General features: G+C 74.1%; 52 protein-coding genes and 1 pseudogene (2 of these 53 only partly in view). 37 read left to right on the top strand and 16 right to left on the bottom strand.

Features of this window, described 5'->3' with window-relative positions:
• The 5 genes in view from WIS52_RS28255 to WIS52_RS28235 are tightly spaced (at most 52 nt apart) and all read right to left on the bottom strand, a layout consistent with a single transcriptional unit that may run on beyond the window.
• On the bottom strand, positions 1-119 hold the 5' portion of the coding sequence (locus tag WIS52_RS28255) for a 2-hydroxy-3-oxopropionate reductase (RefSeq protein WP_349301445.1). It extends 841 nt beyond the left edge of the window; 119 of the gene's 960 nt are visible here — the first part of the coding sequence; its start codon is at positions 117-119; its stop codon lies beyond the left edge, outside the window.
• Complete coding sequence (locus tag WIS52_RS28250; protein WP_349301444.1) at positions 73-882, bottom strand: hydroxypyruvate isomerase family protein; 810 nt, start codon at positions 880-882, stop codon at positions 73-75. The genes WIS52_RS28255 and WIS52_RS28250 overlap by 47 nt, the downstream gene beginning before the upstream one ends.
• A 33-nt stretch (positions 883-915) precedes the next feature.
• Entirely contained in the window at positions 916-1,674 is a 759-nt protein-coding gene (locus WIS52_RS28245) for a fumarylacetoacetate hydrolase family protein (protein WP_349301443.1), read from the bottom strand.
• Between the two features lie 4 nt (positions 1,675-1,678).
• Entirely contained in the window at positions 1,679-4,648 is a 2,970-nt protein-coding gene (locus tag WIS52_RS28240; protein WP_349301442.1) for an FAD-binding and (Fe-S)-binding domain-containing protein, read from the bottom strand.
• Between the two features lie 52 nt (positions 4,649-4,700).
• A complete protein-coding gene (locus tag WIS52_RS28235; protein WP_349301441.1) occupies positions 4,701-5,867 on the bottom strand; it encodes a pyridoxal-phosphate-dependent aminotransferase family protein in 1,167 nt (388 codons plus the stop codon).
• A gap of 232 nt (positions 5,868-6,099) precedes the next feature.
• Here WIS52_RS28235 and WIS52_RS28230 point away from each other — a divergent pair, with 232 nt between their 5' ends.
• Complete coding sequence (locus WIS52_RS28230) at positions 6,100-7,503, top strand: SLC13 family permease (protein ID WP_349301440.1); 1,404 nt, start codon at positions 6,100-6,102, stop codon at positions 7,501-7,503.
• Positions 7,504-7,572: 69 nt separating this feature from the next.
• Here the strand turns inward: WIS52_RS28230 and WIS52_RS28225 are convergent, their stop codons facing one another.
• Complete coding sequence (locus tag WIS52_RS28225) at positions 7,573-8,319, bottom strand: GntR family transcriptional regulator (RefSeq protein WP_349301439.1); 747 nt, start codon at positions 8,317-8,319, stop codon at positions 7,573-7,575.
• A gap of 175 nt (positions 8,320-8,494) precedes the next feature.
• Complete coding sequence (locus WIS52_RS28220; protein WP_349301550.1) at positions 8,495-9,946, bottom strand: GntP family permease; 1,452 nt, start codon at positions 9,944-9,946, stop codon at positions 8,495-8,497.
• A 322-nt stretch (positions 9,947-10,268) separates the two neighbouring features.
• On the opposite strand from WIS52_RS28220, the gene WIS52_RS28215 reads away from it, so the two are divergent.
• The 3 genes from WIS52_RS28215 to WIS52_RS28205 all read left to right on the top strand — a co-directional run bounded on the left by WIS52_RS28215 (position 10,269) and on the right by WIS52_RS28205 (position 13,769).
• Positions 10,269-11,444, top strand: coding sequence for a CaiB/BaiF CoA transferase family protein (locus WIS52_RS28215; RefSeq protein WP_349301438.1), 1,176 nt, complete (start codon positions 10,269-10,271; stop codon positions 11,442-11,444).
• On the top strand, positions 11,444-12,211 hold the full coding sequence (locus WIS52_RS28210) for an enoyl-CoA hydratase (protein ID WP_349301437.1): 768 nt from the start codon (positions 11,444-11,446) through the stop codon (positions 12,209-12,211). Before WIS52_RS28215 ends, WIS52_RS28210 begins: the two co-directional genes overlap by 1 nt.
• A 403-nt stretch (positions 12,212-12,614) precedes the next feature.
• Entirely contained in the window at positions 12,615-13,769 is a 1,155-nt protein-coding gene (locus WIS52_RS28205) for a C40 family peptidase (RefSeq protein WP_349301436.1), read from the top strand.
• An 87-nt stretch (positions 13,770-13,856) separates the two neighbouring features.
• Here the strand turns inward: WIS52_RS28205 and galT are convergent, their stop codons facing one another.
• Together galT and WIS52_RS28195 are read right to left on the bottom strand one after the other, a co-directional pair.
• Positions 13,857-14,939, bottom strand: coding sequence for a galactose-1-phosphate uridylyltransferase (gene galT, locus WIS52_RS28200; RefSeq protein WP_349301435.1), 1,083 nt, complete (start codon positions 14,937-14,939; stop codon positions 13,857-13,859).
• Positions 14,936-15,721 carry a DeoR/GlpR family DNA-binding transcription regulator gene (locus tag WIS52_RS28195; protein ID WP_379611894.1) on the bottom strand — a complete coding sequence of 262 codons (786 nt, stop codon included), beginning with the start codon at positions 15,719-15,721 and terminating at the stop codon, positions 14,936-14,938. Before WIS52_RS28195 ends, galT begins: the two co-directional genes overlap by 4 nt.
• 306 nt (positions 15,722-16,027) lie before the next feature.
• On the opposite strand from WIS52_RS28195, the gene WIS52_RS28190 reads away from it, so the two are divergent.
• The 5 genes from WIS52_RS28190 (at position 16,028) to WIS52_RS28170 (ending at position 20,679) form a co-directional block, all read left to right on the top strand.
• On the top strand, positions 16,028-17,713 hold the full coding sequence (locus tag WIS52_RS28190) for a sodium:solute symporter family protein (protein WP_349301434.1): 1,686 nt from the start codon (positions 16,028-16,030) through the stop codon (positions 17,711-17,713).
• Between the two features lie 19 nt (positions 17,714-17,732).
• A complete protein-coding gene (locus tag WIS52_RS28185) occupies positions 17,733-18,059 on the top strand; it encodes a hypothetical protein (RefSeq protein WP_349301433.1) in 327 nt (108 codons plus the stop codon).
• 16 nt (positions 18,060-18,075) lie between these two features.
• Positions 18,076-18,702, top strand: a complete 627-nt coding sequence (locus WIS52_RS28180) for an IMPACT family protein (protein ID WP_349301432.1) — start codon at positions 18,076-18,078, stop codon at positions 18,700-18,702.
• A gap of 61 nt (positions 18,703-18,763) precedes the next feature.
• Positions 18,764-19,249 (top strand): GNAT family N-acetyltransferase, encoded by a 486-nt coding sequence (locus WIS52_RS28175; protein WP_349301431.1) that lies wholly within the window; start codon positions 18,764-18,766, stop codon positions 19,247-19,249.
• A gap of 206 nt (positions 19,250-19,455) precedes the next feature.
• Positions 19,456-20,679 (top strand): Nramp family divalent metal transporter, encoded by a 1,224-nt coding sequence (locus tag WIS52_RS28170; protein ID WP_349301548.1) that lies wholly within the window; start codon positions 19,456-19,458, stop codon positions 20,677-20,679.
• Between the two features lie 10 nt (positions 20,680-20,689).
• On the opposite strand, the gene WIS52_RS28165 is transcribed toward WIS52_RS28170, so the two are convergent.
• A complete protein-coding gene (locus WIS52_RS28165) occupies positions 20,690-21,253 on the bottom strand; it encodes a hypothetical protein (RefSeq protein WP_349301430.1) in 564 nt (187 codons plus the stop codon).
• Positions 21,254-21,402: 149 nt separating this feature from the next.
• On the opposite strand from WIS52_RS28165, the gene WIS52_RS28160 reads away from it, so the two are divergent.
• Both WIS52_RS28160 and WIS52_RS28155 read left to right on the top strand, forming a co-directional pair.
• Entirely contained in the window at positions 21,403-24,228 is a 2,826-nt protein-coding gene (locus tag WIS52_RS28160) for a helix-turn-helix transcriptional regulator (RefSeq protein ID WP_349301429.1), read from the top strand.
• Positions 24,229-24,247: 19 nt separating this feature from the next.
• Entirely contained in the window at positions 24,248-25,996 is a 1,749-nt protein-coding gene (locus WIS52_RS28155) for an SDR family oxidoreductase (protein WP_349301428.1), read from the top strand.
• An 824-nt stretch (positions 25,997-26,820) separates the two neighbouring features.
• Here WIS52_RS28155 and WIS52_RS28150 read toward each other — a convergent pair.
• Both WIS52_RS28150 and WIS52_RS28145 read right to left on the bottom strand, forming a co-directional pair.
• Positions 26,821-26,925, bottom strand: a pseudogene (locus WIS52_RS28150) (type IV toxin-antitoxin system AbiEi family antitoxin domain-containing protein); the annotation flags it as partial.
• Positions 26,926-26,998: 73 nt separating this feature from the next.
• Positions 26,999-28,216, bottom strand: coding sequence for a phosphodiester glycosidase family protein (locus WIS52_RS28145; RefSeq protein ID WP_349301427.1), 1,218 nt, complete (start codon positions 28,214-28,216; stop codon positions 26,999-27,001).
• 319 nt (positions 28,217-28,535) lie between these two features.
• Between WIS52_RS28145 and WIS52_RS28140 the strand changes: the two genes are divergently transcribed.
• Complete coding sequence (locus WIS52_RS28140) at positions 28,536-29,228, top strand: hypothetical protein (RefSeq protein ID WP_349301426.1); 693 nt, start codon at positions 28,536-28,538, stop codon at positions 29,226-29,228.
• On the opposite strand, the gene WIS52_RS28135 is transcribed toward WIS52_RS28140, so the two are convergent.
• A complete protein-coding gene (locus tag WIS52_RS28135; RefSeq protein ID WP_349301425.1) occupies positions 29,188-29,925 on the bottom strand; it encodes a DUF1990 family protein in 738 nt (245 codons plus the stop codon). The genes WIS52_RS28140 and WIS52_RS28135 overlap by 41 nt on opposite strands.
• Positions 29,926-29,978: 53 nt before the next feature.
• Here WIS52_RS28135 and WIS52_RS28130 point away from each other — a divergent pair, with 53 nt between their 5' ends.
• From WIS52_RS28130 to WIS52_RS28120, 3 genes are all read left to right on the top strand, one after another.
• Entirely contained in the window at positions 29,979-30,212 is a 234-nt protein-coding gene (locus WIS52_RS28130) for a hypothetical protein (protein ID WP_349301424.1), read from the top strand.
• A gap of 107 nt (positions 30,213-30,319) precedes the next feature.
• Positions 30,320-30,985, top strand: a complete 666-nt coding sequence (locus WIS52_RS28125; RefSeq protein WP_349301423.1) for a DUF1990 family protein — start codon at positions 30,320-30,322, stop codon at positions 30,983-30,985.
• Between the two features lie 46 nt (positions 30,986-31,031).
• Positions 31,032-31,442, top strand: coding sequence for a DUF5313 family protein (locus WIS52_RS28120; RefSeq protein ID WP_349301422.1), 411 nt, complete (start codon positions 31,032-31,034; stop codon positions 31,440-31,442).
• Between the two features lie 256 nt (positions 31,443-31,698).
• On the opposite strand, the gene WIS52_RS28115 is transcribed toward WIS52_RS28120, so the two are convergent.
• Positions 31,699-32,841 carry a Glu/Leu/Phe/Val dehydrogenase dimerization domain-containing protein gene (locus tag WIS52_RS28115; RefSeq protein ID WP_349301547.1) on the bottom strand — a complete coding sequence of 381 codons (1,143 nt, stop codon included), beginning with the start codon at positions 32,839-32,841 and terminating at the stop codon, positions 31,699-31,701.
• A 353-nt stretch (positions 32,842-33,194) separates the two neighbouring features.
• Between WIS52_RS28115 and WIS52_RS28110 the strand changes: the two genes are divergently transcribed.
• From WIS52_RS28110 to WIS52_RS28080, 7 genes are all read left to right on the top strand, one after another.
• Entirely contained in the window at positions 33,195-34,175 is a 981-nt protein-coding gene (locus tag WIS52_RS28110) for a LysR family transcriptional regulator (RefSeq protein ID WP_349301421.1), read from the top strand.
• 173 nt (positions 34,176-34,348) lie between these two features.
• Positions 34,349-35,863 carry a molybdopterin-dependent oxidoreductase gene (locus WIS52_RS28105; protein ID WP_349301420.1) on the top strand — a complete coding sequence of 505 codons (1,515 nt, stop codon included), beginning with the start codon at positions 34,349-34,351 and terminating at the stop codon, positions 35,861-35,863.
• 178 nt (positions 35,864-36,041) lie between these two features.
• On the top strand, positions 36,042-36,716 hold the full coding sequence (locus WIS52_RS28100; RefSeq protein ID WP_349301419.1) for a fasciclin domain-containing protein: 675 nt from the start codon (positions 36,042-36,044) through the stop codon (positions 36,714-36,716).
• 68 nt (positions 36,717-36,784) lie between these two features.
• Complete coding sequence (locus WIS52_RS28095) at positions 36,785-38,425, top strand: molybdopterin-dependent oxidoreductase (protein ID WP_349301418.1); 1,641 nt, start codon at positions 36,785-36,787, stop codon at positions 38,423-38,425.
• Between the two features lie 45 nt (positions 38,426-38,470).
• A complete protein-coding gene (locus tag WIS52_RS28090; RefSeq protein WP_349301417.1) occupies positions 38,471-41,098 on the top strand; it encodes an arabinosyltransferase domain-containing protein in 2,628 nt (875 codons plus the stop codon).
• Positions 41,099-41,194: 96 nt separating this feature from the next.
• Positions 41,195-41,596 carry a VOC family protein gene (locus WIS52_RS28085; RefSeq protein ID WP_349301416.1) on the top strand — a complete coding sequence of 134 codons (402 nt, stop codon included), beginning with the start codon at positions 41,195-41,197 and terminating at the stop codon, positions 41,594-41,596.
• A 278-nt stretch (positions 41,597-41,874) separates the two neighbouring features.
• The gene (locus WIS52_RS28080) at positions 41,875-42,363 is read left to right on the top strand and encodes a beta-class carbonic anhydrase (RefSeq protein ID WP_349301415.1); all 489 of its coding nucleotides are present in this window, start codon (positions 41,875-41,877) and stop codon (positions 42,361-42,363) included.
• A 57-nt stretch (positions 42,364-42,420) separates the two neighbouring features.
• On the opposite strand, the gene WIS52_RS28075 is transcribed toward WIS52_RS28080, so the two are convergent.
• Positions 42,421-42,624 (bottom strand): hypothetical protein, encoded by a 204-nt coding sequence (locus tag WIS52_RS28075; protein ID WP_349301414.1) that lies wholly within the window; start codon positions 42,622-42,624, stop codon positions 42,421-42,423.
• A 587-nt stretch (positions 42,625-43,211) separates the two neighbouring features.
• Here WIS52_RS28075 and WIS52_RS28070 point away from each other — a divergent pair.
• From WIS52_RS28070 to WIS52_RS28005, 15 genes are all read left to right on the top strand, one after another.
• Entirely contained in the window at positions 43,212-43,403 is a 192-nt protein-coding gene (locus WIS52_RS28070) for a hypothetical protein (RefSeq protein WP_349301413.1), read from the top strand.
• Between the two features lie 157 nt (positions 43,404-43,560).
• On the top strand, positions 43,561-44,670 hold the full coding sequence (locus WIS52_RS28065) for an ABC transporter substrate-binding protein (protein WP_349301412.1): 1,110 nt from the start codon (positions 43,561-43,563) through the stop codon (positions 44,668-44,670).
• Positions 44,671-44,696: 26 nt separating this feature from the next.
• On the top strand, positions 44,697-45,500 hold the full coding sequence (locus WIS52_RS28060; protein ID WP_349301411.1) for an ABC transporter ATP-binding protein: 804 nt from the start codon (positions 44,697-44,699) through the stop codon (positions 45,498-45,500).
• Positions 45,490-46,392, top strand: coding sequence for an ABC transporter permease (locus WIS52_RS28055; RefSeq protein ID WP_349301410.1), 903 nt, complete (start codon positions 45,490-45,492; stop codon positions 46,390-46,392). Before WIS52_RS28060 ends, WIS52_RS28055 begins: the two co-directional genes overlap by 11 nt.
• 57 nt (positions 46,393-46,449) lie before the next feature.
• Entirely contained in the window at positions 46,450-47,247 is a 798-nt protein-coding gene (locus tag WIS52_RS28050; RefSeq protein WP_349301409.1) for an ABC transporter ATP-binding protein, read from the top strand.
• 21 nt (positions 47,248-47,268) lie between these two features.
• On the top strand, positions 47,269-48,294 hold the full coding sequence (locus WIS52_RS28045) for an aliphatic sulfonate ABC transporter substrate-binding protein (protein ID WP_349301408.1): 1,026 nt from the start codon (positions 47,269-47,271) through the stop codon (positions 48,292-48,294).
• Positions 48,291-49,121, top strand: a complete 831-nt coding sequence (locus WIS52_RS28040) for an ABC transporter permease (RefSeq protein ID WP_349301407.1) — start codon at positions 48,291-48,293, stop codon at positions 49,119-49,121. The genes WIS52_RS28045 and WIS52_RS28040 overlap by 4 nt, the downstream gene beginning before the upstream one ends.
• A gap of 34 nt (positions 49,122-49,155) precedes the next feature.
• Entirely contained in the window at positions 49,156-49,341 is a 186-nt protein-coding gene (locus WIS52_RS31805) for a putative leader peptide (protein ID WP_432422480.1), read from the top strand.
• Between the two features lie 470 nt (positions 49,342-49,811).
• The gene (locus WIS52_RS28035) at positions 49,812-50,660 is read left to right on the top strand and encodes an ABC transporter permease (RefSeq protein WP_349301406.1); all 849 of its coding nucleotides are present in this window, start codon (positions 49,812-49,814) and stop codon (positions 50,658-50,660) included.
• Positions 50,633-51,346 carry an ABC transporter ATP-binding protein gene (locus WIS52_RS28030; protein ID WP_349301405.1) on the top strand — a complete coding sequence of 238 codons (714 nt, stop codon included), beginning with the start codon at positions 50,633-50,635 and terminating at the stop codon, positions 51,344-51,346. The genes WIS52_RS28035 and WIS52_RS28030 overlap by 28 nt, the downstream gene beginning before the upstream one ends.
• A gap of 11 nt (positions 51,347-51,357) precedes the next feature.
• The gene (locus WIS52_RS28025; protein ID WP_349301404.1) at positions 51,358-52,491 is read left to right on the top strand and encodes an LLM class flavin-dependent oxidoreductase; all 1,134 of its coding nucleotides are present in this window, start codon (positions 51,358-51,360) and stop codon (positions 52,489-52,491) included.
• Positions 52,488-53,570: an Rrf2 family transcriptional regulator gene (locus WIS52_RS28020; protein WP_349301403.1), complete on the top strand. Its 1,083-nt coding sequence runs from the start codon at positions 52,488-52,490 to the stop codon at positions 53,568-53,570. The genes WIS52_RS28025 and WIS52_RS28020 overlap by 4 nt, the downstream gene beginning before the upstream one ends.
• Positions 53,570-54,034: a cupin domain-containing protein gene (locus tag WIS52_RS28015; protein WP_349301402.1), complete on the top strand. Its 465-nt coding sequence runs from the start codon at positions 53,570-53,572 to the stop codon at positions 54,032-54,034. Before WIS52_RS28020 ends, WIS52_RS28015 begins: the two co-directional genes overlap by 1 nt.
• Positions 54,031-55,014, top strand: coding sequence for an ABC transporter substrate-binding protein (locus WIS52_RS28010; protein ID WP_349301401.1), 984 nt, complete (start codon positions 54,031-54,033; stop codon positions 55,012-55,014). The genes WIS52_RS28015 and WIS52_RS28010 overlap by 4 nt, the downstream gene beginning before the upstream one ends.
• A 13-nt stretch (positions 55,015-55,027) precedes the next feature.
• On the top strand, positions 55,028-56,344 hold the full coding sequence (locus WIS52_RS28005; protein ID WP_349301400.1) for an LLM class flavin-dependent oxidoreductase: 1,317 nt from the start codon (positions 55,028-55,030) through the stop codon (positions 56,342-56,344).
• An 80-nt stretch (positions 56,345-56,424) separates the two neighbouring features.
• Here the strand turns inward: WIS52_RS28005 and WIS52_RS28000 are convergent, their stop codons facing one another.
• Positions 56,425-56,761 carry the final stretch of an MFS transporter gene (locus WIS52_RS28000; RefSeq protein ID WP_349301399.1) on the bottom strand. The gene runs 815 nt beyond the window's last position, so 337 of the gene's 1,152 nt are visible here — the last part of the coding sequence; its start codon lies off the right edge, out of view; it ends in the stop codon at positions 56,425-56,427.

The raw sequence follows: 56,761 nt of genomic DNA, 5'->3' as shown, positions 1-56,761 counted from the left end.
CCCATGATGCCGAGCCCGATGACGGCGACGGTGGTTCCGTTGGTGCTCATGTGTCGGTTCTCCTCGGGGTGCTCAGGCGGCGCGGTACTCGCGGGGCAGCCAGGCGAACGGGTCGTCACCGACGGCCTTGTGCTCCAGGGCGACGTGGCCCCGGTAGCCGGCCGCGACGAGGTGGTCCAGCCACTCGGTCAGGGGCAGGTCGCCGGTCCCGGGCTCGCCGCGGCCGGGCGAGTCGGCGATCTGCACGTGGCCGGCCCGGCCGATGTGTGCGTCGATCACGGTCGGGACGTCGTCCCCGTTGACCGCGAGGTGGTAGAAGTCGACCAGCAGCTTCACCTCACCGGCCGCCGGGTCCAGCCGGTCCAGCACCGCGACGGCGTCGGCGGCGGTCTTGATCGGGTAGGCGTCCATCCCGCTGACCGGCTCGAGCAGCACGGTGCCGCCGATACGGCCGAGCTCGCGGGCGGCGAGCTCCAGGTGGGCCAGGGCGAGCTCGTCCTGCTTCTCCGGGGCGAGGCCGTCGATCCGGTTGCCGTAGAGCGCGTTGAACGCCCGGCAGCCGAGCCGCTCGGCGATCCCTGCGACGACGGGCAGGTTGTCCGCGAACTCGGCCTCACGGCCCACCCACGAGACCAGGCCGCGGTCGCCGCCGGGCATGTCGCCGGCGAACAGGTTGAGGCCGATGAGCTGCACGCCCGCGTCCTGTACCGCTCCGACGAAGGCGTCCACGTCGGCATCGGCCGGCACGGCCTCGGCGAAGGGCCACCAGAACTCCACCGCGCCGAACCCGGCGGCCTTCGCGGCGGCCGGACGCTCCAGCAGGGGCAGATCGGTGAACAGGATCGAGCAGTTGACGGCAGGGGTGTACCCGGAAGGAGCCATGAGGGGTCCCGCTTTCTACAGGGTCGGGGAGGATCAGTCGCGCAGGGCGACCGGGTTGCTGAGGGCACCGATTCCGGCGATCTCGACGGTCACCCGGTCACCCGGCGCCATCGGGCCGACGCCGGCCGGGCTGCCGGTGAGGACCACATCGCCGGGGTGCAGGGTGAACCAGCGGGTCACCCAGGCCAGGATCGCCGGTACGGGGAAGATCATCTGGCCGGTGTCGGAGTCCTGGACCGTCGTGTCGCCGAGCCGGGTGGCCAGCGCCAGCGGTCCCAGGTCGGGCTCGGTCTCGATCCACGGTCCGAGCGGGCAGAAGGTGTCCGCGCTCTTCGCGCGCGACCATTGCCCGTCGGCCCGCCAGTCGTGCGCGGTGACGTCGTTGGCGCAGGTGAAGCCGTAGACGTGCGCCATCGCGTTCTCCTCGGTGAGGCAGCGGGCGACGCTGCCGATCACCACGGCGAGCTCGCCCTCGTACTCCAGCCGCTCGACCTCGCGCGGGTGCTGGATCGGAACACCCGGCCCGACGACGGAGTTCGGCGCCTTGAGGAACATCGCCGGCTGAACCGGCATGTCGCGCCCCTTCTCGGCGACCTGGCATGCGTAGTTGCTGCCGATGCACACGATCGTGCGCGGGTCACATGGCGCGGCCAGCACCAGGTCGTCGAGCCGCCCGAGTACCGAGGGACCGCCTCCGGCCGGGTCGAGTGCATGGACGACGTCTCCGTCCGGGCCGGCCTCGATGCGACCGGCCCGGATGCCGTCTGTGGTCTCGACCCGGACGACGCGCACGGTGTCAGCCCCGCTCGGGAGCAGCGACGGCGCCGCTGAGCGCCTGGCGGACGAGCTCGAGCGGGTGCCAGGCGGTGCGTCCGACGCCGTGGAAGATCTGCTGCCGGCAGGACACACCGGTCGCCGCGACGAGGGTGTTCTCCGGCTCGGACTCGATGGCCGGGAAGAGCCGGTCCCGGCCGACCGTCATCGAGGTCTCGTAGTGCTCGGCCTCGAATCCGAACGAGCCCGCCATCCCGCAGCATCCCGAGTCGATCTCGGCGACCTCCAGTCCCGGGATCCGGCGCAGCAGCGCCATCGTCGCGGCGGTACCGACCTCGGCCTTCTGGTGGCAGTGGCCGTGGAACACCACGCGCCGACCGGACAGCCACGACTGCTGCGGCAGCGTGATCCGGCCGTCGTCGATGGCCTCGACGAGCAGCTCCTCGACCTGCCGGACCCGCTCCGCGACGGCCGACACCTCGGGCACGTCCGGGAGCATGGACAGCGTCTCGTCGCGCAGGGTGAACACGCACGAGGGTTCGCAGCCCACTATCGGCGAGCCGGGCTCGGTGTTCCGGGCCAGCGAGGTGACCAGGCCCTCGGCCTTGCGCTTCGCGTCGTCGAGCATGCCCTTGGACAGGCTGGACCGGCCACAGCACCCGCCGCTGGCGAGCTCGACCTTCCAGCCCGCCTCCTCCAGCAGCTCGATCGCCGCCCGGCCGATGTGCGGCTCGGTGTAGGTGGTGAACGAGTCGGCGAGCCAGTTGACCGTCCCGACCGTGCCGGTCGGCGACCGGCGCGCGCCCCGCCTGCGGTCCCAGCGCACGAGGTTGTTCCGGACGAACTCGGGCATCGGCCGCTCGGCCTTGATCCCGACCGTCCGCTCCATGATCTTGCGCAGCGGTCCGATGCGGCCCGGCAGGTTCGACAGCGGAGCGGTCGCCGAACCCATCCGGTTCAGGAACCGGATCGCGCCGAAGATGCGCGAACGGAACGGGGTGCCGTGCTGGGAGTGGTGGTGGTGCAGCGCCTCGACCTTGAGCGAGGCCATGTCGACGCTCATCGGGCACTCGGCCTTGCACGCCTTGCAGCCGAGACAGAGGTCCAGGATCTCGTGCAGCCGTTCGTCCCCGAGGGCCTTCGCCGGGTCGGGCTCGGACAACGCCTTGACCAGGGCGTTGGCCCGGCCGCGGGTGGAGTGCTCCTCCTGCAACGTCGCCTGGTACGACGGGCACATCACGCCGGCCGTGGTCTTGCGGCAGAGCCCGATGTTCATGCAGCGGTCTGCGGCGTCGCGCATCCCGCCGCCGCCGACCACCTCGAACGACAGCGCGGTCGTCAGCGGCGGGGCGGGCGGCAGCGCGTCGCGGTCCCGGAGGTTGTCGGTCATCGGCGGCGCATCGACGATCTTGCCGGGGTTCATGATCCCGGCCGGGTCGAAGAGCTGCTTGACCTGGCGCATCGCCTCGTACAGCTCGTCGCCGAAGACCTCCCGGTTGAACTCCGAGCGGGCCAGGCCGTCGCCGTGCTCGCTGGAGTTCACGCCGCCGTACTCGGCGACCAGGTCCTTGATCTTCTTCGCGACGACCCGCATGGTCTCGACCTGCTCGGGGTCGGTCAGGTCGACGAACGGACGGATGTGCAGGCATCCGACCGAGCAGTGCCCGTAGAAACCCGCCTCGAGGCCGTGCTCGTCCAGGACGTCCTTGAACTTCGCGGTGTACTCCGCGAGGTACTCCGGCGCGACCGCGGTGTCCTCGATGAACGCCAGCGGTCGCTTGGTGCCCTCGCCGGCCGCCATCAGCAGCCCCAGGCTGGACTTGCGCACCTTCAGCAGCGCCGCCTGCTCGGCCGGCGTCACCAGCTTGAGAGTGTGGTAGCCGTGGCCGTTGCGCTCCCAGATCTCGATCAGCGCATCGACCTTCGTGATGAGCTCGGCCTCGTCGTCACCGGAGAAGGAGACGAACAGCAGCGCCTCCGGGTCACCGACCATGTGGTTGCCCAGGTCGGCGTACTCGATCTTGCTCCGGGACAGGTCCAGGATCGTCTTGTCCATCAGCTCGACCTGGTGCGGTGAGCAGCTCAGCGCGTCCGTGGTCGCCGAGATGGCGCCGTGGGTGGTCGCGAAGTGCCCGACCGCGTAGACCGTCTTCTTCGGCTTGGGGACCAGGTCGACCACGACCCTGGTCGCGAGGACCAGGGTCCCCTCGGCGCCGACGACGAACTTCGCCAGGTCGAACGGGTTGGCGGCGCCGTAGCCGGCCAGCCGGTCGAGCCGGTAGCCGCAGGCCCGCCGCCAGAAGATCGGCATGCCCTCGGCGATGGCCTTCTCGTGCGCGGTGACGAGCTCCGGGAGCTCCCGGTAGATCCGCCCCTCCAGGGTGGCCGCCTCGCCGCGGCGCACCCGCTCGGGCTCGTCGACCGGCTCCAGCCGCGCGGTCGACCCGTCCGAGAGGACCACGTCGAGCGCCCGGATGTGGTCGATCGTCATCCCGAACGTCAGCGAGCCGCTGCCGGCGGAGTTGTTGCCCAGCATCCCGCCGATCGTGGCCCGGTTGCTGGTGGAGGTGTCCGGACCGAACATCAGCCCGTGTACGGCCGCGGCCTTGTTCAGCTGGTCCTGCACCACCCCGACCTCGACCACGGCCGTGCGGGCCTCCGGGTCGATGTCGATGATCCGGTTCATGTGCCGCGAGGTGTCGAGGACCAGACCCGGGCCGATGGTCTGCCCGACGAGGCTGGTCCCCGCGCCGCGCGGCACGACCGGGACACCGAACTTCGCGGCGATCCGGACCGCGGCCGCGACGTCGGAGTGTGTCCGGGGGAAGACGACGCCCTGCGGCACGATCGAGTACATGCTCGCGTCGCGGGAGAACAGGTGGCGGGTGTAATCGTCGAACGCGACCTCACCCGTCACCTGCTCCCGGAGTGCCGCCTCCAGTCCGGACACGGCGGGGAGCGGACGGGCCGTCCCGGTCAGTTCGGCAGTCATCGATCGGTCCTTTCGCGACGGTGCGGAGGAATGTGGTGGTCCGCCGGGTGTGTCAGGCCTCGCCGAGGACGTCCAGCGCGGCCTGCAGACCACGCGGGTCCGCAGGCAGCCCGGAGAGCTTCAGGCCCATCTGCACGCCGGCGAGGGTCCCCGCGAGCGTCAGGTCGTTGAAGGCACCCAGGTGCCCGATGCGGAAGATCCGGCCGGCGAGCTTGCCGAGACCTGCGCCGAGGGACATGTCGAAGCGGTCCAGGATGAGCGCGCGGACCTTGTCGGCGTCGGCGTCGGCGGGCACCAGGACGGCGGTCAGCGCGCCGGAGTACTCGCGCTCGTCGAGCGCCAGGACCTCCAGACCCCAGCCCCGGACCGCGGCGCGGGTGGCGGCGGCGTGCCGGGCGTGCCGGGCGAAGACGTTCTCCAGGCCCTCGTCGTCGAGCAGCCGCAGGGCCTCCTTCAGCCCGTACATCAGGTTCGTGTTCGGGGTGTAGGGGAAGAAGCCGCGCTCGTTGGCGGCGAGCATCGGCGCCCAGTCCCAGAAGGTCTTGGGGAGCTTCGCGGACTTCGACGCCTCGATCGCCTTGTCGCTGATCGCGTTGAAGCTCATGCCGGGCGGCAGCATGAGGCCCTTCTGCGACCCGGCGACGGTGACGTCGACGCCCCACTCGTCGTGCCGGTAGTCGATCGACCCCAGCGAGGAGATGGTGTCGACCAGCAGCAGCGCGGGGTGGTCCGCGGCGTCGATCGCGGCCCGGATCTCCGGGATCCGGCTCGTCACGCCGGTCGAGGTCTCGTTGTGCACCACGCACACGGCCTTGATGGTGTGCCCGGTGTCCGCCGCGAGCTTCTCGGCGACGGCCTCCGGGCTGGCTCCGTGCCGCCAGTCGCCCGGGACGAAGTCGACCTCGAGCCCGAAGCTGCGGGCCAGCTCCTGCCAGAGGGTGGCGAAGTGCCCGGTCTCGAAGGCCAGCACCGTGTCGCCAGGGTTCAGGGTGTTGACCAGTGCGGCCTCCCACGCTCCGGTGCCCGTCGCGGGGTACATGACCACCGGGTTCGTGGTGCCGAACACCGGCTTGATGTCCCGGAGGAGCTCCGCGCCCAGCTCGCCGAACTCCGGACCCCGGTGGTCCATCGTCGCTGCCGACATCGCCCTCAGCACCGAGTCCGGGACGTTGGTGGGGCCCGGGATCTGCAGGAAGTGGCGGCCTGCCGCGTACGTCATGTGGTCCTCCAGCTCGACACTGAGCGGTTCCGCATCGCGGAACCACGATCTCGCTCGTCGACGGTATACCGTCTACCGAACTTCGTCGAGCCCCTTGACCACGGCCTGTGAGCCATCCAATATTGCGAATCGGAACCGTTGTGTCGCGATGCGGAAACTTTCGTCGGATCGACTCCGCACGACGTCGCGCACCCCTTCTGCGTCATCGCCGACCCCGGAGGCAGGCAGACCGATGTCCGTCCAACTGATCACAGTCGTCGCACTCGCACTGATCTTCCTGATAGCCACGATCCTCCCGGTCCACATGGGAGCACTCGCCTTCGTCGCCGCCTTCATCGTGGGAACCGTGTTCCTCGGCGAGGACACCGAAACGATCGTCTCCGGGTTCCCCGGCGATCTCTTCGTCATCCTCGTCGGCGTCACCCTGCTGTTCGCCATAGCGAAGGGGAACGGCACGGTCGACCGGGTCGTGCAGCTCGCGGTGCGGGCCGTCGGTGGCCGCATCGCCCTCATCCCATGGGTGATGTTCCTGGTCACCGCCGTGCTCACGGCCGCGGGCGCGGTGGTGCCGGCCGCCGTCGCGATCATCGCGCCGATCGGCATGGGCTTCGCGCTGAGGTACCGCATCAACCCGATGTTGATGGGTCTGCTCATCATCAACGGCGCCAGCGCCGGTGGGTTCTCACCGATCAGCATCTTCGGCAGCATCGTCAACGGTGTGGTCGGCCGGAACGCGCTGCCGAGCAGCCCGCTGCTGCTGTTCGCCTCGTCGTTCGTGTTCAACCTGCTGCTCAGCATCGTGGTCTTCTTCCTCTTCGGAGGCCGCGAACTCCTGCAGCGTTCCGCCGTGCAGGTGGCCTCCGGCCGGACGGTCGCCGTCGCGGCCGAGCCGGCCACGTCGGTCGCGCTGGGTGGTGGCGGAGCTCCCCACCACCCGGAGAGCTCGCCCTCCGGAGGGACCACGACCGGCGGTGACGGCGGCGCCGCTGGATCCCCCGCCTCCGACGGCCCGGCCACGGACGAGCCCGACAGCGGGTCGCTCAACCGCGACCACGTCTTCACCCTCATCGGCCTGGCCGGTCTGGCCGTCGGCGCGCTGGCCTTCGGGCTCGACGTCGGATTCACCGCCCTCACCGTCGCGGCGATCCTGTCGCTGATCTCCCCGAACTCGGCCAAGGCCGCCGTCGGTCAGGTCGCGTGGCCGACCGTGCTGCTGATCTGCGGGATCGTGACGTTCGTGTCGCTCATGGAGCGGGCCGGCACGATCGACTGGCTCGGCAACCTGGTGACGATGATCGGCTCGCCACTGCTGGCCGCGATCCTCATCTGCCTCATCGGTGCGATCGTGTCCGCGTTCGCCTCGACGACCGGTATCCTCGGTGCGCTGATCCCCCTGGCGGTGCCGTTCCTGCTGGCCGGGGAGATCGGTCCGGTGGGACTGATCATCGCGCTGGCGATCTCCTCCTCGGTCGTGGACTCCTCGCCGTTCTCCACCAGCGGCGCGCTGGTCGTGGCGAACTCGCCGGCGGATCAGAACGACAGGGTGTTCCGCGGTCTGATGATCTGGGGCTTCAGCATGTGCGCCGTGGCGCCGCTGCTCACCTGGCTGTTCTTCGTGGTGCCCGGCTGGGGCTGAGCGACGCGTGTGCCGATGAGCCCCGCACCGCCACCGTGCGGGGCTCATCCGTGCGCGGGCGCGGGGGGATCAGTCGTGCAGAGCCGGGTGGAGTCGGCGCTCGGCGAGCCATTCCTCGGACTCGGGACTGCCACCGTCGAGCTTCTCGATCACGTTGAGCAGGAAGGACGTGTGCCCGTGCTCGGCCAGGGCGCGCTCGGCCTCGATCGGATCGCCGGCCTCGACGACGGCGAGCAGCTCGCGGTGCCGCTCGACGTTCTGCAGCAGGCTCTCCCGGTCCCGCGCGGTGCGGTTGAGCGCCATGCACAGCTGCATCTGCAGCGAGAGCGACCGGTAGGCATCGGTCAGCCGGGTGTGCCCGGCCAGCGCCACGATCTCCAGGTGGAAGTCGAACTTGCGCTGCAGGAAGTGGCTCTCGTCGGCGGCCGACCCCGCCTCCTCGAACGCCCGCAGGGCGTCGTGGCAGCGGACCAGCCGAGCCGGGTCCCGCACCGGAACGGCCAGCCGCACCGCGAGGGACTCCAGGTCCTCGCGGAGCGTCACGATCTCGAACACGTCGTGCCGGGTCAGCGTGCGCACGGACGCGCCACGACGAGCGTGCGGCACGACCAGCCCCTCGTGCGCGAGGCGCTGTAACGCCTCGCGCAACGGCGGCCGGGACACCCCCAGCCGATCGGTCAGCCGGGCCTCGACCAGTCGCTCGCCGAGGCCGAGCTCGCCGGAGAAGATCATGCCGCGGAGCGCGTCCGCAGCCAGGTCGGCCATGCTGGGCGGGGCCGTGATCCGGCCGTCGGGACCCGAGTCCAGCACGGACACGGCGATCACCCCTTCTCGGTCTGCGCGGTATACGGTACATCAATCTCGATGGCATCCTGGCGCACGTCGCGGGGACGGCTCCGGCTGCGGCCCGTGTCCCACCCCGCGAGACGACGGGGCCCCGGTCCGCGCAGCGAGCCGGCCGATGCGCGGACCGGGGCCGGGACGGCGGGTATCAGATCACCCCGAGCGCCCAGAGTGCGACGACACCGGCCATCGAGAAGATGCCGCCGACGAACGTGACCCCGCCGAAACTGATCAGCGCATTGCGCAGGTTCATCCGGGACAGCGACATGCAGACCCAGAAGTAGCTCGAGTTCACGTACTTGATGATCACTGAACCGCAGGCACCCGAGAGCATCGCGGCCTCCGGGGACAACCCGAGGGTCGTCAGCATCGGCGCGGTCAGTGAGGCCGCGGTGATGACGCCGACCGTCGTCGACCCGGTGATCATGTTGGCGAGCACGCCGAGCACGAACGGCAGGAAGATCGCCGGAATACCGATCGCCAGCGTGCGCTCGGCGATCACGTCGACCGCCGGCGTCGCGCGGAGCAGCTGGCTCAGGGCACCGCCCAGCCCGGTGACCATGATGATCATGGCCGAGTCGCGCAGGGACCTCTCGACCCAGGTGTCCTTGAGCGTCTTCGTCTCGGTCACGGTGCGCGTGCGCCATGCCATCACGTAGGCGACGAGCACACCGATCCCGAGCGCGAAGACCGGCCAGCCGACGAAGCTCAGACCGCTGTGCAGGGCCGTGCCCTCCTCGAGCACGAAGTTGCCCACCGAGCTCGCGCCGATCAGCACCAGCGGGATCATGATCGGCGCGTAGGCCCACCCCAGGGACGGCATCCGGTGCTCCGAACTCACGCCGTCGCCGTCGCCGTCGCCGTCACCGCTGCTGCTGTCGTCGCCGCCATCGGCACCGCCACCGCCGCTGCCACTGTTACCGCCGCTGCGACCGGCGCCGGCCTTCGCCGTGACGAACTCCTCGGACGGCGCCGACCAGATCCGGGTGCCGATGATCCGGGCGTAGAAGTAGCCCGCGATCGACCCGACCAGCGTGACCAGCGATCCGTAGATGATCAGCAGGCCGAGGTCCGCATCGACGATCGCCGCAGCCGCGATCGGACCCGGAGTCGGCGGGACGACCGCGTGGGTGAGCTGCATCGACCCGACGAGACCCGTCGCCATCAGCGCCATGCTGGCGCGCGCCTCGATGGCCGAGACGTGCACCAGCGGGTTGAGGATGACGTAGCCGACGTCGGAGAAGACCGCGAGCCCGACGACGAAACCGGCGAGAGTGAGTGCCAGCGGCATGCGCGACTTGCCGACGATCCGCATCATCGAGCGGGTGATCCGTTCGACCGCACCGCTGTGACGAAGCGCCTCGCCGATCATCGTACCGAGCACGATGATCACCGCGATCGACTGGATCGTACTGCCGAACCCGCTCTCGAACGCCTCGATGAACACGGCCGTGTCGATGGTCGGAACGAACGCGAACAACAGGATCGGCAGGAGCAGCGCGATGAAGACGTGCCACTTGTATCGCGCGATGAGCAGGAGCAGAACCACGATGATCGAGGCGAACCCGAGTATCGCGACTACTGGGTTGTCGGTGACCACTTCTTCCAAGACGCCATCGTCCTTCCGCACACTGCGGCCGGTCGTTCAGGGCGTCGGGCAACCCGAACGACTCTGACCGGGTAATTTCGCATGGTGGAATCCCTGCTCCACTTGACGGAACGCTAGGAGCCGAGTGTGAGCCACGTCAACGCCTGCGATCCGCCGATCACCGCCGAAGGGGACGACGAACCCGGTCGGCACCTTCGCGACACGCCGCCGTGAGCAGGGCGGAAGCACCGGGGACCGAGAGGATGACCTTGAGTCCGATTCGTACTCATGTATACCGTATCGGAGCAATGTCCCGGAGATGAGGAGTTCACGAGTGACCGCTGCAGCTCCCCTGGCCGGCGTGCTCGTCCTGGAGGTCGGCGCGTTCATGGCGGCCCCCTTCGCCACCATGCAGCTCGCCGACCTGGGGGCCCGGGTCGTCAAGGTCGAGCCACCGGGCTCCGGCGACCCCACCCGCGCCGCCGGCCCGTTCCTCGACGGCGAGAGCTCGCCGTTCCTGCGGATGAACCGGAACAAGGAGTCGGTCGTCCTCGACCTGAAGTCCACACCGGACCGCGACGCGTTCCTCGCGCTCGTCGACCGGGCAGACGTCCTGGTCGAGAACCTGCGCCCGGGCGCGATGGCGCGCCTCGGCCTGGGCTACGAGGAGCTCGCCGCCCGCCGTCCCGAGCTGGTCTACGCCTCGGCGTCGGGTTGGGGGCAGGACGGGCCGGCCGCCGGACGGGCCGGGCTGGACATCATGGCGCAGGCCGCGAGCGGCTTGATGAGCGTCACCGGCGACGCCGACGGCGACCCGGTGAAGGTCGGCGTGCCGGTGTGCGACCTGGTCACCGCGCTCTACGTGGCACTGGCCGTCACCGCGGCGCTGCGCGAGCGGGACCGCTCCGGGCAGGGCCAGTACATCGACGTCTCGCTACTGGAGTCCGGAGTGTCGCTGGCGGTGTGGGAGTCGGGTATGTACTTCGGCGACAGTGAGGTCCCCGGCCGGCAGGGCTCCGCTCACCAGCGCTACGCCCCCTACCAGGCGGTGCGCACCGGTGACGGGTACGTGACGGTCGGCGCGAACACCACCCGGCTGTGGACGGCGTTCTGCACCGCGCTCGGGTTGGCCGATCTGGAGCACGACCCGCGGTTCGCCGGGAACGCGGACCGGCTGCGGAACCGGACGGAGCTGATCGGGCTGATCGAGCGAGTCACCGCGAAACTGACGACCGCCGAGGTGCGGGCCACTCTCGACGCCGCGGGAGTCCCGTGCGCCGCCATCGCCGGCTACGACGACGTGTTCACCGACCCGACCCTGACCGAGCGGGACTACCTGTGGGACGCGCCGCACCCGGCGCTCGGGTCGGTCCGCCAGCTCGGCTCGCCGATGCGGTTCTCCCGCACCCCGGCCCGTCGCGGGCATGCCGGCCCCCCGCTCGGCTCCTCGACCGCGGACGTCCTCGCCGAGATCGCCACCCCGCCCCCGAACAGCCCGGAGATGTCCTGATGAGCGATGTCGGCACCGATCTCGACGGCCGTGTCCTCACGGTCACCTTCCGCCGTCCCGCCCAGCGCAACGCGCTGACCTGGGAGATGTACGACGGCCTGGTCGCAGCCTGCGAGCGCGCGGACGACGACGACGCGGTGCGGGTGCTCGTCGTGCGCGGGGAGGGCGGCAAGGCGTTCGTCGCGGGCACCGACATCGGCCAGTTCGCCGCCTTCACCTCCGGCGCGGACGGCATCGACTACGAGCACCGGGTCACCGCGATCCTGGACCGGATCCGCGCGGTGAGCGTGCCGACGGTGTCAGCGGTGCAGGGCTGGTGCGTCGGCGGCGGCCTGGGCATCGCGTGCGCCACCGACCTGCGGATCGCGACCCCGGACTCCCGGTTCGGCGTGCCGATCGCCCGCACGCTGGGCAACTGCCTCTCGGCCCGGACGCTGGACCTGCTCGTGGAGACACTGGGCCGCCCGCTCACCGCGGACCTGCTGCTGACCGCACGGATGCTGGAGGTCGGCGAGGCCCGGCACGTGCCCGGCTTCCTGCACGCTGTCGTCGACGACCTCGACGCCGGGCTGGCCGAGCTGACCGCGCGGCTGGTCTCCGGGGCGCCGCTGACGATCTGGGCGACGAAGGAGCTGCTGCGCGCGCGGGAGTCCGCCGGGACGCCGGACGACAGCGAGGTCGTCGCGCGGGTGTACGGCTCCGACGACTTCCGGGGCGCCGTCGCGGCGTTCGGGGAGGGCCGGCGTCCGGAGTGGACGGGCCGCTGAGCGGACGGCCCCCGACGTTGCGGTCCGCACCCCTGTGCAATGATCGCGTTGCGAGGTAGCTCACTGCTCCTTCCGGGCGCGTACTCGCTGCGACGAACGGATCTTCACCCACTCGCTTCGACCGTTCACCGCGCCGTTCACCGTGCGACCACTCGAATGGACTACTTCGTCCACCGTTCGGCGGCACGGCCGTGCGCGGATCGCGCAGGACGCACCGTTCGTCGCATGTGCACCTCCCCCGCCCACGCCCGAATCACGGACCGGTTACGGTCGCTGTGCTGGTCGGCGAGATGTCGGCTGGTGCGCCTGGTCGGCCGTCCGAGCCCCGCCCGCCGACACTCCCCCTGGCGCCCACCAGCACGCGGCGGGGACGGGCACGCGCCCGTGGCGGCGAGGACCCCCGATGACCACTGCACTGAATCCGGCCACGGCCCCCACGGCCGCGACCGACGCCTATCCCGTGGCGGTGCCCCGGCGCCGCCGCGACCGCGACGCGACCGCCGGCATCTCCGCCGCCGAGCTGCTCGCCCGGTACTCCGAGGCGGGCTTCGACGCCCCGGCCACCGGTGGCCGCCGCGCGACCCGGACCGCCGGGCCCGGCGGGTTCGGCCCGGCCACCGAGCGGATCGGCGCGCCCCTGGCGGTACCGGCCCCCGCCGGCCCGCACTCCGACGGCCCGCACTCGGACGACACCGTCGTCTCCCGGGACGTCCCGGCCGGCCTCGCGCCGGTCGGTCTCCTCCGCGGCGGCGGCACCGGCGGCACCGGCGGCACCGGTCCTTTCGGCAGCAACCCGCGTGCCGTCGTCGCGACCATGTCCGCCACGCTGGTCGGCGCGACCGCCGTCATGGGCGTGGTGACCGCGATCGGCAGCCCCGGCGAGCAGACCACCGCCGACGCCCAGCCCGGCGTCGACCTCACCGGCGCCTCCGGCGAGGCGACCATGGCGCTCTCGGTCCCGGCGGCCGGCGCCGAGCAGGGCGGCCCGGGCGCCAGCGAGGCCGCGGCGGCCCTGGGCTCCGGCATCGAGCAGGTCACCTCGGTCGTGCCCGAGGTGTTCGAGCAGGCCGACGCCGCCAGCATCGCCGCCGTCGCCCGCGAGGAGGCCGAGCAGGAGGCGGCCGAGCTCCGGGAGAGCGCGGGGCGCACCGACGGAGCCGGCAGCGGGACCACCGACGGCGCCGGAGCGTCCGCCGGGTCGTCGAGCGGCACGGCGGGCATGCAGGCCCTCGCGGCCGCCACCAGCCAGCTCGGCAAGCCCTACGCCTGGGGCGCGACCGGTCCCAGCGCGTTCGACTGCTCCGGGCTGATGGTCTGGGCCTTCGAGCAGCTCGGGGTGGACATCCCGCGCACCTCGAGCGCGCAGTCGCAGATGAGCGGCGAGTCGGTGTCCAAGAGCGACCTGCAGCCGGGCGACCTGGTGTTCTTCTACTCCCCGGTCAGCCACGTCGGCCTCTACGCCGGCAACGGCCAGATCCTGCACGCCTCCACCAGCGGCGAGCCGGTGAAGTACTCGAACATCGACGCGATGCCGTTCCACAGCGCGACCCGGGTCTAGCACCCGGCGCAGGAGACATCGAGGCCGGTACCCCTGGGGAGGGGCACCGGCCTCGACGCATGTCCGGGTGGGTTCCTCCGGGTGGGATCAGAGCGCGCGCAGCCGCTCCGCCACGGCCTCGGGCCGCACGTCGGAGATGAACGCCCCGGCCCCCGACTCCGACCCGGCCAGGTACTTGATCTTGCCCGGCGCCCGGCGGACCGAGTGCAGGCGCAGGTGCAGCCGGGCGTCGGCGCGGCCGTCCCCGGGACGCACCGGCGCCTGCTGCCAGGCGGCGACGTAGGGCAGCTCGTCGTCGTAGAGGGCGTCGAGCCGGCGCAGGACGTCCAGGTAGACGAGCCCGAACTCGGCCCGCTGCGCCTCGTCCAGCGCCGGCAGGTCGGGCGTCGGCCGGTGCGGGTACAGGTGCACCTCGACCGGCCAGCGCGCGGCGCGCGGCACGAACGCCGTCCAGTGCTCCCCCGCGACGACGACCCGCTCCCCCGCCCGCTCCCGCGCCAGCAGCACGTCGAACAGGTTCTCCCCGGTCGCCACCCGGTGCGCCGCGACGCGGGAGAGCATCCGCTCCGGGAACGGCGGGACGTAGGGGTAGGCGTAGATCTGGCCGTGCGGGTGCGAGAGCGTCACGCCGATCTCGGCGCCGCGGTTCTCGAACGGGAACACGTACCGCACCCCGGGCCGGGCACCCAGCTCGGCGGTGCGTTGCGCCCAGGCCTCCAGCACCAGCCGCACCCGCTCCGGGGGCAGGCGGACGAACGGCGTGCCGTGGTCGTCGGTGAAGCAGACGACCTCGCAGCGCCCCGCCTCGGGGGCCGGCGCGTCGCCGGTGACCGGCGGCGGTGGAGCACCCGGCGCCGAACCGAACGAGGGGAACCGGTTCTCGAAGGCGACGACGTCGTAGGACGGCGCGGGGATCTCGGTCAGCTTCCCGTCCCGGCTCGGGCACAGTGGACACTGGTCGGGCGGCGGCTGGTAGGTCCGGTCCTGGCGGTGCGCGGCGATGGTGATCCACTCGCCGGCGAGGGCGTCGTAGCGCAGCTCGGAGGCCGGGACGACCCGCGGCAGGTCGCGGTGGTCGACCAGTGCCACCGGGTCCCGCGGCGGCCGGCCGGGCTCGTCGAACCAGAGGATCTCGCGGCCGTCGGCCAGCCGGGTCGGGAGCGGGCTCACGGGCGGGCCACCAGGACGCGGTCCACTTCGCCCTCCAGGATCGCGCGGTCGGCGTCGGCCAGGCCGGAGTCGGTCACCAGCACGTCGGCCTCGTGCAGCTCGGCGATCGTCGAGATCCCGACCGTGCCCCACTTGGTGTGGTCGGCGACGACGACGAGCTGCTGACCGGCGTCGACCAGCGCGCGGTTGGTGTCGCGCTCGGTCAGGTTGGGCGTCGAGAACCCGGCCGCGGCGCTCATCCCGTGCACCCCGAGGAACACGATCTCCAGGTTGAGCGAGCGCAGCGCGGCGATCGCGACCGGGCCGACCAGCGCCTCGGACGGCGTCCGCACCCCGCCGGTGAGGATCACCGTCGTCCCCCGGGACTCCGCGCCCGCGCCGTGCAGCGCCTCGGCGACCGCGAGCGAGTTCGTCACCACGGTCAGCCGCGGCACCCGCGCGAGGCGGTGCGCCAGCCGCCAGGTGGTCGTCCCCGCCGACAGGCCGACGGCCGCCCCGGGTTCCACCAGCGCGGCGGCCGCCGCGGCGATCGCCTCCTTCTCCTCGAGCTCGCGGACCGCCTTGGCCGCGAACTCCGGCTCCTCGGTGGTGTGCTCGCCGATCGCCGTCGCACCGCCGTGGACCTTGTCCACCAGCCGGCGCCGGGCCAGCACGTCCAGGTCGCGCCGGACGGTCATCTCGGAGACGCCGAGGTGCTCGGCCAGCGCGGAGACGCGGACCGCCCCCCTCGAGCGGACCTGCTCCACGATGACCTCACGCCGCTGTTCGGCGAGCAGACTCACCGGCCCATCCCGCCGTTCGCTGTCGTCACCCGCACAGAATGCAACATCTCCGAACGAGGGGCAACGACCTCGACGGTCGATCCACCTGCGGGAACAACGAATGGGCGAAACACTCATTGAGTGAGGGTGTTCACTTCTGTCCGACTCTGAGCTACCTTGTGCGTTGGCTCGCGCAACGTGGCGTCTCGCACCACCGCGCGGACCGGCACACATGTCTCACTGTCGAGGAGTGTCCGAGATGGATCACGGCGATACGGCCCGGGCCCGCGGGGCCGGGGCCCCGCGGAGCCGGTGGGGGGCCACGACATGACGGCGCAGGACGTACTCCGGCTCGACCCGAACCTGGTCGACTACCTGTTGGTCGCCTTCTACTTCGTACTGGTCCTCGGCATCGGCTACGCCGCCCGCCGGTCGGTCTCGTCCAGCCTGGACTTCCTGCTGTCCGGGCGGTCGCTGCCGGCGTGGATCACCGGTCTGGCCTTCATCTCGGCCAACCTGGGCGCGATCGAGCTGATCGGGATGGTCGCCAACGGCGCCCAGTACGGCGTCCCGACCGTGCACTACTACTGGCTGGGCGCCATCCCGGCGATGGTGTTCCTGGGCATCGTGATGATGCCGTTCTACTACGGCTCGAAGGCCCGCAGCGTCCCGGAGTTCCTGCTCAAGCGGTTCAACCGGACCACCCAGCGGATCCAGGCGGTGATCTTCGCGGTCGCCTCGATCCTGATCGCCGGGGTCAACCTGTTCTCGCTCGGCCTCGTGCTCGAGGCGCTGCTCGGCTGGCCGCTGATCGTGGCCGTCCCGGTGGCGGCCGTCGTCGTGCTGGCCTACATCTCGCTCGGCGGGCTGTCCGCCGCCATCTACACCGAGGTCCTGCAGTTCTTCGTGATCCTCGCGCTGCTGATCCCGCTGACCGTCGCCGGGCTGAACCGGATCGGCGGCTGGGACGGTCTGACCCGCGCCGTCACCGAGGGCCCCAGCGGGGGCGCCGACCTCAACGCCTGGCCGGGCACGCCGCTGACCGAGATCACCAACCCGTTCCTGTCCGTGCTGGGCATCGTGTTCGGTCTGGGCTTCGTGCTCTCGTTCGGCTACTGGACGACGAACTTCGCCGAGGTCCAGCGCGCCCTGTCGGCCAAGAGCATGTCGGCCGCGCGCCGGACGCCGATCATCGGTGCGTTCCCGAAGGCGTTGGTCGCGCTGGTCATCGTGACCCCCGGCATGATCGCCGGCATCCTGGTCCCGCAGATCAGCGCGGTGAAGTCCGGCAGCCCCGACGCGGTCGAGGGGATCACCTACAACAACGCGCTGTCGCTGCTGATGAAGGAGGTCCTGCCGAACGGGATCCTCGGCGTCGCGATCGCCGGCCTGCTGGCCGCGTTCATGGCCGGTATGGCGGCGAACATCAGCTCGTTCAACACCGTGTTCACCTACGACATCTGGCAGGACTGGGTCCGCCCGGACCGGCCCGACCGCTACTACCTGCGGATCGGCCGGCTGGTCACGATCATCGGCTGCGTGCTGGCGATCGGCACCGCCTTCATCGCCGCCGGGTCGGCGAACCTGATGGACTACATCCAGTCGCTGTTCAGCTTCTTCAACGCCCCGCTGTTCGCGATCTTCATCCTGGGGCTGTTCTGGAAGCGGATGACCGGGCCGTCGGCGTGGATCGGGCTGCTGTCGGGTACCGCCGCCGCGGTGACCGTCGACATCCTGGTCCGCACCGGGGTCCTCGAGGTCTCGAACCAGGCCGGCAGCTTCCTCGGCGCGATCGCGGCGTTCGTGGTCGGTGTCGGTGTGGCGGGCGCGGTCTCGATGGTGACGGCGCCGAAGCCCGACGCCGAGCTGGCGGGCCTGGTCTGGAGCCTCACCCCGAAGGAGGCGCGCACGCACTCCACCGAGGGCGACGACGCCGGCTGGTACCGCTCGCCGGCGGTGCTCGGTGCTGCGGTGCTGGCCCTGACCGTGGTCCTCTACGTGGTAGTCGGCTGAGCCGGGAGGGATGGACGAGATGACCGATCACACGCACGGCACCGGCGGAGCCGGAGAGTTCGACCCGGACACCGGCGACCGGGCCGGGGCCGACGCCCCGGTCTCGGCGACCGCGACCAACCTGTTCGACCTGCGCTCGGTGATCGCCCTGCTGTTCGGGGTCTACGGCATCGTCCTGCTGATCATGGGGCTGGTCTCCGGGAACGACCCGGAGAACCTGGCCAAGACCGGCGGGACGAACCTCAACCTCGACACCGGCATCGGGATGCTGATCATCGGAGCGCTGTTCGTGCTCTGGGTGTACCTGCGTCCGCTGAAGGTGCCGGTCCCGGCCGGGGAGGAGTGAGGGCTACCCTCGACCCGTGCAGGTGATCGCCCGCGACGGCGTGCACGAGGTCGAGGTCGCCCGCTCCCGGTTCGTCTGCACGGTCCGCCGCGTCGCCGACGTCGACGCGGCGACCGCGGTGATCGACCGGGTCCGCCGGGCCGGGCCGGACGCCACCCACCACTGCACGGCGCTGCGGATCGGTGACCCGGCGACCGGGGCGACGACCGCCCGCAGCAACGACGACGGCGAGCCCTCCGGGACCGCCGGTGTGCCCATGCTGGAGGTGCTCACCCGCCGGGAGCTCACCGACGTCGTCGCGGTGGTGTCGCGCTGGTTCGGCGGGACCAAGCTGGGCGCGGGCGGCCTGGTCCGCGCCTACTCCGGCGCGCTCGCCGAGACCCTGGACGGGCTCGGCACGCTGCGCCGGGTCCGGCACCGGGAGCTGTTGCTCGCGCTGCCGCACGACCGGGCCGGGCGGCTCGAGCACGACCTGCGGAACTCCCCCTACCGGCTGCGCGACGTGATCCACGGGGCCGACGTGACGCTGACCGTCGCCGTCGCGGAGTCCGACGTGGACGACTTCGCGGAGTGGCTGGCCGCGCGCACCGCGGGCAGCGTGGAGACCCTCGACGCCGGCCCGCGCGACCTCTACCTGCCCTGAGCGCCGGACCGGCCGGAAACCGGTGGGGAGACGGCTCGGGCCCGCACTAGGCTGGCCGCCCGTGGAGATCAGGGACGCGACCGACGACGACTGGCCGGCGATCTGGGCGGTGCTGCGCCCGATCTTCGCCGAGGGCCGGACCTACACGGTGCCCACCGACGGCGACGAGGCCTGGGCCCGCCGGATGTGGATGCTGCCCGCGCCCGGAAGGGTCGTCGTGGCCGTCGACGGCGGGGTCGTGGTCGGTACCGCCAAGACCGGCCCGAACCAGCCCGGACCCGGCTCGCACGTGTCGACGGCGAGCTTCGCGGTCGACCCGGCCCGCGCCGGCCGCGGCACCGGGCGCGCGCTCGGCGAGCACGTGCTGGAGCTGGCCCGCGCCGCCGGATACTCGTCGATGCAGTTCAACGCGGTCGTCGAGACCAACACCCGGGCCGTCGCGCTGTGGCACTCGCTGGGCTTCGCGACCGTCGGGATCGTGCCGGACGCCTTCCGGCTGCCGGACGGCACGACGACCGGCCTGCACGTGATGCACCGCCCTCTGTGACCGCCGCGTGATCACGCGTTCCGGAGCGTGGCGGTCCCCGCGGGCGGTCCGAACGCTCCGGAACCGTCGACCACTCTCTGTTTCGTCGCGCACCGAAGGCATTAGTCGTGCCTATACTCCGTGTTCGTCGTACCTCCGACGAGCGAGGGGGCGAGGTGCGGGCGGATGCGTCGCGATCGGCCGGGGAACCCGGCACGGTCGAGGAGCTGCGCCGCCGTGGCTGGCGCGGGCGGCTCGCGGTGCTCGGGCCGGCGTTCGTCGCGGCCGTCGCCTACGTCGACCCGGGCAACTTCGCCACCAACTTCTCGGCCGGCGCCGGGTACGGCTACCTGCTGGTCTGGGTGGTCGTCGCCGCGAACCTGATGGCCATGCTCATCCAGTCGCTCTCGGCGCGGCTGGGCCTCGCGACCGGGGCGAACCTGCCCGAGCTGTGCCGGGCGCGGATGCCGCGCTGGGGCACCCGGCTGATGTGGGCGCAGGCCGAGCTGGTCGCGATGGCCACCGACCTGGCCGAGGTGATCGGCGGCGCCGTCGCGCTGCACCTGCTGTTCGGGATCCCGCTGTTCGCCGGCGGCCTGATCACCGGGGTGATCGCGTTCGGGCTGCTCGGGCTCCAGTCGCGCGGGCACCGACCGTTCGAGCGTGCGATCGTGTTCCTGCTGGCGATCATCGTCGTCGGGATGGTGTCGACGCTGCTGCGCGTCGACGTCGACCCGGGTGCACTGGCCGCCGGGCTGGTCCCGGCGTTCGACGGGGCCGGGAGCCTCCTGCTGGCCACCGGCATCCTCGGCGCGACGGTGATGCCGCACGTGATCTACCTGCACTCGGCGCTCACCCAGCACCGGCTGGTCGCCCGCGACGACGCCGACCGCCGGTTCCTGCTGCGCACCGGCCGCACCGACATCGTGCTCGGGATGGGGCTGGCCGGGCTGGTCAACCTGGCCATGCTCGTCGTCGCGGCGGCGCTGTTCGCCGGCACGACGGTGCCCGGCACCGACACCCTCGAGGGGATCTTCGCCGGGCTCGGGAGCGAGCTCGACACGGCCGCCGCGTACGGGTTCGCGATCGCCCTGCTCGCCTCGGGGTTCGCCTCGTCCGGGGTCGGGACCTACGCCGGCCAGGTGATCATGGCCGGGTTCCTGCGCCGGCGGATCCCGCTGCTGGTGCGACGGCTGCTCACCCTCGCCCCGGCGCTGGTCGTGCTGGGCGTCGGCGTCGACCCGACCCGGGCGCTGGTGCTGTCCCAGGTGGTGCTGTCGTTCGGGATCCCGTTCGCGCTCGCGCCGCTGGTGTGGCTGACCTCCCGCCGCGACGTGATGGGCGACCTGGTCGGCGGGCGGGTCACGACGGCCGCGGCGGTGCTGGTGACGGCCGTGGTGATCACCCTGAACGGGGTGCTGCTCTGGCAGACGTTCGTCCCGGCTGCCTGACCCCCGTTCCTCACGCGGCGGCGGGGTCCACCGGGAGCCGGTCCTCGCCGGCCCGCCACATCGTCAGCACCCGCTCGGTGGCTCGCTCCCCCGCGTCAGCGGCCCGGCCGCCGCCGGTCCCGACGCCGGCCAGCACGTAGAGCAGCTCCCCGTCGGCGGCGAGATCGAGGTCGAGCACGCCGTGCACCCGGGCGAGGTCCCGGACCAGGTCCGCCGGTCCCGTCCCGCACCCGGACGCGGCCCGGCCGAGCACGGCGGCCGCACGCGGCTCCCCGCCGGGCAGCAGGCCGCGGCCGAGGACGACCGCCGCCGCGCCGAGCGTCGCCACGTCGTCCGGGCGGACCGGGACCAGGCACAGCCCCGGACAGGGACCCGGCGGGTACGGCGAGCGGGCCTGCGCGGCCCGCACCGCCGTGTCCACCCGGCCCCACGCCCGCAGCGCGGGGCGTCCGATCCAGAGCGGTCCCGACGACGGCTCGTCGAGCGTCTCGAGCAGCAGGGCCGAGAGCTGTCCCGACGTCCGGGTCCATGCCGACCCGATCCGGGGCACCGCCCGGATCACCGTGCTCGTCATCCGCTCCTCCGTGGCTCGGGGTGAAGGTGACGAGACGCTAAGCGCGTGCCGGCGCCGCACCCATCGGGGGATTCCCCGACACGGCGGCCAGATCATCAGTAGTGAGTACACAGGTCACCGGCCCGGCCATCCCTCGATACCGTCGCGCAATGCGCGGTCGCGCGACCGAACGGGCCCGGATCGGCCGGCTCCTGGCATCCGCACGCGACGGCCGGGCGGCGGTCCTGGAGATCGTCGGCGACCCCGGGATCGGCAAGACCGCACTCGTCGAGCACGCCGCCGCGGCGGACGGGTTCCGGGTACTGCGCGCCCGGGGCGTGCAGGGCGAGGTGGAGCTCCCGCTGGCCGGCCTGGACGAGCTGCTGCGCCCGCTGGCCGGCGCGGCCGACGACCTCCCGCCGGCGCCCCGGTCGGCGGTCCGGGCGCTGCACGACGGGACCGGGCCGGCCGGGGACGTCTCCGTCCTCGGCGCGGCGACGCTCGGGCTGCTCGCCCGGGCCGCCGAGGCAGGTCCGGTGCTGGTGGTGCTCGACGACGCGCACTGGCTCGACGACCAGTCCGGCCGGGTGCTGTCGTTCGCGCTGCGCCGGCTCGCCGCCGACGCCGTGGCGGTGCTGCTCGCCCGCCGCACCGGGGAGCGACGCCCGGTGGCCGGGCCGTGGCCGTCGCTCGATCTGGCGGGGCTGTCGTCGTCCGACGCCGGAGCGCTGTTCACCCCGGGGACGGCGGGCTCTGTGCGGGCCGCGCTGCACGCCGCGACCGGCGGCAACCCGCTCGCCCTGCGCGAGGTCGACCGGGTCCTCACCGCCGCCCAGCGATCCGGGCGGGACCCGCTGCCCGACCCGCTGCCGCTGACCGGGCGCGGGACGGCGGCCTTCGGCCCGCGGTTCGCCGGTCTGCACGGGCGGACCCGGCTCGCGCTGGCGGTGCTGGCGGCCGCCGGCCCGGCCGGGGTGGGCTCGGTCGCCGCGGCGCTGGGGCGGCTGGGCCTCACCCCCGCCGATCTGGAACCGGCCGAACGGGCCGGGGTGCTGACCGTCGCACCCGGCCGTCCCGAGTTCGTGCATCCGCTCGTCCGGGCGGCCGCGTTCGCGGTCGTCTCCCCCGCGGACCGCCGGCGCGCGCACGACGCCCTGGCCCGGGTGACGGACGGGTCCGACGTCCAGCGGTACGCGCTGCACCTGGCCGCGGCCGCCGTCGTCGGCGGCACCGAGGTCGCGACGGCGCTGGACCGGGCGGCCTCGGACGCCGAGCGGCGCGGCGGGCCGGCCGCGGGTGCGGCGGCGCGGGTCCGGGCGGCGGCGCTGTCCCCGGACGGACCGGAGCGCGACACCCGGCGGGTGGCCGCCGCGCGGTCGTGCCTGCTGGCCGGGCGGCGCGACGAGGCCGCCGGCCTGGTCGGCGAGGTGCTGGCCACCGGGCACGACGCCGGGGTGCGGCAGCAGGCGCTGGCGTTGCGTGCGGCGGTCGCGGTGTGGCGGACCGACGTGGCCGGGGCGGTGCCCGAGCTGTACCGCGTGCACGACGAGCTGGCCGGGCCCGCGCCGGACCTCGCGGCGATGGTGTCGGTGCAGCTGGCCACGGCGCTGGGCAGTATCGGCCGGCTCGTGGAGATGCTCGCGCTGACCCGGCGCGCGCTGGCACTCGAGACGGCCGATCCGCTGGTGCGCTACCTGCTGGAGCACATGCACACCCACGCCCGGCTGCTGCACCACGGCGAGCTCGGAGCGGTGCTGGAGCTCGAGGAGCATTTCCCGGCCGCACGGTTCGTCGCCGCGACCCGCGAGCGGTTCCCGACCCATCAGCAGATGGTCACCCAGGTGCACACGCAGTCCGAGCGGTTCGCCGAGGCACGGGCGGTCGTCGACGAGCAGATGTCGGCCGCCCGGACCGCCGGCATCCCGGCCCGGCTGCCGATGCCGCTGATGGAGCGGGCCGAACTGCTGCTGTTCACCGGTGACCCGGTCCGGGCGATCGCGGACCTCGGCGAGGTGACCGAGCTGGGGCCGCAGGTCGGCGCGGACGGGATGCTCGGGTACGCGCACGCGCAACGGGCCCGCGCTGCCGCCGTCGCCGGGGACGTGGCCGGCGCGCGGCGGCACGGTGAGCTCGCCCTGACGGCGGCCCGGCGGCTCGGGCAGCCGCCGGTCCTGGTCTACGCCCGGCACGCGCTCGGCCTCGCCGAGCTGGCCGCGGACCGGCCGCAGGTCGCGGCGGAGCACCTCACCGGCGCCCGGGAGGTGGCCCGCTCGACCGGGCTGGGCAACCCGTTGACGGTGCCCTTCGGGGGTGACCTGGTCGAGGCGCTGCACCGGGCGGGCCGCGCGGACGACGCCGCCGCGGCGCTCGTGGACCTGGCGGCCGACGCGGCACGGACCGGATCCCGCTGGGCGCGCGGGGTCGCGGCCCGCTGCCGGATCCTGCTCGACGCCGGCGCTCCGGTCCCCGACGGCGGTGCCCCCGGGGGCACTGCACGGCCCGGCGCGCCTCCCGACGGCGCGGTTGTGGACGACCCGGGCCCGGACGGGGCGGCGGGGGCCGCACTGGCCGACCTGGCCGAGCACCCGTTCGACCACGGCCGCACGCTGCTCGTGATCGGCACCGCGCTGCGCCGGGCACGCCGGGTCCGCGCGGCACGCGACCGGCTGGCGGCCGCCGTCGCCGAGCTGGACCGGTGCGGTTCCCCGGGCTGGGCGGACCGGGCCCGCGCCGAGCTCCGCGCCGCAGGGGTCCGTCCGGCCGGACCGACCGGCGGGCGCGCCGGGACGGCGCTGACCGGACAGGAGCTGCGGGTCTGCCTGGCCGTGGCCGAGGGCGGCACGAACCGTGAGGTCGCGGGGGCGCTGTTCGTGTCCCCGAAGACCGTCGAGCACCACCTGGGCCGGGCGTTCGCCAAGCTCGGCGTCACCACCCGTGCCCAGCTCGCCCGGCTGGTGGCCGAGGGCGCGCTGCGCAGCGACGGCGGCGGCGACTGATCACCCCTACTGTGACCGGGTGGACGACGAGGTGACCACCCCCGACGGGCTCCGGCTCGCCGTCGTGCAGCGGGGTGACCGGTCGGGACCGACGGTGGTCGCGGTGCACGGCTACCCCGACGACCGGCACGTCTGGGACGGCGTCGCCGACGTCCTGGCCGGCTCCGGGCACCACGTCGTGACCTACGACGTCCGCGGGCACGGCCGCTCGGACTCCCCGCCAGGCCGCGCCGGGTACGACCTGGAGCTGCTCGCCGCCGACCTGCGCGCGGTGTGCGACGCCGTCTCCCCCGACCGTCCGGTGCACCTGCTGGCCCACGACTGGGGCGGGTGCCAGGCCTGGCACGCGGTCACCGGCGACGCCCTGGCGGGACGGGTCGCCTCCCTGACCTCGATCTCCGGGCCGTGCCTGGACCACGTCGGGCTGTTCCTGCGCCGCCGCTCCCCGCGCGACCTGCCGGCGGTGCTCCGGCAGGCGCTGCACTCCTGGTACACGCTCGCGTTCCGGCTGCCGGTGCTACCGGAACTGCTGTGGCGCAGCGGGACCCTGCCGGGTGCGCTGGTCCGCCGGGAACGGGTCCCGCGCCCCTCGACCCGCGACGGGCTGCGCGGGCTGGAGCTCTACCGGCGCAACATGGCGCGCGGCCTCGGCCGCCCCGAGCCGCGGCACACCGGCGTCCCGGTGCAGGTGCTGGTCCCGCTGCGCGACGCCTACGTCACCCCGGCGCTGGCCGTCTCCGCGACGACCTTCGCCGACGACGTCGCGGTGCGGTACCTGCCCGGCGGGCACTGGGTGGTGCGGCAGCGGCCCGAGCTCGTCGCACGCTGCGTGGCCGAGCACGTCGCCGCGGCCGAGGGGGATCCGGGTACGGAGGCACCGGCGCTGCGCCGGGCCCGTGCCCGGGGCGCCGCGCTCGCGGCCGAGGGTGGGCGCGCCGGCCCGGCGAGCCGCTGGAGCGGAGCGCTCGCCGTCGTGACCGGGGCCGGCAGCGGCATCGGCCGCGCGACGGCACAGGAGCTCGCCGACCGGGGTGCGCGCGTCGTCGTGGTGGACCTCGATCCCGCGGGTGCCGCGGAGACGGCCGGCGCGATCGCCCGGCGACACGGCCGGCACCGGGCCGTCGCCGAGATCCTCGACGTCGCCGACGACGCGGCGGTCGCCGCCCTCGCGACGCGGGTCGCGACCGAGCACGGGGTACCGGACCTCGTCGTGAACAACGCCGGGATCGCCGTCGCCGGGCCGTTCGCCGACACGGGAGCCGACGAGTGGCGGCGGATCGTCGACGTCAATCTGTGGGGCGTCGTGCACGGCTGCCGGCACTTCGGGGAGCTGATGCGCTCGCACGGCGAGGGCGGGCACCTAGTGAACGTCGCCTCGGCGGCGGCGTACCTGCCGTCCCGGGTGCTGCCCGCCTACTCCACCACCAAGGCCGCGGTGCTGATGCTGTCGGAGTGCCTGCGCGCGGAGCTGGCCGATGACGGCATCGGCGTCACCGCGCTGTGCCCGGGGTTCGTGAACACCCCGATCACCACCCACGCCCGGTTCGCCGGCGCCGACGACGCCGAGCAGGAGACCCGCCGTCGCGCCGCCGCGGCCGCCTACACCCGCCGCGGCTACTCCCCGGAGCGGGTGGCCCGGCGCCTGCTCCGGGCGGTGGAGAAGAACCTGCCCCTGGCCCCGGTGACCGCCGAGGCGCACGCCGGCCTCCTGGCCTCCCGCCTCTCCCCCACCCTGACCCGGGCCCTGGCCCGCGTCGAACCCCGGTGATCGACCATCGGGCCCGGAAAGCGGACGAATCCGTCCGAGAACCAGGCCGCATGGTCGATCACCCGCGGGCGAGAGCCAGCGCGTGGCGGATCTCGGCGAGGATCCGGCCGGGTGCCTGTTCCAGGTCGTGCCAGGTGACCCGGAGCACGGTCCATCTGGCCAGGGCGAGCTCGTTGCCCTTGCGACGGTCGCGGCGGAACCGCTCCTGGTCTCCAGTGCCATGCCCAGCCGTCCAGCTCGATCCCGACGCGCTGCTCGGGGAAGGCCACATCCAGGAGATACGGCCCCACCTCCAGGTTCGGCACCCAGCCGGTCACACCGGCCGAGCGCAGCAGCGCGATCAGCCGCCGTTCCAGGGTCGACGCCGACCGGTCGGCAGCCGCGCGGAGCAGGTACCCGGCGCGGCGGGCCCCGGCGGCGCCGAGCATCCGGTGCAGGGCCGCGAGAGCGGCCGGGAACTCGATCCACCGTTGCAACGCCCGGTCGAGGAACGCGGCCCCGTCCGGCAGCGCCGCCGCCGTCTCCAGCACGGTCAGCGGCCGTGCGGTGACCCCGACGCCCCGGCGCTCGTCGCGGTCCGCCCGGTCGAGGTCGCGCCGACGGACCCGGACCCCGGGTCGCCTCGCCCGGGACGACGCCCGCGGGAACGTGACCGTCACGACGGCCGGTGGGGAGTCGAGCAGGCCGTACCAGTACGCGGCGGCGGGCCCCGAGACGACGGCGGCCCGTCCCGCCCACAGCGACGCGGCACGCACCCTGGCCCGCGGTCCGAACGGGTGCCCGCCGGCCAGACAGACCCGTGGGTGCACCGCCGTCCAGTCCCCGGACTCGAGCCGTCGGCGCACCGCCCGCGCCGACATCCCGCAGGCGACGGCCTGGGCGGTGGTGACGAGGCCGTCCTGCCTACGCAGGAGCTCCGGGAGATCCATGCCCGGATGCTCGCGACCCGCGCTGCCCGCCGAGCCCGAATCGCGCCCGTCGGTCGCAGCCGCGAAGGAGTGATCAGTTCGCGACGATGCCCAGGGCGTTCGGAACAGGGCGGTGGGCCTCGCCGGACGGGGCGTTGACCACCTGGCCGCGGTGGACGAGCGTCGACGAGCCGCCGCCGTCGAGGTTGACGCCGTCGACGGCGCCCGCCCGGCGCAGCTGCTCGGCGGTCTCGAGCAGGGTGAGCCCGGCCGATGTGGACGCCCGACCGTCGGCGGTGAGCAGGATCAGCCGTCCCTCTCCGGTGAACCCGGCGGCGCTGCGCGGCTCGCGGGCGCCGGCGTCCACACCGGGCACCGGCTCCCCGCCGCGCAGGATCGGGCTCCCGCCGACCGCCGTCTCCGGGTCCGCACCGGACTCGGGCGTCAGGCCGTATCGGATCCCGACCGGGTCGCCGGGCTCCAGCGCCCGCAGCGCGGCGGCGCCCTCGTCGCGGCCGGCGAGGATCTGCTGACCGGGCGGGATCGGACCGCCGCCGGGCGGGCGGACGTCGGTGACGGCGCCGTCGGCGACGACGACCTCGAGCCGGTCCGGCGCGCACGGGGCGTCCCGGTCGACGTCGCTGCCGCACAGCGCCGCGTTGCGGTCACCGGCCCAGTCCGGCGTGAACAGGCCGATCCCGCCGACCGGGACGGCGTAGGCGTTCAGCGTGCGGATCGGCAGCACGGTCTTGCCGGACTCGGCGACGGCGTCGAGGGTGAGCCGGTCCAGCCGCGGCGTCCCCGAGGCGTCGACGGCCAGCACGTCGCCGGGCTCACTGCCCGGCACCGGCGGGGCAAGCCGCCGCCCGGGCGGGACCGCCGAGGTCAGCGGACGGCCGTCGCGCACCGACGGGCCGGCGGGCGCGTTGCTGCGGGCCAGGTCGAAGAAGTCCCCGTTGACGGCGGCGTGCGCGCCCGCCCGGTCGGCGTGCTCGGGGACGGTCGCGCGTTCCCCCACCACCCCACCGGTGAGCAGGTCCGCCCGGATCTCCGACCGGTTCAGGTCGGCGACGACGACGTCGATGGTCACCGGCCCGGCCGGGGTGTCGATCCGCTCCTCGCGGTGGGTGACCGCGGGGGCCGCCTGCTGCGCGGGCACGATCCCGGCGTGCGCCGCGAGGACCCCGGGCAGCGTCCCGGGCGCGTTCCACCTGGCATCGACGCCGCCGTGCGCGGGCACGAGGACGCCGATCGCCGCCGTGAACGCGAGTGCCGTGCGTCCCGTGAGCCGGTACCGCACGCGCCCCACCATGGCCACTCCCCCGATCGCCAGACGGCCGGAGAGATGATCAGGGCAGCGGGCCGGGGAGCCGGATCCGCCACGCCCGCACGACCGGGTTCCACACGACCGGGTGCTCCACTTCCGTGGGAACCGCGGCCGCCGGGTCGATCGGCCCCTGCGTCACGCCGGGAGATCCTTCAGCGGCCGCGCACCTCGCCGGAGGTCGCAGGCCGGTTCCAAGCCGGGTGCAAGTGCCCGGTCGCAGGCTCGGCAGCGCACCGCCCCGGATCCACCGGGCCGGGCCACATCACGCCGGACCGACCGGCGCCGAGTTCTATGGAGTCCCGCCGTGACCGTCTCCGACCGCACGATCTCCCCCGGCACACGTCCCGCACCACCCGACCCCGCCCGGCGACGCCTGGTGGTCGGCGGCGGCGCGATGCTCGTCGCCTCCGCCGCGCTGTCCCTGGCCGGTGGGGTGCTGCACCCCGTCGTCGACGGCAACGCGCACTCGGTGGAGTCCCTGCTGGCGCCGGGCTCGCCGTGGGGCCAGCTGCTGATCTATGCCGGGGCGCTGGCCCTGATGTTCGGTCTGCCGGCCGCGTGGGCCTGGTTCGCGCCGCGCTCCGGGGTGCTCGGCGCGCTGGGGTTCGGGCTCTACTTCCTCGGCAACGCGGTGAGCGCGCAGGGCCACCTGGTCGTCGAGGGCCTCGTCGCTCCGGCGATCGCCCGGGCCGCCCCCGAGCTGATCCCGGACGACGGCAGCATCATCGCCTCGGCCCCGTTCGCGATGATGCAGATGATCGGCGGTCTGACGTTGCTCGCGGGCCTGGCGCTGATGGGTGTCGCACTGATGCGCACCGCCGGGGTCCCGCGCTGGATCGGCGCGGCCGCGCTGGCCGGGGCGCTGCTGCTGTTCGTGCCGCTGCCCGAGATGGCCGTCCTCACCGGACTGCACGTGGAGCTGCTGCGCGGGATCGCCGTCGCCGGGCTGGGTGTGGTCATGATCCGCGAGGTGCGAGGCGCCGGGTCCGCACGGTGACCCCGCCGTCCGGGCGGCCCCCCGCGATCCGGGCCGCCCGGATGCAGGCGTGCGTCCACATGTTGAGCTGGACCTCCTTCGCCACCCGCAGCCGGTTGTAGAGGACGTGCGAGAACCGGTCACCGGGGCGGGCCCAGGACTCGATCTCGAACAGCAGCCGCGTCGCATCGTCGGGGGCGACGCGGCAGCGGAACTCGATCCGGCCCGCCTCCAGGTGCCCGCGCAGGGTGACGAAGGAGAACCGGTCGTCCTCGGAGGTGCAGACCCGGACCGGGCCGTCCCACGGTCCGGGCATCCGGATGAGGAACTCGTCGCCGAGCGCCATCACGCCGTCGGTGCCGCGGGTGCGGCGGAACACGGCGAACTCGGGCGACCAGCGGTCCGGGTCGGCGGCGAGCGTCGACATCAGCTCCACCGGCGACAGTGCGGACCCGCGGATCCGCACCGAGTAGAGCCGGTGCAGCAGGGTGCCGTGGCCGTCGTCCGGGCCCTGGACGTCGGCGTCGCCGGCCCCCTGGGGAGCGGCGGGCGGCAGGTCGGACAGGTCACCGGTGACGTCGCTGCGGTGGATCGGCACCGTCCGCCAGAAGTAGCGCCACGAGACCAGCGCGATCCCGACCGGCCAGCGCAGCAGCGCGGCCACCTGCCGCGAGCGCCGGTCGCCCGTCACCTGTCTGCGCTCGGTACGCGTGCCCATCCCGTGATGACAGCACGGGTGTGAGCCGGGCGCTCTGCGGGAAGAGATCACACATGACCGTCGGACGGGTGTTGCGCCGGGCCGGGCTGCGCGGGGCGCAGCTGCAGTGGCTGTCGCTGGGATCGATCGGGTTCTCGATCGTGCTCTGGCTGCGGGCCAAGACCGTCGACCAGGACGAGCGGGGCAACGCGGAACGCCGCGCGATCTTCGTGGGGCTGTGGCCGTCGATGGTCTGGCTGATCGGCGAGTCGATGCGGCGCGAGGAGAAGCGCGGGGACCGGTCCTGAGCCGCCCGGGCGGGCCCCGGCACGCCAGGCCCGGCGCGGACCTCCGGCGCTCCGATCTGGACGGTCTCGCGCGGCTCGCGGTCAACTTCGACCCGGCCGAGGCGCCGGTGTCGCCGGACGGGGCCCCGCCGCCGGGAGCGGCCCGGCGCCGCCGCTGGCACGTCGACCACGGCCGCGCGCTGGTCGGGACCGAACGCCCCGGCCCGCCGGAAGCCGGCGGCGACTGGGAGCGGGCCTGCGCGGTGCTGCGCGACTACCAGTTCACCGACCACCACCGGCTCCGCGGCATCTTCCGCCCGGGCGACCCGTTGCTCGGCCGGGACATGCTGCTGGAGGGCCGGTTCGGTCCGCTGCGGTTCCACCTCGGCGTCCGGGTCACCGCGACCGTCGACGACGAGCGCGACGGCACGCGGGTCTGGGGCTGGACCTACGAGACGCTGCAGGGTCACCTGGAGCAGGGCCGGCTGACCTACGAGGTGGTCAAGGACCTGACGACCGGCGAGGTCGAGTTCGTGATCCGCGCCTTCTCCCGGCCGGCTCGCATCCCGCACCCGCTCTACCGGCTCGGATTCGGTCTGTTCGGGCGCCCGGTGCAGCTGGAGTTCTACCACCGGGCCGGGCAACGGGTCCGGGACCTGCTGGCGGACGCGCGGTCCGGCCGGCCGTTGCCGGAGCCCGTCCCGGATGCCGACGGCGTTGCCGTCGCACCGGAGAACAGCCCGCCGCACCCGGCCGACGTGATCGCGCTGCTCGTGCGGCACCCGGGAGCCTGAGCTCACGTGGCCGCAGCCGTGACGGGGTCGTAAAATCGGGCGCACGATGACACGACCGAACCCGTTCCGTTGGCTGGCCTACGCGTTCGGTGCCCGCCTTCCCGAGCGGCACCGCACCTGGGTGCTGCACGACGTCACCTGCCCAACCTGGTGGTTGCGGCACTTCGCCCGCACCACCGTGCAGCTGCTGCCGCTGGTCGCGGTGCTGTACCTGGTCGTGCCGGGTCCGGTGTGGGTGAAGATCGGTGCGATCGTGTCGGGTGCGGTGATCGGCTACTTCTACTCGATGGTCTACGTGACCGAGGCGTCCGAGACCCGGGTGATGAAGGCCGGCTACCCGGTGGGTGCGGCCGCCGCGACCCGCGAGGCCCGGCGCGCCGAGGCACACGTCGACGCCCGGCTGCGGTTCGACGCGGAACACCGCGACGAGCGCACCGGCCAGGACCGCACCGGCTGACCCGGCGCGAGGTGCGTCAGCGGGGTCCGGTGTCGTCCGGAGTCCCGGGCGCTGCGGGCTGTGCCACGATGAGCCGCATGCAGCCGGGCCGCCCTGGCCGTCTGACCCGGCAGCCGCCCGCGCGCCGATCCGCCGTCCGCGCGTCCATCGGGCGTACGCGCGCGTCCCGGCGCCGGCGAACTCCGGATCACCGCGCGAACTCCGGGTCACCGCACAGCGCGGCCGGGCGACGCCGGTGGGGTGGGCCGGCGAGGGATCAGGGGATGACGACCGGGGCGGTGACCGGCGCCGGGGCGTCGGCCCAGCGGTGCCCGGTCTCGCGCGGGGTGACCCCCTCCTCGGCCCAGGCGGCGAGCAGCTGCGGGACCTTGGCGTGCATCACGGTGCGGAGCCGGTCGAACGAGGTCGCCGGGTCGTCGTCGACCTGGCCGAGCAGCAGCCACCAGGCCCAGGCCACGGCCCCGGCGTTGGCGACGAAGTCCGGCAGCACCGGCACACCGCGGGCGGCCAGCATGGCCTCGGCCTCCGGGGTGGTCGCCGCGTTCGCGGCCTCCACGACGACCCGGGCCCGGACGTCGTAGGAGTTGTCCGGCGTGATCGCGTAGGAGATCGCGGCCGGGACCAGGATGTCCGCGTCGGCGGAGAGGATCGCACCGCGCGGCAGCTGCTCGACGCCGTCGGGCAGCCGGCTGCGGTCGACCTCGCCGTAGCCGTCGCGCAGCTCCAGCAGCGCCGGGACGTCCAGGCCGTCCGGACAGTGCAGGGTGCCGGCGGCGTCGGCGACGGTGGTGACCGTCATCCCGGCCTCGTGCAGGTAGTAGGCGGCGGCGCCGCCCATCGTGCCGATGCCCTGGATCGCGACGGTCGTCTCGGCCGGGGTCTGCCCCCAGGACACCGCGGCGGCCAGGCAGGCGTGCGCGACGCCGTAGCCGCCGATCACGTCACCGAGCAGGAATCCGCCCTCGACCTCGGCGTTCAGTCCACGCCGGACCCGCTCCAGGGTGGCCGCCGGGTCGGCCGCTCGGCTGATCGCGGCGTGGTAGCTCTGCCCCAGCCCGAGCTTCTCGAAGACCTCGTCGATCAGGTGCTGCGGGACGCCGAGGTCCTCCGCGGTCACCCAGTGCGCGTCGATCCACGGGCGCATGGCCTCGCAGAACCGCTCGAGCACCTCGAGCGCGCGCGGGTCCTTCGGGTCGAAGTCGATGCCGCCCTTGGCCCCGCCGATCGGCAGGTCGAAGGTGGCGGTCTTGTTGGCCATGCCGCGGGCGAGGTCCTCGACCTCGGACAGCGTGCAGCCGGCGCGCATCCGGGTGCCACCGGTCGCCAGGCCCGCGCGCAGCGTGTGCACCACGAGGTAGCCGACGGCCCCGGTGACGGAGTCGTTCCACTGCAGACGCATGTACGGCTCGGTCCGGGGTGCGACCGGGACCGTGACGGCGGGCGCCGGCGCGCCGGGGGTGACCTGGATCGTCGTCGCCGGGGTGCTCCCGGCCGGGTTCTGCATCGTCGTCATGGCGACCCACCTCTCCGTCGTGCCGTGCTCCGGTGGTGGCCCGGGGGGAGACAGGCACACCGGCACCGGCCCGCGGCGCGGGCCGGTCTGAGTCCTTGTGTGTGGGTGGACCTCGTCGTCCCCGGTCGGTGGCCTCCGGCCGGTGACCCCCACACTGCGGCCGCGATGCCCGTGGCGTCCATTTACGGATCATTCACGGCGCTGTGCAGCGCTCCTGCACAACGTCCTAGGCTCCGTCCATGGACCTGTCGCTGCCCCGCCTGCGGATGCTGCGGGAGCTGCACCGACGCGGCACGATCACCGCGGCGGCGACGGCGCTGCACTACACGGCATCGGCGGTGTCCCAGCAGCTCGCGCAGCTGGAGCGCGACGTCGGCGCCCGGTTGTTCGAGCGCCGCGGACGCCGGGTCCAGCTGACCGACCTCGGGGTGCTCCTGGCCGAGCACGCCGAGGAGATCCTCTCCTCGGTGGAGCGCGCGACCCAGGCACTCGAGGAGGCCGGCGAGTCGGTCACGGCGAAGCTCACCGCGGGGGTCTGGGCCTCGGTGGCCTCCGGCCTGCTCCCGGACGCCCTCAACTCGCTCGCCCGCACCCATCCCGGTGTCGAGGTCCGCACCCGGGAGCTGGCGCCGGAGGCGACGGCGGCGGCGGTCCGAGACGGCGCGCTGGACCTGTCGTTCGTCATCGACTACTCGAACTACCCGATGACCTGGGACCCGGGCCTGGAGCGCGCGGTGATCGCGGTGGAGCGGCTCTACGCCGCGGTCCCGGCCGGGGTGGTGCCGGCGGCCAGCGTCATGCTGGCCGAGCTGGCCGAGCAGCCGTGGATCCTGTCCCCGCCGCGGTCGCACTTCGGGCACGCGGCGCGACTGGCGTGCCAGTCGGCCGGGTTCGAGCCCCGGGTCGTGCACGAGGTCGAGGAGCAGGCGACCGCGATGGCGATGGTGGCGGCCGGGTTGGGGGTGACCCTGGTGTCCGACCTGGGGCTGGCGCTGCGCCCGCCCGCGGTGGACATCATCGCCCTCGGGGACGCGCTCACCCGCACCGTGTCGGTGGCCTCCCGCACCAACACCGCCCGTCGCGCCGCGCTGCTGCTGGTGGTCGACGCGGTCCGCACCTCGGCGACCGAGAAGGGCCTCGGCGCGGACAGCCCGGTCCCGGCACCGGCGGTCCCGGAGGACCCCACCCCGGAGGTGCCGGCGGCGCCGGGCGTGTCCTGAACGCATCGGGAAAACGCACGATCGACCTTTCCCGGATTCAGCCGAACCGTCCGCACTCCCCTTGGCGAAGATCGGGTGTGCAGATCGACGCGACACCCGCCGGGAACCGGACCCCTCCCGTTCTCGGGCGCTCCGTCGCGATCGGGGTGCAATTGCCGGCGATCGTGGCGGCGGTGGCCGCGGGCCATCTGGTCGCGGGACTGCTGACACCGGCGTCGTCACCGTTCGTCGCGGTCGGGGACACCGTGGTGCGGCTGTCGCCGCAGCCGGTGGTCGAGTTCGCGAAGGCCGCGTTCGGGACCGCCGACAAGCCCGTCCTGCTGGCCGGGATCGCGGTCCTGCTGGTGCTCGGCGGGGCGGCCGCCGGACTCGCCGCACGACGACGCCCGGGACCGGGCACCGCGGCCGTCGCCCTGCTCGGGGTGCTCGGTCTCGCCGCGGTGCTGTCGTCCCCGGCCCTGCGGCCGGTCGACCTCGCGGCTCCGCTGGCCGCACTGCTGGTGGGGCTCGCGGTCCAGCGTGGACTGCACCGGGCCGCGCGCGCGGCCGCCGCGTCACCCCCCGGAGCAGGCCGCGACGGCAACGGGGACGGCAGCGGGGTCGGCCGGGTCGGGCGCCGCTCGGTGCTCGTCGGCTCCTCGGCCGCGGTCGCCCTCGCCTCGCTGGCGGCGGGCGGCGCCGGCGTCGCCCTGGCCGCGTCCGGCCGCGGGATCGCCGACTCCCGGACGGTGCTGACCCGCCGGCTGGCCGCGGCCGCGCTCGCCGAGACCGCGCCGCCGGTGCCCGCCTCGGCGTCGTTCCCCGGCACGGTCCCGTTCGTCACCGCGAACGCCGACTTCTACCGGATCGACGTCGCGCTGCAGATCCCCGCCGTCCGCGCCGAGGACTGGACGCTGCGGGTGCACGGCCGCGTCGACCGCGAGCTCACGCTGACCATGGACGACCTGCTCGCCCGGCCGTTGGTCGAGCGGACCATCACGATGACCTGCGTCTCGAACACCGTCGGCGGCGACCTGGTGTCGACGGCGCGGTTCGTCGGCGTCGAGCTGGCCCCGCTGCTGCGGGAGGCGGGCGTCGATCCGGCGGCCGACCAGTTGCTCTCGACCAGCCGGGACGGCTGGACCGCGGGGACGCCGACCGCGACGGTGCTCGATGCCGGCCGGGGCGCCCTGCTGGCGATCGGGATGAACTCCGAGGCGCTGCCGGTCGAGCACGGTTTCCCGGTCCGGATGGTGGTCCCGGGGCTCTACGGCTACGTCTCCGCGACCAAGTGGCTGTCCGAGCTCGAGCTGACCACGTTCGCCGAGCAGAGCGTCTACTGGCGCGACCGCGGCTGGGCCGAGCGGGCCCCGATCAAGACGCAGTGCCGGATCGACGGCCCCGCCGGGTTCGCCACGCTCCCGCAGGGACGGGTGGAGGTCGTCGGCACCGCCTGGGCCCAGCCGGTCGGGATCACGGCCGTCGAGGTCCGGGCCGACGGCGGCCCGTGGGTCCGGGCCGAACTGGCGACCGAGGTCAACACGAACACCTGGCGGATGTGGCGGGCGGAGCTCGACCTCGGGCCCGGCAGCCACGTCCTCGAGGCCCGCGCGACCGACCGGCGCGGGCTCACCCAGACCGAACAGCGCGTCGACCCGATCCCGGACGGCGCGACGGGATGGCCCTCGGTGCTCGTCTCGGTCGCCTGACGCCCGCCGCGAAAACGGCGGAGAAACCGTTTCCGCGGGCCTCTGCGTGCCGTTTTTCATGCGCCCCGAATCCTCCGAAAAATCACCGGAGAATCTGCGAACCGGAACGAACCCGCCACCCGAACAACGTCATGACTGTCCACGATGGATATTCAATTTCACCGGAAGGAAAACCGTGATGCGCGCGTCCCGCACCCTCGCCACCGTCGGCCTGTTCGCCACCCTCACCCTCGGCCTCGCCGCCTGTGGTGGCGGCGCCGAGGAGCCCGCCGAGCCGGCCCCCGCCCCACCGATGTCGAGCGCCCCGGCCTCGCCGGCCGCGTCCGACGGGGTCACCACCAACGACGACGTCTTCGGTCCCGCCTGTGACCAGCTGCCGCAGGGCGACGAGCCCGGTTCGCTGAACTCGATGGGCCCGGAGCCGGTCGCCACCGCCGCGAGCACCAACCCGCTGCTGACCACTCTGGTCACCGCGGTCGGCGAGGTCCCGGGCCTGGCCGACACACTCAACCAGCAGGAGGGCATCACCGTGTTCGCCCCGGCGAACCCGGCCTTCGAGGCCGTGCAGCAGCAGCTGGGCGAGGAGCAGTTCAACGCGCTGCTGGCCGACACCGACACGCTGCAGGGCCTGCTCTCCTACCACGTGACGCCCGAGCGGCTCGACGCCGCGGGCATCGTCGAGAAGGGCACGCTGACCGAGCTCGCCGGCGGCGACATCACCATCGGCGGCACCGCGGACGCGCCCACCGTGACCGACGGCCAGGGCAACACCGCGAACGTCCTCTGCGGCAACATCCCGACCGCGAACGCGACCGTGTTCGTGATCGACAAGGTGCTCATGCCGCAGGGCTGACATCCACGCGAGTCGACGGGCCCGGGGTGCGAACCCCGGGCCCGTTCCCGTACGAACACCGGAGTGTGATGCCCGAACCGGTACCGGGCCCGGAGCCGCTGTCCCGCGGGCGGGCCGTGCTGACCGGCGTGCTGGGCGTGGGCTCGGCGCTCGCGGCCGGGGACCTCGTCGCCGGGCTGGTGTCGCCGCCGTCGTCGCCGTTCCTGGCGGTCGGCGACCAGTTCGTCCGGCTCACCCCGGAGTGGCTCAAGGACGCCGCGATCGCGGCGTTCGGTGTGTACGACAAGACCGCGCTGCTGACCGGGATGGGGGCGGTGCTCGGCGTGCTCGCGGTCCTGGCCGGGCTGGTGGCGCGACGCCGGCCCGGTCCGGGGCTGGCGGTGATCGCCGGGATGGGCCTGCTGGCGGCGGTGTGCACGCAGGCGGCGCCCACCGCCGCGCCCGCGGACCTGCTCGCCCCGGCCGTCGCGCTGGTCACCGGTGTCGCCGTGTTCGCCGGACTGCACCGGGCGCTCGGCGTCACCGATCCGGGTCGCGTGCGTCCCGGCGGCGGGACACGTGGGGCCGCCACACCCGGCGCGCCACCGGCTCGACGAGCGCCGGCGGACCGTGCCGAGCCGTCCCCGGGCCTCCGCTCCGCACTCCGCGACGCGCCGGTGCGCCGTCGCCGCGCGCTCACCCTGGCCGGCGGCGTCGCGCTCGGATCGCTGGCCGCCGGCGCCGCGGGGCGGTTGCTGGCGTCCCGGGCCGGTGCGCAGACGGTGATCGCGTTACCGGCCGTGGCGATCGACCGGGTGCCCCCGCCACCGGCCGGCGTTGACCTCCCGGGCGCGCCGTCCTGGCTGACGCCGGTCGGCGACTTCTACCGGATCGACACCGCGCTGCAGGTCCCGCGGATCGACCCGGCGTCCTGGACCCTGCGGATCCACGGGATGGTCGAACGCGAGCTCACCCTGACCTTCGCCGAGCTGGAGGCCCGGCCGCTGGTCGAGCGGCCGATCACCATGGTGTGCGTGTCCAACCCGGTGGGCGGGGACCTGATCTCGACCGCCCGCTTCCTCGGCGTCCGGCTGGCCGATCTGCTCGCCGAGGCGGGCGTCCGCACCGGCGCGGAGCAGCTGCTGTCCACCAGCGTCGACGGCTTCACCACCAGCACCCCGGTCGACGTGGCCACCGACGGGCGGGACGCGCTGCTCGCGATCGGCATGAACGGCGCCGCGCTACCGGTCGAGCACGGCTTCCCGGTGCGCATGGTGGTGCCCGGCCTGTACGGCTACGTCTCCGGCTGCAAGTGGATCACCGACATCGAGCTGACCACCTGGGACGCCGCGCCCGCGTACTGGACCGAACGCGGCTGGGCACCGCGGGGGCCGGTGAAGACCCAGTCCCGGATCGACACCCCCGCGGCCGGGGCGTCGGTGCCCGCCGGCCGGGTCGCCGTCGCCGGGACCGCCTGGGCGCTGCACGTCGGCATCACCCGGGTCGAGGTCGCCGTCGACGACGGACCCTGGCGCCCGGCCGAGCTCGGCGCCGACGGCGGGGCCGACACCTGGCGGATGTGGCGGACGACGGTCGACCTCGCGGCGGGCGCGCGCACCCTGCGCGTGCGCGCGACCGACCGGACGGGCACGGTGCAGACCGAACAGGAGCAGCCGGTCGTCCCCGACGGGGCGACCGGATGGAGCGCGGTGCCGGTGACGGTGGTCTGATCCGGTCCGCCGCTCCCCACTGCCCGGACGACGACCCGGAAGACGATGCGCACCCACACCGACATGCGCCGGCTCGCGACGGCGACCCTGGTCGCCGGCCTGCTCGCGGCCGTCCTCGCCGCGCTGGTGCCGCTCGCCCCCGTCGAGACCCGGGAGACCACCGTGGAGTGGCCGCCGGCCGGCGACCGGCCGGTGTCGACGACGGCCGCCTTCGTGCCCTACGCGCCGGAGTCGGTGCGGGTGCTCGTGCCCTGCCGGGTGCTGCGGGACGCCGAGGACCGCGCCCGTCCGACGACCGTCGTGTCCTCCGAGCGGGTGGGCGAGGGCGGGACCGGGTTCACCGTGCTCGTCGACGGCGGCGACGTCCGGGTCCGGGTCGGCGGGCGGGAGATCGACCGCACGGACGTCGGTCCCGGCACCGCCTGCGACCGGTTGCTCATCGCCGACGCCGCGGGCACCACCCTGACCGCCGGCGACGACCCGCCGCGGGTGTTCCCCGGCGACGTGGTGCGCAGCGTCGCCGCGTTCACCACCGAGCTCTCCCCCGCCGAGGCCGACGGGCTGCGGGTCACCGCGCGCACCGCGGACTGGTTCGTCGCCGAGGCGACCGGGACCAAGTGGGTGCTGCTCGGGCTGCAGTGGCTCGCCGCCGCGGTCGCGCTGGTCCTGCTGTCCCGGCTCGCCGGGGACCGTGCCGAGCGCCGGGCGGGTGCCGCGCGGCTGCGGCGGGCCCGGCTCGCGGCGCTGCGCTCGCCGTCCGGCGCCGGGCGGACCGTGGCCGACGTGCTGGTCGTCGGCACCCTCGCGGTGTGGACGGTGATCGGCCCGCTGAGCACCGACGACGGCTTCACCGAGGCCATCGCCCGCAACACCGGCGGCGACGACCTCGGCAACGTCTACCGCTGGAGCAACGCCTCCGAGGCGCCGTACACGCTGGTTATCCGGATGGTGCAGGCGATGACCGAGGCCGGCGCCGGTCCGCTGCTGCTGCGGGTGCCGTCGGTGCTGGCCGGGATCGCGGTGTGGGTGCTGGTGTCGCGGGTGGCGCTGCCCGCGGTGCTGCCGCGCCGGCACCGCGCGGCGTGGGTGCGCGGGGTGCTGGGGCTGGCGCTGCTGGCGTGGTGGCTGCCGCTGAACCTGGGGGTGCGGCCGGAGCCGTTCGCGGCCCTCGCGACGACGGCGGCGCTGTGCTGCGCGCTGCGGGCCGCCGCCCGCCCGGGACGCAGGCTCGGGTGGTGGATCGGGACGGCGGCCCTGGCGTCCGGTCTGGCGCTGGCCGTGACGCCGTCGTCGGTGACGGTGGCCGGGGCGCTGGTACTGCTGGTCCCGGCGATCTGGCGGCGGCTCACCCGGCCGGCGGGGGGCGTGCTGCCGGGGCTCGCCGGGGTGGCCGCCGCGCTGGGGATCGCCGCGGCCGGGCTGACCACGGTCTTCACCGGCCAGAGCCTCTACACCGTCGCACGGGCCACCGAGATGCACCGGTTGTACGGGCCGGTGGAGCCGTGGTTCCGGGAGTTCGTGCGCTGGGAGTACCTGCTGGGGTTCGGCACCGAGCAGGGCGGGCTGGGCCGCCGGGTGCCGGTGCTGCTGACGATCGCGCTGCTGCTCACCGCGCTCCCCCTCGTCGCCCGCGGCGCGCACCGGTGGGCGCCCGGGCTGCGGTGGGCGCCGGTGCCGCTGGTCGGCGTCGCGCTGGGGTTCGTCCTGCTCGCCCCGACGCCTTCGAAGTGGACGCACTACTTCGGCACGCTGGCCGGGACCGGCGCGCTGGCCGTCGCCACCGGGTGCGTGCTGGTGCTGACCGCCGCCCGGCTGCGCCCCCGGGACGCGACGGTGCGCGGTGCCGCCGCCGTCGGCACCCTCGCGGCGGCCGGGCTGGCCGCGCTGGCCTACACCGGGCGCAACGAGTGGTTCCTGTGGTCGTCCTGGGGCGTGCCGCGGGCGCAGGGGCCGTTCACGCCGCTGGACTCGCCCCGGAACTGGCTGCTCGGCTCCGCGCTGCTGGGCGCCGTGGCCGTCGTCGCCGTGGTCCTCGCCCGCCGCCGGGCGGGACGTGCGCCGGCGACCCGGACGGTGTCGGGACGGGTGCTCGCCGCGCTGCCCGCCGGGGTGGTGCTGACGGCCCTGCTGGCCGGGGTCTCGGTGGTGGTGGGGTCGCTGGCCGTCGCCCCGGCCCGGCAGGGCACCGGCTACTCGGTCGGCGGGCAGATGGCCGGTGAGCTGGCCGGGCGGCCCGGTTGCGGCCTCCTCGACCACGTCACCACCACCGCCGGCGAACCCGTCGTACCGCTGCTGCGCGAGGCCGACGGGCCCGTCTACGGCGACTGGTCGATCCTCTGGGCGGCACCGTGCCTGCGCGAGCTGCCCGCGGTCCGCGCAGGGCTGGCGCAGACGCCGCGGTACCTGGTGCTGGGGCCGTCGTCGCTGGGGTTCGCCCTCGACGTGTCCTTCACCGACGCCGTCGGCGGGAGCTTCGCGCCGATGCGGCGCACCACCACCGAGGCGCCGCTCGCCACCCGGATCGACTCCGCGGCCGGCCGGCCGGCCCAGGCGGACTGGGGCTCGATCGTCCGGATCGACACCGACCTCGCCCGGGACACCTACGACGTCCGGTCCGCGCCGGTCCGCCGCTGGGGCTGGGAGGGCGACCACACGCCGTTCCCGACGGGGTGAGGAGCCCGTCCGGTCGGAGGGGTCGGCCGGGCCGCGACGGCTGCTACACAAGGGGCCCGCGGGCACCGGGCCCGCCCGGAGCAAGGGAGCTTCACCGTGGCCTTCCCCGGTCTGCAGCACGTCGCGATCACCGTGTCCGATCTGGAGCGCAGCACCGCCTGGTACACGGCACTGTTCGGTGCCGGACCGGTCCTCGACGAGGACGAGGAGGGCGGCCGCTTCCACCACACCGTCTTCGCCCTCGACGGCGGGATGCTGTTCGGCCTGCACACCCACCAGGGCCGGGAGTCCGGCGAGACGTTCGACGAGCAGCGCACCGGCCTCGACCACGTCGGGTTCGCCTGCGCCTCGCACGCCGAGCTGGAGCGGTGGGCGCAGAAGCTGACCGACCTGGGCATCGCGCACGAGGGCGTGAAGAAGGCGCACTACGGCAGCGGGGTCTCCTTCCGGGACCCGGACAACATCGCGCTCGAGTTCTTCGCCGCCCCGGGCTCCTGAACGGACCTGGCTCCTGAGCTGACACGGGCTCCCGACTTTCCGAGGGCCTGTCCGGACAGGCTCCGGCCGTGTCCACCGGCCGAACGATCGGTTGCGCCCGGTCGGTGACACACGGTCGAATCATGCGGTGATGCGCACCTTGCTCGAGCCGTTCTGGCCCAGCCGGCGCAGCACGCAGTTCGACCAGTGGTGTCGGTGGGCCGCGTAGCGACCCGCGCCCGGGTCGCGGCGCGGCCGCACCCGTGCCCCCACCTGCCCACCGACTCCGGGAGGATCCCGTGTCCGTCACCGACGAACTGCTCGAGAACAACGCCCGCTACGCCGAGAGCTTCTCCGGCCCGCTCCCGCTGCCGCCGGCCCGCAAGGTCGCGGTCGTGGCCTGCATGGACGCCCGCCTGGACGTCTACCGCATCCTCGGCCTGGCCGAGGGCGAGGCGCACGTCATCCGCAACGCGGGCGGTGTCGTCACCGACGACGAGATCCGGTCGCTGGCCATCAGCCAGCGGCTGCTCGGCACCGAGGAGATCATCCTCATCCACCACACCGACTGCGGGATGCTAACCTTCACCGACGACGGCTTCACGCAGTCGATCCAGGACGAGACCGGGCTCACGCCGCAGTGGTCGGCCGAGGCGTTCGCCGACCTGGACACCGACGTCCGCCAGTCGATCGCGCGGATCCGGGCGAACCCGTTCGTGCCGAAGAAGGACTCGGTCCGCGGGTTCGTGTTCGACGTCGCGACCGGGAAGCTGAACGAGGTCGTCTGACCTCTGGGCCCCTCCGCGGGCCCGGACCGGCGTACCGGTCCGGGCCCGCGGCGTGTGTCAGACCGCCCGCGGACGGCGGCGCAGCGCGTTGCGTGCCACCGCGAGGTGCTGCGCGACCTCCGCGGTGATCAGCTCGGCGTGCAGCCCGTCCGCGTACTCCGTGCGGAGCGCGCGGTGCCGTCGCACGAGGGCCTCGAGGCCGTCGAGCAGCTGGGCGCCGGGGTCGGTCGGACGGTCGGTGGCCGGAGCGGGTGCGCTCATCGTGGGTCTCCTGTGGAGGGTGTGCCGGTAGGGGTGGGCGCGGCGCCGTCGACCCGGCACGCGCCGCCCGCCACGCTCGCGCCACCCGGCGCCGCCGAGGGCGACGGCGAGGTGCAGCCCGGAGGAGTCCGATGTGGACATGTGGGACCGCTTCCTGCCACGCGGGGAGGCACGCGGCGGTGGTGAGGAGTGCGGGACCTGGTCGGGCGTCAGGCGCGACAGGCCGCGCTGCACACGCGGAGCAGGTCGACGTGCCGCCGGTAGCGGGAGTGGTGCGCACCGCGCCGCTCGGTCGACCGCATGGTTCCTCCATCGTTCCCGGCGGGAGCACCCACACCCGCGTACTGCGGGGGGTTGCTGCGGCGTCGTGGAGCCGGGTCTCTCGGCCGCTCGGTGATGGGACTGCAGCCGAGAGTACGGAGACCGGGCACGGGCGTGTCAACCGACACGGTCCGAACCACGCGTTCCGTCCCGCGGAGCCGGACGGGCCCCGTTCCGGGGCCGATGTTGTCCGGACAACTCGTCCGGATTCCTGGCCGCTGGACACCGGGTTGTCCGGAGAGGTGCCCGGCCCGCACGCTGTCCGGGTGACGACGCGCCAGGGCCGGCCTTCGCGCCCCGGTCCGCGTCCCCGGGGTGCGCACAGCGCCGCGACCGACACCTCCAGCCGCACCGACGACGTCCGTGCCGTTCGCCGGTCCGTCCCGGTGCTCGCGACGGGCCTCGAGCCGTTCTGGCCGAGCCGCCGCGCGCCGCTGTTCAACGAGCTCTGTCGCTGACCCGTGCGAAACCGGGGCGTCGCGCCCCGGTGCCCCGGTCTGTCCGCGCTCGCCCGGGCGAGCCCTCGACAGCCGACCGTGCCCGGCGACGGGCACCCCCTGATGCACCGCGCCCGCCTTCCGGGCGCGGCCCACCACGGAAGGACCCCTGTCCCCGATGTCCCCGCACGTCCTGCGCCCTGATTCCGGGCGTCGCAGCTCCCGGCGGCGTACCGCCGCCGTCCTGCTCGCACTGCTCGCCACGGTCGGTGTGCTGGCCGGCTGCACCCGCGCCGACGAGAGCGGCACCGCGGCCGGCGAGACCTCCCCCGCCGCCGAGGTCCGGCTCGGCTACTTCCCCAACATCACCCACGCCCCCGCGCTGATCGGGGTGGAGCAGGGCCTGTTCGCCGAGGAGCTGGGCGACACCACGCTCACCCCGCAGACCTTCAACGCCGGCCCGGACCAGGTCAACGCGCTCCTCGGCGGGTCGATCGACGTGTCCTTCATCGGCTCCGGCCCGACGATCAACGCGTTCGCGCAGTCGAACGGCGAGGCGGTCCGGCTGGTGGCCGGGTCCACCTCGGCCGGCGCCCAGCTCGTCGTCTCCCCCGACATCACCTCGCCCGAGCAGCTGCGCGGCAAGACCATCGCCACCCCGCAGCTGGGCAACACCCAGGACGTCGCGCTCAAGACCTGGCTGAGTGAGCAGGACATCCCGATCGGCGACGGGCCGGACGCGGTGACCGTGCAGAACATCGAGAACCCGCAGACCCTGGACCTGTTCCGCAGCGGTCAGGTCGCGGGCGGCTGGCTCCCGGAGCCGTGGAGCTCGCGACTGGTCGACGCCGGGGCGTCGGTCCTGCTCGACGAGCGCGAGCTCTGGGAGAACGGCGAGTTCCCGACGACGGTGATCATCGTCCGGACCGAGTTCCTGCGCGACCACCCGGAGACCGTCGAGGCGATCCTGCGCGGCGAGCAGCGGGCGATCGAGCTCATCCGCGACCAGCCCGACGAGGCCAAGACGGTCACCAACGCGGCGATCGAGGAGATCACCGGCAACGCGCTGGCCCAGCCGATCCTCGACCGCGCGTTCACCGAGCTGACCTTCGACTCCGACCCGTTGGCCGGCACCTTCCCGCAGCTTGCGCAGGACGCGGTGACCGCCGGGGTCGCGGACAGCGCCGCCGACCTGAACGGGCTGGTGGACCTGACCGCGCTGAACACGGTGCGCGAGAGTGCCGGCGAGCCCGCCGCTGACCCGGCCGGGCTGGCCGCGGCGAACTGACACCGACCACGGAGAAGGGGACCCTCATGACGGTCGACATCACGACCCGGCGCGCGGCGGCGCGGACCTCCGCCGTCGAGCTGCGCGGCGTCGGCAAGACCTTCGGCACCGGCGCCGGGGCCGTCACCGCGCTCGACGGCATCGACCTGCAGGTCGCCGACGGTGAGTTCGTCTGCGTGCTGGGCGCGTCCGGCTGCGGCAAGTCGACGCTGCTGAACCTGCTCGCCGGACTCGACGGGCAGACCTCGGGCTCGGTCCGGGTGAGCGCCGGCCGGCCGTCGTTCATGTTCCAGGAGGCCGCGCTGATGCCGTGGCTGACGGCGCAGCGCAACGTGGAGCTCCCGCTGAAGCTGGCCGGGCACGGCCGTGCCGCCCGGCAGCAGCGGGCCCGGGAGCTGCTCGCCCTGGTGCGGCTCGACGACGTGGGGGGCAAGCGCCCGCACGAGCTCTCCGGCGGCATGCGGCAGCGGGTCTCGCTGGCCCGGGCGCTGGCGGCGGCCACCGGGCTGGGCACCGAGTCCTCCGAGGGACCCGGCCTGCTGCTGATGGACGAGCCGTTCGCCGCGCTCGACGCGATCACCCGCGACGTCCTGCAGGGCGAGCTGCTGCGGGTGTGGCGGGCCACCGGGACGACGATCGTGTTCGTCACGCACGACGTGCGGGAGGCCGTCCGGCTCGCCGAGCGGGTGGTCCTGCTGTCGTCGCGGCCGGGCACCGTCGTCCGTGAGTGGACGGTGCCCGCCGACGGCCACGACGCCGAGCGGCAGGCGCAGCTGCACGACGACATCACCGGACGGCTGCGGCAGGTGATCACCAGTCATGCCGCGTGAGGAGGAGGGGCGGCAGGTCGGCGTGGTCGAGTCCGACCGGGACTCCGCGGCGGCCGTCGCGGGGCTGGACGCGCTGGACACCCCGGTCGTGCGGACCACGCCGGCCTGGCAACGGTTCCTGCGGACCTGGCTGCCGCCGCTGGTCGCCCTGGCGATCGTCGTCGTGGTCTGGCAGCTGGTCTGGGCGTCGGCGATCGTGGCGGAGTACCGGTTGCCCGCACCGGGTGTGGTCGGCGCCGAGTTCGCCGAGGTCGTCGCGAGCGGGCAGATCTGGTCGATCCTCTGGACGTCGCTGAGCCGGGCCGCGCTCGGCTTCCTGCTCGCGCTGGCCATCGCCACCCCGCTCGGCCTGGTGGTCGCCAAGGTGCCGGTCGTGCGGGCCGCGATCGGCCCGCTGCTGACCGGCCTGCAGTCGCTGCCGTCGGTGGCCTGGGTACCGGCCGCCGTGCTCTGGTTCGGGCTGACCAACACCACGATCTTCTTCGTGGTGCTGCTCGGGTCGGTGCCGTCGATCGCGAACGGGCTGGTGGCGGGCATCGACCAGGTGCCGCCGATCCTGCCGCGGGCCGGTCAGGTACTCGGTGCGACCGGGTACGCGATGGCCCGGCACATCCTGCTGCCCGCCGCGCTGCCCGGCTACCTGGCCGGGTGCAAGCAGGGCTGGGCGTTCGCCTGGCGGTCCCTGATGGCCGCGGAGATCATCGCCGCCGGACCGGCGCTGGGCCTCGGGCTCGGTGCGTACCTGAAGTACGGCGCGGACCTCAACAACATCGTCCAGGTGTTCACCGCGATCCTGCTCATCCTGATCGTCGGGATCGGCATCGAGCTGCTGGTGTTCCGGCCGCTCGAACGACGGGTGCTGCGGGCCCGCGGGCTCGCGCTGACCGTGTAGCCCGCCACATCCGACCCCTCCGCATCCGGCCCCTCCGCATCCGAACGAGGAAGTTCCATGCAGACCGTCTCCACCTGGGCTCCACCCGCCTCGGTGCGGCTCCACTCGGCGGACCGTGCCTTCGGTAGCGGGCCCGGCACCCGCCTCGTCCTCGACGGCGTCGACCTCGACGTCGCCGCCGGGGAGGTCGTCGCGCTGCTCGGCGCGTCGGGCTGCGGGAAGTCCACCCTGCTGCGGCTGGTGTCCGGGCTGGACCGGCCGACCGGCGGTGCGGTCCTGATCGACGGCGAGCCGGTCACCGGTGTCGAGCGCCGGGCCGCCGTCGTCTTCCAGGAACCCCGGCTGCTGCCGTGGCGCAGCCTCGCCGACAACGTCGCGTTCGGCGTCCCGGACGGGACGTCGCGCGCCGACCGGGACACCGCCGTCGCCCACGCGCTGGACGCGGTCGGGCTGAGCGAGTTCGCGGGGTACCGGCCGCGGGCGGTGTCCGGCGGGATGGCCCAGCGCACCGCGCTGGCCAGAGCCCTCGTGCGGGCGCCGGGCGTGCTGCTGCTCGACGAGCCGTTCGCCGCGCTCGACGCCCTGACCCGGCTGAAGATGCAGGATCTGGTCGACGACCTGCAGCGCACCTCGGGCGCGACGATCCTGCTGGTCACCCACGACGTCGACGAGGCACTCCACCTCGCCGACCGAGTCGTCGTCCTCGGCCGGCCGGAGCCGGACCGGGGCGCCTCGGTCGTGCACGACCTCACCCCGCCGGCGGCCCGTCCGCGCGACCGCAGCGACCCCGAGCTCGTCGCGCTGCGCGCGGACCTGCTCGAGCGCCTCGGCGTCCCCACCCACCACTCCCGCTGAACCGGAGAGCTTCCTGTGCGCTTGTCCCGCTCCCTGCTCGTACTCACAGCCGGCCTGCTCGTGCTCTCCGGCTGCGCCGCCGGCGAGAACGCCGACGGCTCCGTCGACTCCGGATCCGGCGGGTCCTCCGGGGCCTCCGTCCGGCTCGACTACGCCTACTACAACCCCGAGAGTCTGGTGATCAAGGAGCAGGGCTGGCTGGAGGAGGAGCTCGGCGCCGACTCCGTCGAGTGGGTCCTGTCCCAGGGCAGCAACAAGGCCAACGAGAACCTGCGCGCCGGCGTCGTCGACATCGGTTCGACCGCCGGGACACCGGCGCTGCTCGCCCGCGCGAACGGCTCCCCGATCAAGTCGATCGACGTCTACAGCCGCCCCGAGTGGTCCGCGATCGTCGTCCCGGCCGGGTCGGACATCACCGGCCCGGAGCAGCTGGCGGGCACCCGGGTCGCGGTCACCCAGGGCACCGACCCGTACTTCTTCCTGGTCCAGACCCTGGCCGGGGCGGGCCTGAGCCCGTCCGACGTCGAGATCGTCAACCTGCAGCACTCCGACGGGCGGACCGCGCTGGAACGCGGTGACGTCGACGCCTGGGCCGGTCTCGACCCGTTCATGGCCCAGAGCGAGCTCGACGCCGGGTCGCAGCTGATCTACCGGAACCTCGACTTCAACTCCTACGGGCTGCTCAACGCGAACGAGTCGTTCCTGGAGCGCGACCCGGAGACCGCCGCGACCGTGGTCCGCGCCTACGAGCGGGCCCGGGCCTGGATCGTCGAGAACCCCGACGCGGCCGTCGAGACCCTCGCCGAGGCCGCGAGCATCACCCCGGAGGTCGCGCGGCTGCAGCTTCTCGAGCGGACCCAGGTCGACATCGATCCGGTGCCCGGACCGGCCCAGCGGGAGGTGCTGGAGCGGCTCGTCCCGACCCTGGTCTCCGAGGGGCTCGTCCGCTCCGAGGACGACACCCGCACCGCGCTGGACACCCTGTTCGAGCCGCGGTTCGCCCGGGACGCCGCCGGGACCCGATCGGACGGGACGGCCGGGGAGTGACCGTCACCGAACCGCCGCTCACCCGGCCCGACGCCCCGCCGAGCACCCCGGCCGGGCGCTCCTCGCGACGGCTCCGGAGCGTGCTCGCCGCGGCCGGGGCGGGCCTGGTGCTGCCGGTGCTGCTCGTCGTCGGCTGGCACCTGCTGGCCGCGTCCGGCCGGTTCTCCCCCGCCCAGCTGCCTGCCCCGCTCGACGTAGCCGCCGCGCTCGGCGAGCTCGCAGGCCGCGGCGAGCTGTGGCAGCACATCGCGATCAGCATGCAGCGGGTGCTGCTCGGGTTCGCCGCGGGCGCCGGTGCCGGCCTCGTCCTCGGCGGGCTCGTGGGCCTGTCCGTGCAGGTGCGGGCCTTCCTGGCACCGACGGTGCAGGCGATCCGCGCCGTGCCGTCGCTGGCCTGGGTCCCGCTGCTGCTGCTCTGGCTCGGGATCGGCGAGACGCCGAAGATCACCCTGGTCGCGATCGGCGTGTTCTTCCCCGTCTACACGACGATCGCCGCGGCGCTGGAGCACGTCGATCCGAAGCTCGTCGAGGTGGGCCGCGCCTACGGGCGCTCCGGGCTCCGGTTGTTCCTGCAGGTCCAGCTGCCGGCGATCGCGCCGCCCGCGCTGTCCGGGCTGCGGCTCGGGCTGGCCCAGGGCTGGCTGTTCCTGGTGGCGGCCGAGCTCATCGCGTCGTCGATCGGACTGGGGTTCCTGCTCATCGACAGCCAGAACACCGGCCGGACCGACATCCTGCTGCTGGCGATCGTGCTGCTGGCGCTGCTCGGGAAGCTCACCGACGCCGTCCTGGGGGTCGGCGAGCGGGCGCTGCTGCGCCGCTGGACCTGAGGCTCGCGGGCGGTGATCCGACCGGTTCGCGACGATGACCTGTCCGGACCGGTCGGCACCCTGTCCCACCAGGCGAAACACAGTGACGGCAATCCCAACTCCCAGGGTTGGGTTTCCGGGCGCCCCGGGCTACGGTCGTCCCATGACGGGTTCGGCGCTGCTCACCACGCGGGAGCACATCGACCTCGCACGCGTCGCCTCGGCGCTCTGTCGACCCTGACGAGCATTCCAGCCTGACGAGCCTCAGCGCCCGGGGCGGCCGGCCTGCCGGGGCGCCCCCGGCCCCGGCGCGACCGCCGAGCCGGGCCGTGCACATCCGGTGATCATCGGATCGGTTCCGGTCGGTGCCGTCGACGGCACCGAGCGGAGCCGGGACGGCGATCACCGGCCCGATCCGGGGTCCTGACCGAGGCGCCCCGGCACTCCGGAAAGGTTACCGACGGTCCGGTTCGGGCCGCCCGGTCCCGGACGCTCAGCACCGGCCCGGGCTCACGCCTGGCCGCGGTGATCACCGAACGGGTTCCGGTCGATGCCACGAACGGCACCTGCCGGAACCCGGACAGCGATCACCACGGCGGATCCCGTCGGGCACGCCCCGCGGCCGGACCCACCGCGGCGCCCGGCCACCCCGTCGCGGCCCACCGGCACCCCCTTCCACCCGGAGCCCGCCGACCACTCCCAGGGAGCCCCATGACCACGACCACCGAACGGACGGCGCGCGCCAAGGCGCCGCCCGACGTCGAGACCCTCCGCACCCGGCAGGGACGCGGGTCCGCACAGGTACCCCGCTGGCTGGTCAAGACCATCTCGCCGGTCGCGCTGATCGCGCTCTGGGAGGTCCTGGCCGAGACCGGCGTCCTCCCCCGCGACGTGCTGGCCGCACCGTCGACGGTCGCCGTCACCGCGGCCGGCATGTGGGCCGACGGCACCGTGCAGAGCGCGGTGGCCGCCTCCGGCCTGCGGGTGATCGTGGGCATCGCGATCGGCCTGGTCGTCGCCGTGGTGCTCGCCGTCCTGTCCGGCCTGTTCCGGCGCGGCGAGGACATCATCGACGCCCCGGTGCAGATGATGCGGACGGTCCCGGTCATCGGCCTCATCCCGCTGCTGATCATCTGGTTCGGCATCGGCGAGGAGCCGAAGATCGCGCTGATCGCGCTGGCGGTGACCTTCCCGCTCTACATGAACCTGTTCGGCGGGATCCGCAACGTCGACGCCGGGCTCGTCGAGGCCGCCCGCACCCTCGGGCTCGGCTGGTTCGGCCAGGTGTGGCACGTGATCCTGCCGTCGGCGATGCCGCAGTTCCTGGTCGGGCTGCGCTACTCGCTCGGCACCGCCTGGCTGGCCCTGGTGTTCGGCGAGACGATCAATGCCACCTCCGGGATCGGCTACGAGATGAACACCGCGCGCGAGTTCTTCCAGACCGACGTGATCGTCGTCTGCCTCGCGCTCTACGCACTGCTCGGCCTGCTCGGCGACGCCGTCGTGCGGCTCCTGGAAAGGGGGCTCCTGTCATGGCGACCGGCGTTCAGCGGACGGTGAACCCCGTCTCGGTCCGTGGCCTGAGCAGGCGCTTCGGCGACCGGGCGGTGATCGACGGGCTCGACCTCGACATCGAACCGGGCCAGTTCGTGGCGCTGCTCGGCGCCTCGGGATGCGGCAAGTCGACCCTGCTGCGGGTGCTGGCCGACCTCGACCACGACGTCACCGGGGAGGTCACGGTCGCCCGCAGACGGGCCGTCGGGTTCCAGGCACCGCGGCTGCTGCCGTGGCGGAAGGTGTGGCGCAACGTCATCATGGGGCTCCCCGGACGGCCGGACCGGGCCCGGGCCGAGGCCGCGCTGGCCGAGGTCGGGCTCTCGCACCGCACCGACGTGTGGCCGAAGGTCCTCTCCGGCGGCGAGGCGCAGCGCGCCGCGCTGGCCCGGGCCCTGGTCCGCGAGCCGGATCTGCTGCTGCTCGACGAGCCGTTCTCCGCGCTCGACGCGCTCACCCGGATCACCGCCCGCGGGCTGGTCGACGAGCTGTGGCAGCGGCACCGCTGCGCCGTGCTGCTCGTGACGCACGACGTCGAGGAGGCGCTCGTGCTCGCCGACCGGGTGCTGGTCATGGAGAACGGCCGGATCGGCTACGACGCCCCGGTCCCGCTCGACCGGCCGCGCGACCTCACCCACCCCGACTTCCAGTCCCTGCGCGCCGAGCTCCTCGGGCGCCTGGGCGTTCACTGAGAGGGCACGTCATGTCCGTCGAGTTCATCGGCATGATCGGGACCCAGGAGGTCTCCGAGATCCACCCGGCGACCGGTCCGGTCGTCGACCGCGACACGGTGCGCCGGTTCGCCGCCGCGCACGAGGACGCCGGGTTCGACAAGGTCCTGATCGGACACTCGTCGTCCACCCCGGACGGCCTGCAGGTCGCCGCCTACGCCGCCGCGCACACCGAGCGGCTGGGCTTCCTGGTCGCGCACCGGCCGGGCTTCACCGCGCCCACGCTGGCCGCCCGCCAGTACGCCACCCTGGACCACTTCTCCGGTGGCGGGCGGGTCGCGATGCACGTCATCTCCGGCGGCAGCGACACCGACCAGCGCCGCGACGGCGACCGGCTGGCCAAGGACGAGCGCTACGCCCGCACCGACGAGTACCTGTCGGTGGTGCGCCGCGCCTGGTCCTCCCCCGGCGCGTTCGACCACCACGGCGAGTACTACCAGGTCGACGGCGTGCAGCAGGAGATCCGCCCGCTCGCCCCGATCCCGGTCTACTTCGGAGGGTCGTCGGAGGCGGCCTACCGGGTCGGCGGCCGGCACGCCGACGTGTTCGCGCTGTGGGGCGAGCCGCTGGCCGGCACCGCGGAGCAGATCGGCCGGGTGCACGACGCCGCCCGCGCCGAGGGCCGCACCGTGCTGCCCCGGATCAGCGTGTCGTTCCGGCCGATCCTCGGCGACACCGAGGAGCAGGCCTGGGCCCGCGCGCACGAGGTCCGGGACCGGATCGTCGCCGCGAAGGGCGGCGCCGGGTCCTTCACCGGCACCCGGATGCGCGAGGCCGGGGCGCCCGCGAACGTCGGGTCGCAGCGGCTGCTCGCCGCCGCCGAGGCCGGCGAGGTGCACGACCGCTGCCTGTGGACCGCGACCGCGGCGGCCTCCGGCGCGGCCGGCAACTCGACCGCGCTGGTCGGTACCCCGGAGACGGTGGCCGCGGCACTCGCCGACTACGTCGACATCGGCGTCACGACGCTGCTGATCCGCGGCTACGACCCGATCGCCGACGCCGCACGCTACGGCCGCGAGCTGCTGCCCGCGGTGCACGCGGAGCTGGCCCGGCGCGGGACCGCGGACCGCGCCGGTCGCGGGGCCCGTGCGGAGGTGGGGGTGTGAGCGCGCCCGCGTCCGCCGCGGCGGTCTGGAGCCCGGAGGGCACCTCGCGCGGGACCGTCGCCGTCCTCGCCGGGCGCGGCGAGCACGGCGCCGTCTACGCCCGGTTCGGCCGCCGGCTGGCCGCCGACGGCTGGACCGTCGCCGTGCACGACCCCGGAGCCGGCGACACCGAGGTGCTCGCCGCGCTCGCCGACGCCGACGGCGCGCGGGTGCTGCTCGGCTCGGACGTCGGGGCGCTGCGCGCCTGGGAGCTGGCGGCGTCCGGCACGACCAGGGTGGACGGCCTGGTCCTGGCCGGCCTCCCGGCCGGTCCGGCGGCCGTCGCGCCCGACGGTCACGAGGGCGAGCTCGACGCCCGCACCGCGTGCCCGGTGCACCGCGGCGTGCTGGAAGCCGATCCGGACTTCGGCTGGGGGGCGCTCACCGCACCCCCGCCCCCGGTACCGGACGTGCCGCTCCCCGACGTGCCGGTGCTCTGGCTGCACGGCGACGCCGACCCGGTGGCGCCGGTCGACGCCGTGCGGTCGCTGGGCCGCGCGAGCGACGAGCTGGCCGTGGTCGCCGACGGCGTGCACGACGTGCTGAACGACCAGTTCCACCGGATCGTCGCGGCCCGGCTCGTGCTGTTCCTGGAGCGGCTGGCGAAGGGGGCGCGGTTCGTCGCGCCCGACGCCCCGGCCGCGTCGGGCGCACGCCGCGCCGCACCGTTGCACGTGTCGGCCCGGCTCGACCACGCGCTGCGCGCCCTGGCCGAGCTGGCCACGGCCGGCGACGACGGCCGGCTCACCTGCGAGGCCATCTCCCGCTCCTGTGGCATCCCGCTCAACTCGCTGGTCAACGTGATGCTCCAGCTCCGCCGCGGCGGACTGGTCAGCAGCCGCCGCGGCTGCGAGGGCGGCTACCGGCTCGCCCGCCCGGCCGCGGAGATCACCGTCCTCGACGTCGTCCTGGCGACCGAGGGATCGCTGGCGAGCGTGCGCGCCACCGGTGGGGCCGCCCCGCTCTGGGCCGACCTGGAACGCACCGTCGCCGAGTTCCTCACCACCCGCTCCCTCACCCTTCTCACCCCGGAGCCGTGATGCCCGACGCCTTCCACCCCGACCTCGCCCCCGCGCTCCCCGCGCACGCGCGCGTCCACCTGGTCCGCGGCGCCGACCTGTCCGGTGACACCGCCCAGACCAGCGGCATGAGCCGTCGCGAGGCGGTCAGCGGCCGGACCGTCGGTTCCTCGAAGCTGTGGACCGGCGAGACGCACGTCGCCCCGGCCACGAACTCCGGCGACCACCACCACGGCGAGGCCGAGACCTCGATCTACGTGGTGAGCGGCCGCCCGCGGTTCGTCTTCCACGACGGCACCGGCGAGGTCGTCCTGCAGACCGAGCCGGGCGACTACGTGTTCGTCCCGCCCTACGTCCCGCACCGCGAGGAGAACCCCGACCCGGACAACCCGGCCGTCGTCGTGATCTCGCGCAGCACCCAGGAGGGGATCGTCGTGAACCTCCCCGCCCTCACCCCGCTCACCGATCCGGAGACCCACTCGTGAAGCGCCTGCTCGTCGCCCTGACCGCCGTCGCGGCGCTCGGCCTGACCGCCTGCTCGTCGGGCGGCCAGGACGCCGCCGCCGACGGCCCGGTCGACCTGTCCACCGTCACCCTGAACGTCGGCGACCAGGCCGGGATCCAGCAGGCGCTGCTCGAGGCCTCCGGGGCGCTCGAGGGTGCGCCCTACCAGGTCGAGTGGGCCCAGTTCCCGGCCGCCGCACCGCTGCTGGAGGCGCTGCGCAGCCAGGCGATCGACATCGGCGTGGCCGGCGACGCGCCGACCCTGACCGCGCTGTCGTCCACCGACGACATCTCGATCGTCGCGGCGACGCGGGTCCCGCAGCAGTACGGCCTGTCGCTGCTGGTGCCGGCGGACTCGCCGATCCAGTCGGTGGCCGACCTGCGGGGCAAGAAGGTCTCCCCCACCACCCAGGGCTCGGTGGGCCACTACCTGCTGCTGCAGGCGCTGAACGAGGCCGGGCTGACCGCCGCCGACGTCGAGGTCTCCTTCCTGCAGCCGGTCGACGCCGCCGCGGCGATGTCGTCCGGCGCCATCGACGCCTGGTCCACCTGGGACCCCTACACCGCGGTCGCCCAGGAGGAGCAGGGTGCGCGCGTGCTGCGCGACGCCGAGGCGCTCGCCGCCGGCCTGACCTTCCTCGACGCGAACACCGACTCGCTGGAGGACCCGGGCATCCGCGAGGCCATGCAGGACTTCGTCGCCCGCTACGGCCAGGCCGTGCAGTGGGCGCAGGAGAACCCGGCCGAGAGCGCCGCGATCTACACCCAGCTCACCGACCGGCCCGCCGCCGTCGCGAACCTGATGGCCGAGCGCGCCGAGCGTGACCTGATCCCGCTCGACCCGGCGGTGATCGACGAGATCCAGGAGGTCGCGGACAACTACCGGGAGTACGGCGTGCTGCGCAACGAGGTCGATGTCGCCGGCGCGGTGCAGGACCTGTCCCTGGCCCCGGCGTCCTAGGGGTGGCGCGCAGATGCATCTCGGCCTGTACCTGAGCGAGGCCGGTCTGCACGCCGGTGGCTGGCGGCACCCCCGCTCCGGGATGGACGCCGGGGCGAACATCGAGCTGTTCCGGCAGCAGAGCCGCACGGCCGAGGACGCCCGGTTCGACTTCGTGTTCGTCGCCGACAAGCTCGCCGTCGACGACATCTACGGCGGCAGTCCGGACGAGGTGCTGCGCGGCCGGGTCAACGTGCACCGCGACCCGATCGTGCTGCTCACCGCGCTGGCCGGCGCGACCTCGCGGATCGGGCTCGCCGCGACCGCGTCGACCACCTACTCCGAGCCCTTCCACGTGGCCCGGACGTTCTCCACGATCGATCACGTCAGCGGCGGGCGGGCGGCCTGGAACGCGGTGACCTCGGTGAGCGACGGCGAGGCCCGCAACTTCAGCCGCGACGCCCACCTCGACCACACCACCCGCTACGACCGGGCGGCGGAGTTCATCGACACCGTGCTGGAGCTGTGGGACACCTGGGACGACGACGCCGTCGTCCTCGACCGGGCCGGGTCGGTCTACGCCGACCCCGCCCGGGTCCGCCGCGCCGACCACGCCGGGGACTGGTTCCGGGTGGCCGGGCCGCTGACCCTGCCGCGCTCGCCGCAGGGTCGGCCGGTGATCGTGCAGGCCGGGGCGTCCGGCACGTTCCTGGAGGTCGCGGCGCGCACCGCCGAGGTGGTGTTCGCGGTGGCCCCCACCCTCGAGCGGGCCCAGGACTTCCGTGCCGGATTCCGCGCGGCCGTCGAGGCGGCCGGCCGGCCCGCGGACACGGTGAAGGTGCTGCCGGGGATCATGCCGATCGTCGCCGACACCGACGCCGAGGCCCGCACGATGGAGCGGGAGCTGACGGCGCTGGTGCACCCGGTGGCGGGGCTGACCTTCATGTCGGCGTCGATGAACTACGACCTGTCCCGGCACCGGGTGGACGCGCCGGTACCGGACGTCCGGGACGAGCTGCGCGGGTCCAAGGGCCGCTTCGAGCACGTCATCGGCGACGCGATCGAGCGCGGGATCACCCTGGGCGAGCTGGCCGTGGAGTACGCGGCGAGCCTGTCGTTCCCCACCCTGGTCGGCTCGGCGCGGACCGTGGCCGACGAGATGGAGCGCTGGTACGCCGAGGGCGGTGCCGACGGGTTCATCGTGCTGCCCGCCGTCGCGCCCGCGTCGCTCGACGACGTCGCCCGGCTCGTCGTCCCGGAGCTGCAGGCCCGCGGCCTGGTCCGGCGGGAGTACCCGGGCACGACGCTGCGCGACCACCTCGGCCTCGCCCGCCCGGCGCCGGTGCGCTGAGCACGCCCGCGCCGCACGGGTTCCGGCTCCGCCGCACAGATCGTGGCTCGTGCTGCGCGACCGAAACCCGTGCGGCGCCGTCAGCGCCGTCGCCAGGTGGCGAGCAGGAGTAGCGCGAGCACCGGTGCGAGCGCTGTCGCCGCGAAGCCGAGCGCTCCGGCGGAGGTGTAGAGCGGCACCCAGATCAGCGGTGCCAGCGCCCCGCCGAAGAACTGGAACGACAGCGCCAGCGACGCCGCCCCGGCCCGGTTGCCCTCGGTACTGGTGGCGGCGATCGCGTTGACCGTGGTGCGCAGCCCGGTCACCGCGACCCCGACCGCGGCGATGCCGAGCCCGAGCAGCAGCACCGTCGGCCCGGTCGCGGCGAGCACCAGCCCGCCGGCGAGCAGCACGTTCATCAGCACGCCGGTGCGGCGT

Source organism: Pseudonocardia nematodicida (genome assembly GCF_040105385.1).
GTDB classification, from domain to species: domain Bacteria; phylum Actinomycetota; class Actinomycetes; order Mycobacteriales; family Pseudonocardiaceae; genus Pseudonocardia; species Pseudonocardia nematodicida.
The sequence above is the reverse complement of the archived record's forward strand: the minus strand, read 5'-3'. Positions and strand labels throughout refer to the sequence as shown.

Excerpts from the sequence above, each read along its gene's own strand:
- WIS52_RS28050 (WP_349301409.1), top strand. The coding sequence starts at position 46,450 with ATGCAGACCGTCTCCACCTGGGCTCCACCCGCCTCGGTGCGGCTCCAC.
- WIS52_RS28205 (WP_349301436.1), top strand. The coding sequence starts at position 12,615 with ATGACCACTGCACTGAATCCGGCCACGGCCCCCACGGCCGCGACCGAC.
- WIS52_RS28115 (WP_349301547.1), bottom strand. The coding sequence starts at position 32,841 with ATGCGTCTGCAGTGGAACGACTCCGTCACCGGGGCCGTCGGCTACCTC.
- WIS52_RS28160 (WP_349301429.1), top strand. The coding sequence starts at position 21,403 with ATGCGCGGTCGCGCGACCGAACGGGCCCGGATCGGCCGGCTCCTGGCA.
- WIS52_RS28190 (WP_349301434.1), top strand. The coding sequence starts at position 16,028 with ATGACGGCGCAGGACGTACTCCGGCTCGACCCGAACCTGGTCGACTAC.
- WIS52_RS28060 (WP_349301411.1), top strand. The coding sequence starts at position 44,697 with ATGACGGTCGACATCACGACCCGGCGCGCGGCGGCGCGGACCTCCGCC.
- WIS52_RS28130 (WP_349301424.1), top strand. The coding sequence starts at position 29,979 with ATGACCGTCGGACGGGTGTTGCGCCGGGCCGGGCTGCGCGGGGCGCAG.
- WIS52_RS28135 (WP_349301425.1), bottom strand. The coding sequence starts at position 29,925 with ATGGGCACGCGTACCGAGCGCAGACAGGTGACGGGCGACCGGCGCTCG.
- WIS52_RS28065 (WP_349301412.1), top strand. The coding sequence starts at position 43,561 with ATGTCCCCGCACGTCCTGCGCCCTGATTCCGGGCGTCGCAGCTCCCGG.
- WIS52_RS28095 (WP_349301418.1), top strand. The coding sequence starts at position 36,785 with ATGCCCGAACCGGTACCGGGCCCGGAGCCGCTGTCCCGCGGGCGGGCC.
- WIS52_RS28055 (WP_349301410.1), top strand. The coding sequence starts at position 45,490 with ATGCCGCGTGAGGAGGAGGGGCGGCAGGTCGGCGTGGTCGAGTCCGAC.
- WIS52_RS28005 (WP_349301400.1), top strand. The coding sequence starts at position 55,028 with ATGCATCTCGGCCTGTACCTGAGCGAGGCCGGTCTGCACGCCGGTGGC.
- WIS52_RS28230 (WP_349301440.1), top strand. The coding sequence starts at position 6,100 with ATGTCCGTCCAACTGATCACAGTCGTCGCACTCGCACTGATCTTCCTG.
- WIS52_RS28035 (WP_349301406.1), top strand. The coding sequence starts at position 49,812 with ATGACCACGACCACCGAACGGACGGCGCGCGCCAAGGCGCCGCCCGAC.
- WIS52_RS28090 (WP_349301417.1), top strand. The coding sequence starts at position 38,471 with ATGCGCACCCACACCGACATGCGCCGGCTCGCGACGGCGACCCTGGTC.
- WIS52_RS28025 (WP_349301404.1), top strand. The coding sequence starts at position 51,358 with ATGTCCGTCGAGTTCATCGGCATGATCGGGACCCAGGAGGTCTCCGAG.
- WIS52_RS28015 (WP_349301402.1), top strand. The coding sequence starts at position 53,570 with ATGCCCGACGCCTTCCACCCCGACCTCGCCCCCGCGCTCCCCGCGCAC.
- WIS52_RS28250 (WP_349301444.1), bottom strand. The coding sequence starts at position 882 with ATGGCTCCTTCCGGGTACACCCCTGCCGTCAACTGCTCGATCCTGTTC.
- WIS52_RS28120 (WP_349301422.1), top strand. The coding sequence starts at position 31,032 with ATGACACGACCGAACCCGTTCCGTTGGCTGGCCTACGCGTTCGGTGCC.
- WIS52_RS28240 (WP_349301442.1), bottom strand. The coding sequence starts at position 4,648 with ATGACTGCCGAACTGACCGGGACGGCCCGTCCGCTCCCCGCCGTGTCC.
- WIS52_RS28145 (WP_349301427.1), bottom strand. The coding sequence starts at position 28,216 with ATGGTGGGGCGCGTGCGGTACCGGCTCACGGGACGCACGGCACTCGCG.
- WIS52_RS28185 (WP_349301433.1), top strand. The coding sequence starts at position 17,733 with ATGACCGATCACACGCACGGCACCGGCGGAGCCGGAGAGTTCGACCCG.
- WIS52_RS28030 (WP_349301405.1), top strand. The coding sequence starts at position 50,633 with ATGGCGACCGGCGTTCAGCGGACGGTGAACCCCGTCTCGGTCCGTGGC.
- WIS52_RS31805 (WP_432422480.1), top strand. The coding sequence starts at position 49,156 with ATGACCTGTCCGGACCGGTCGGCACCCTGTCCCACCAGGCGAAACACA.
- WIS52_RS28100 (WP_349301419.1), top strand. The coding sequence starts at position 36,042 with ATGCGCGCGTCCCGCACCCTCGCCACCGTCGGCCTGTTCGCCACCCTC.
- WIS52_RS28235 (WP_349301441.1), bottom strand. The coding sequence starts at position 5,867 with ATGACGTACGCGGCAGGCCGCCACTTCCTGCAGATCCCGGGCCCCACC.
- WIS52_RS28165 (WP_349301430.1), bottom strand. The coding sequence starts at position 21,253 with ATGACGAGCACGGTGATCCGGGCGGTGCCCCGGATCGGGTCGGCATGG.
- WIS52_RS28110 (WP_349301421.1), top strand. The coding sequence starts at position 33,195 with ATGGACCTGTCGCTGCCCCGCCTGCGGATGCTGCGGGAGCTGCACCGA.
- WIS52_RS28210 (WP_349301437.1), top strand. The coding sequence starts at position 11,444 with ATGAGCGATGTCGGCACCGATCTCGACGGCCGTGTCCTCACGGTCACC.
- WIS52_RS28075 (WP_349301414.1), bottom strand. The coding sequence starts at position 42,624 with ATGAGCGCACCCGCTCCGGCCACCGACCGTCCGACCGACCCCGGCGCC.